The organism is Streptomyces sp. NPDC102278 (assembly GCF_044766345.1).
Taxonomy (GTDB): domain Bacteria; phylum Actinomycetota; class Actinomycetes; order Streptomycetales; family Streptomycetaceae; genus Streptomyces.
On record NZ_JBIWLV010000005.1, the window covers coordinates 1 to 56,268 of the forward strand.

Annotated in this window: 49 protein-coding genes, 1 tRNA gene and 2 pseudogenes (1 of these 52 only partly in view); 14 read left to right on the top strand and 38 right to left on the bottom strand. The window is 71.3% G+C overall.

What is annotated here, in order from left to right; translation table 11 throughout:
- Positions 1–94 precede the first annotated feature (94 nt).
- From pyrE to ACIRO3_RS14625, 6 genes are all read right to left on the bottom strand, one after another.
- On the bottom strand, positions 95–634 hold the full coding sequence (gene pyrE, locus ACIRO3_RS14600) for an orotate phosphoribosyltransferase (RefSeq protein ID WP_267797289.1): 540 nt from the start codon (positions 632–634) through the stop codon (positions 95–97).
- Positions 635–655: 21 nt separating this feature from the next.
- Positions 656–1,444 carry an aldose 1-epimerase gene (locus ACIRO3_RS14605; protein ID WP_404136357.1) on the bottom strand — a complete coding sequence of 263 codons (789 nt, stop codon included), beginning with the start codon at positions 1,442–1,444 and terminating at the stop codon, positions 656–658.
- Between the two features lie 92 nt (positions 1,445–1,536).
- Positions 1,537–2,541 carry an SRPBCC domain-containing protein gene (locus tag ACIRO3_RS14610; protein ID WP_404136360.1) on the bottom strand — a complete coding sequence of 335 codons (1,005 nt, stop codon included), beginning with the start codon at positions 2,539–2,541 and terminating at the stop codon, positions 1,537–1,539.
- Positions 2,542–2,770: 229 nt separating this feature from the next.
- Positions 2,771–4,411, bottom strand: coding sequence for a polyamine aminopropyltransferase (locus ACIRO3_RS14615; RefSeq protein ID WP_404136363.1), 1,641 nt, complete (start codon positions 4,409–4,411; stop codon positions 2,771–2,773).
- Between the two features lie 197 nt (positions 4,412–4,608).
- Positions 4,609–5,160, bottom strand: coding sequence for a DUF2617 family protein (locus ACIRO3_RS14620; RefSeq protein WP_361770303.1), 552 nt, complete (start codon positions 5,158–5,160; stop codon positions 4,609–4,611).
- Between the two features lie 298 nt (positions 5,161–5,458).
- The gene (locus ACIRO3_RS14625; RefSeq protein ID WP_404136366.1) at positions 5,459–5,596 is read right to left on the bottom strand and encodes a hypothetical protein; all 138 of its coding nucleotides are present in this window, start codon (positions 5,594–5,596) and stop codon (positions 5,459–5,461) included.
- 269 nt (positions 5,597–5,865) lie between these two features.
- Between ACIRO3_RS14625 and ACIRO3_RS14630 the strand changes: the two genes are divergently transcribed.
- Complete coding sequence (locus ACIRO3_RS14630; RefSeq protein ID WP_404136369.1) at positions 5,866–7,050, top strand: pyridoxal phosphate-dependent aminotransferase; 1,185 nt, start codon at positions 5,866–5,868, stop codon at positions 7,048–7,050.
- Between the two features lie 172 nt (positions 7,051–7,222).
- On the opposite strand, the gene ACIRO3_RS14635 is transcribed toward ACIRO3_RS14630, so the two are convergent.
- Positions 7,223–7,765: a YbjN domain-containing protein gene (locus ACIRO3_RS14635; protein WP_361770309.1), complete on the bottom strand. Its 543-nt coding sequence runs from the start codon at positions 7,763–7,765 to the stop codon at positions 7,223–7,225.
- A gap of 204 nt (positions 7,766–7,969) precedes the next feature.
- Positions 7,970–10,570 (bottom strand): ATP-dependent chaperone ClpB, encoded by a 2,601-nt coding sequence (gene clpB, locus ACIRO3_RS14640; protein WP_404136373.1) that lies wholly within the window; start codon positions 10,568–10,570, stop codon positions 7,970–7,972.
- Between the two features lie 113 nt (positions 10,571–10,683).
- On the opposite strand from clpB, the gene ACIRO3_RS14645 reads away from it, so the two are divergent.
- Positions 10,684–11,103 carry a TIGR03618 family F420-dependent PPOX class oxidoreductase gene (locus ACIRO3_RS14645; RefSeq protein ID WP_361770315.1) on the top strand — a complete coding sequence of 140 codons (420 nt, stop codon included), beginning with the start codon at positions 10,684–10,686 and terminating at the stop codon, positions 11,101–11,103.
- A gap of 162 nt (positions 11,104–11,265) precedes the next feature.
- Here ACIRO3_RS14645 and ACIRO3_RS14650 read toward each other — a convergent pair whose 3' ends face one another.
- Positions 11,266–11,580: a (2Fe-2S)-binding protein gene (locus ACIRO3_RS14650; RefSeq protein WP_267797300.1), complete on the bottom strand. Its 315-nt coding sequence runs from the start codon at positions 11,578–11,580 to the stop codon at positions 11,266–11,268.
- On the bottom strand, positions 11,580–11,864 hold the full coding sequence (locus ACIRO3_RS14655; RefSeq protein ID WP_361770318.1) for a hypothetical protein: 285 nt from the start codon (positions 11,862–11,864) through the stop codon (positions 11,580–11,582). Before ACIRO3_RS14655 ends, ACIRO3_RS14650 begins: the two co-directional genes overlap by 1 nt.
- A 237-nt stretch (positions 11,865–12,101) precedes the next feature.
- On the opposite strand from ACIRO3_RS14655, the gene ACIRO3_RS14660 reads away from it, so the two are divergent.
- Positions 12,102–13,163: a helix-turn-helix transcriptional regulator gene (locus tag ACIRO3_RS14660; RefSeq protein WP_361770321.1), complete on the top strand. Its 1,062-nt coding sequence runs from the start codon at positions 12,102–12,104 to the stop codon at positions 13,161–13,163.
- Between the two features lie 71 nt (positions 13,164–13,234).
- Here ACIRO3_RS14660 and ACIRO3_RS14665 read toward each other — a convergent pair whose 3' ends face one another.
- From ACIRO3_RS14665 to dnaK, 4 genes are read right to left on the bottom strand one after another with little or no spacing between them, the layout of a single operon-like run.
- Complete coding sequence (locus ACIRO3_RS14665) at positions 13,235–13,696, bottom strand: heat shock protein transcriptional repressor HspR (RefSeq protein ID WP_053684360.1); 462 nt, start codon at positions 13,694–13,696, stop codon at positions 13,235–13,237.
- A 1-nt stretch (position 13,697) separates the two neighbouring features.
- The gene (gene dnaJ, locus ACIRO3_RS14670) at positions 13,698–14,882 is read right to left on the bottom strand and encodes a molecular chaperone DnaJ (RefSeq protein ID WP_365997238.1); all 1,185 of its coding nucleotides are present in this window, start codon (positions 14,880–14,882) and stop codon (positions 13,698–13,700) included.
- 39 nt (positions 14,883–14,921) lie between these two features.
- Positions 14,922–15,605 carry a nucleotide exchange factor GrpE gene (gene grpE, locus ACIRO3_RS14675; protein WP_404136378.1) on the bottom strand — a complete coding sequence of 228 codons (684 nt, stop codon included), beginning with the start codon at positions 15,603–15,605 and terminating at the stop codon, positions 14,922–14,924.
- Complete coding sequence (gene dnaK / locus ACIRO3_RS14680; RefSeq protein ID WP_361770330.1) at positions 15,605–17,452, bottom strand: molecular chaperone DnaK; 1,848 nt, start codon at positions 17,450–17,452, stop codon at positions 15,605–15,607. The genes grpE and dnaK overlap by 1 nt, the downstream gene beginning before the upstream one ends.
- A gap of 235 nt (positions 17,453–17,687) precedes the next feature.
- Between dnaK and ACIRO3_RS14685 the strand changes: the two genes are divergently transcribed.
- From ACIRO3_RS14685 to ACIRO3_RS14695, 3 genes and pseudogenes are all read left to right on the top strand, one after another.
- Positions 17,688–18,287 carry a sugar transferase gene (locus tag ACIRO3_RS14685; protein WP_404136382.1) on the top strand — a complete coding sequence of 200 codons (600 nt, stop codon included), beginning with the start codon at positions 17,688–17,690 and terminating at the stop codon, positions 18,285–18,287.
- A 110-nt stretch (positions 18,288–18,397) separates the two neighbouring features.
- A pseudogene (locus tag ACIRO3_RS14690) lies at positions 18,398–20,620 on the top strand (heterodisulfide reductase-related iron-sulfur binding cluster); the annotation flags it as partial.
- Positions 20,621–21,307: 687 nt separating this feature from the next.
- Positions 21,308–22,300 (top strand): Yip1 family protein, encoded by a 993-nt coding sequence (locus ACIRO3_RS14695; RefSeq protein ID WP_404136385.1) that lies wholly within the window; start codon positions 21,308–21,310, stop codon positions 22,298–22,300.
- A gap of 187 nt (positions 22,301–22,487) precedes the next feature.
- Here ACIRO3_RS14695 and ACIRO3_RS14700 read toward each other — a convergent pair whose 3' ends face one another.
- The 3 genes from ACIRO3_RS14700 to dcd form a co-directional block, all read right to left on the bottom strand.
- Positions 22,488–23,093, bottom strand: coding sequence for a hypothetical protein (locus ACIRO3_RS14700; protein ID WP_404136387.1), 606 nt, complete (start codon positions 23,091–23,093; stop codon positions 22,488–22,490).
- A gap of 188 nt (positions 23,094–23,281) precedes the next feature.
- Complete coding sequence (locus ACIRO3_RS14705) at positions 23,282–23,779, bottom strand: phosphoribosyltransferase (protein WP_053675422.1); 498 nt, start codon at positions 23,777–23,779, stop codon at positions 23,282–23,284.
- The gene (gene dcd, locus ACIRO3_RS14710; RefSeq protein WP_361770345.1) at positions 23,776–24,363 is read right to left on the bottom strand and encodes a dCTP deaminase; all 588 of its coding nucleotides are present in this window, start codon (positions 24,361–24,363) and stop codon (positions 23,776–23,778) included. Before dcd ends, ACIRO3_RS14705 begins: the two co-directional genes overlap by 4 nt.
- Positions 24,364–24,827: 464 nt before the next feature.
- Between dcd and ACIRO3_RS14715 the strand changes: the two genes are divergently transcribed.
- Positions 24,828–24,898: transfer RNA gene (locus ACIRO3_RS14715), tRNA-Gly, on the top strand.
- Positions 24,899–25,032: 134 nt separating this feature from the next.
- On the opposite strand, the gene ACIRO3_RS14720 is transcribed toward ACIRO3_RS14715, so the two are convergent.
- Positions 25,033–26,049 carry a hypothetical protein gene (locus ACIRO3_RS14720; RefSeq protein WP_404136391.1) on the bottom strand — a complete coding sequence of 339 codons (1,017 nt, stop codon included), beginning with the start codon at positions 26,047–26,049 and terminating at the stop codon, positions 25,033–25,035.
- A gap of 812 nt (positions 26,050–26,861) precedes the next feature.
- A complete protein-coding gene (locus ACIRO3_RS14725; protein WP_404136395.1) occupies positions 26,862–27,191 on the bottom strand; it encodes a hypothetical protein in 330 nt (109 codons plus the stop codon).
- Between the two features lie 560 nt (positions 27,192–27,751).
- Here ACIRO3_RS14725 and ACIRO3_RS14730 point away from each other — a divergent pair.
- From ACIRO3_RS14730 to ACIRO3_RS14740, 3 genes are all read left to right on the top strand, one after another.
- Positions 27,752–28,006 carry a hypothetical protein gene (locus ACIRO3_RS14730; RefSeq protein WP_404136397.1) on the top strand — a complete coding sequence of 85 codons (255 nt, stop codon included), beginning with the start codon at positions 27,752–27,754 and terminating at the stop codon, positions 28,004–28,006.
- A gap of 420 nt (positions 28,007–28,426) precedes the next feature.
- Positions 28,427–29,041 carry a TetR/AcrR family transcriptional regulator gene (locus ACIRO3_RS14735; RefSeq protein WP_404136400.1) on the top strand — a complete coding sequence of 205 codons (615 nt, stop codon included), beginning with the start codon at positions 28,427–28,429 and terminating at the stop codon, positions 29,039–29,041.
- A 146-nt stretch (positions 29,042–29,187) separates the two neighbouring features.
- A complete protein-coding gene (locus ACIRO3_RS14740; protein ID WP_404136403.1) occupies positions 29,188–29,958 on the top strand; it encodes a DUF4232 domain-containing protein in 771 nt (256 codons plus the stop codon).
- A gap of 56 nt (positions 29,959–30,014) precedes the next feature.
- Here ACIRO3_RS14740 and ACIRO3_RS14745 read toward each other — a convergent pair whose 3' ends face one another.
- The 18 genes and pseudogenes from ACIRO3_RS14745 to ACIRO3_RS14830 all read right to left on the bottom strand — a co-directional run bounded on the left by ACIRO3_RS14745 (position 30,015) and on the right by ACIRO3_RS14830 (position 49,588).
- Positions 30,015–30,830, bottom strand: coding sequence for an immunity 49 family protein (locus ACIRO3_RS14745; protein WP_404136406.1), 816 nt, complete (start codon positions 30,828–30,830; stop codon positions 30,015–30,017).
- A 62-nt stretch (positions 30,831–30,892) separates the two neighbouring features.
- Positions 30,893–31,375 (bottom strand): hypothetical protein, encoded by a 483-nt coding sequence (locus tag ACIRO3_RS14750; RefSeq protein WP_404136408.1) that lies wholly within the window; start codon positions 31,373–31,375, stop codon positions 30,893–30,895.
- A gap of 102 nt (positions 31,376–31,477) precedes the next feature.
- Positions 31,478–32,392 carry a hypothetical protein gene (locus ACIRO3_RS14755; RefSeq protein WP_404136410.1) on the bottom strand — a complete coding sequence of 305 codons (915 nt, stop codon included), beginning with the start codon at positions 32,390–32,392 and terminating at the stop codon, positions 31,478–31,480.
- Positions 32,393–32,685: 293 nt separating this feature from the next.
- Positions 32,686–33,072, bottom strand: coding sequence for a toxin-antitoxin system YwqK family antitoxin (locus tag ACIRO3_RS14760; protein WP_404136413.1), 387 nt, complete (start codon positions 33,070–33,072; stop codon positions 32,686–32,688).
- On the bottom strand, positions 33,069–33,692 hold the full coding sequence (locus ACIRO3_RS14765) for an immunity 49 family protein (RefSeq protein ID WP_404136415.1): 624 nt from the start codon (positions 33,690–33,692) through the stop codon (positions 33,069–33,071). Before ACIRO3_RS14765 ends, ACIRO3_RS14760 begins: the two co-directional genes overlap by 4 nt.
- Positions 33,693–33,907: 215 nt before the next feature.
- The gene (locus ACIRO3_RS14770) at positions 33,908–34,273 is read right to left on the bottom strand and encodes a hypothetical protein (protein ID WP_365997251.1); all 366 of its coding nucleotides are present in this window, start codon (positions 34,271–34,273) and stop codon (positions 33,908–33,910) included.
- On the bottom strand, positions 34,273–36,864 hold the full coding sequence (locus ACIRO3_RS14775) for a hypothetical protein (RefSeq protein ID WP_404136419.1): 2,592 nt from the start codon (positions 36,862–36,864) through the stop codon (positions 34,273–34,275). Before ACIRO3_RS14775 ends, ACIRO3_RS14770 begins: the two co-directional genes overlap by 1 nt.
- The gene (locus tag ACIRO3_RS14780) at positions 36,861–37,301 is read right to left on the bottom strand and encodes a DUF6507 family protein (protein ID WP_361770386.1); all 441 of its coding nucleotides are present in this window, start codon (positions 37,299–37,301) and stop codon (positions 36,861–36,863) included. Before ACIRO3_RS14780 ends, ACIRO3_RS14775 begins: the two co-directional genes overlap by 4 nt.
- 28 nt (positions 37,302–37,329) lie before the next feature.
- On the bottom strand, positions 37,330–37,641 hold the full coding sequence (locus ACIRO3_RS14785) for a pore-forming ESAT-6 family protein (protein ID WP_267797349.1): 312 nt from the start codon (positions 37,639–37,641) through the stop codon (positions 37,330–37,332).
- Positions 37,642–37,683: 42 nt separating this feature from the next.
- Positions 37,684–38,016: a hypothetical protein gene (locus ACIRO3_RS14790; RefSeq protein WP_361770389.1), complete on the bottom strand. Its 333-nt coding sequence runs from the start codon at positions 38,014–38,016 to the stop codon at positions 37,684–37,686.
- Positions 38,017–38,132: 116 nt separating this feature from the next.
- Positions 38,133–39,566 (bottom strand): DUF6177 family protein, encoded by a 1,434-nt coding sequence (locus ACIRO3_RS14795; protein WP_404136423.1) that lies wholly within the window; start codon positions 39,564–39,566, stop codon positions 38,133–38,135.
- A 35-nt stretch (positions 39,567–39,601) separates the two neighbouring features.
- Positions 39,602–43,576 (bottom strand): type VII secretion protein EccCa, encoded by a 3,975-nt coding sequence (gene eccCa, locus ACIRO3_RS14800; RefSeq protein ID WP_404136425.1) that lies wholly within the window; start codon positions 43,574–43,576, stop codon positions 39,602–39,604.
- Between the two features lie 22 nt (positions 43,577–43,598).
- Entirely contained in the window at positions 43,599–44,951 is a 1,353-nt protein-coding gene (locus tag ACIRO3_RS14805; RefSeq protein ID WP_404136428.1) for a MinD/ParA family protein, read from the bottom strand.
- A 60-nt stretch (positions 44,952–45,011) separates the two neighbouring features.
- Positions 45,012–46,367, bottom strand: coding sequence for a type VII secretion integral membrane protein EccD (eccD, locus tag ACIRO3_RS14810; protein WP_361770401.1), 1,356 nt, complete (start codon positions 46,365–46,367; stop codon positions 45,012–45,014).
- A gap of 229 nt (positions 46,368–46,596) precedes the next feature.
- Positions 46,597–46,911 (bottom strand): annotated as a pseudogene (locus ACIRO3_RS14815) (hypothetical protein); the annotation flags it as partial.
- A 98-nt stretch (positions 46,912–47,009) separates the two neighbouring features.
- Positions 47,010–47,909 carry an MASE1 domain-containing protein gene (locus tag ACIRO3_RS14820; RefSeq protein WP_404137150.1) on the bottom strand — a complete coding sequence of 300 codons (900 nt, stop codon included), beginning with the start codon at positions 47,907–47,909 and terminating at the stop codon, positions 47,010–47,012.
- 94 nt (positions 47,910–48,003) lie between these two features.
- Positions 48,004–48,834 (bottom strand): PP2C family protein-serine/threonine phosphatase, encoded by an 831-nt coding sequence (locus tag ACIRO3_RS14825; protein ID WP_361770404.1) that lies wholly within the window; start codon positions 48,832–48,834, stop codon positions 48,004–48,006.
- A 154-nt stretch (positions 48,835–48,988) separates the two neighbouring features.
- Positions 48,989–49,588: a DsbA family protein gene (locus ACIRO3_RS14830; protein ID WP_404136431.1), complete on the bottom strand. Its 600-nt coding sequence runs from the start codon at positions 49,586–49,588 to the stop codon at positions 48,989–48,991.
- 106 nt (positions 49,589–49,694) lie between these two features.
- Here ACIRO3_RS14830 and ACIRO3_RS14835 point away from each other — a divergent pair, with 106 nt between their 5' ends.
- The 3 genes from ACIRO3_RS14835 (at position 49,695) to ACIRO3_RS14845 (ending at position 54,552) form a co-directional block, all read left to right on the top strand.
- Positions 49,695–52,373 (top strand): AAA family ATPase, encoded by a 2,679-nt coding sequence (locus tag ACIRO3_RS14835; RefSeq protein WP_404136434.1) that lies wholly within the window; start codon positions 49,695–49,697, stop codon positions 52,371–52,373.
- A gap of 139 nt (positions 52,374–52,512) precedes the next feature.
- The gene (locus ACIRO3_RS14840; protein WP_361770413.1) at positions 52,513–53,091 is read left to right on the top strand and encodes an NAD(P)H-dependent oxidoreductase; all 579 of its coding nucleotides are present in this window, start codon (positions 52,513–52,515) and stop codon (positions 53,089–53,091) included.
- A gap of 21 nt (positions 53,092–53,112) precedes the next feature.
- A complete protein-coding gene (locus ACIRO3_RS14845) occupies positions 53,113–54,552 on the top strand; it encodes a DHA2 family efflux MFS transporter permease subunit (RefSeq protein WP_404136438.1) in 1,440 nt (479 codons plus the stop codon).
- A gap of 78 nt (positions 54,553–54,630) precedes the next feature.
- Here ACIRO3_RS14845 and ACIRO3_RS14850 read toward each other — a convergent pair whose 3' ends face one another.
- The gene (locus ACIRO3_RS14850) at positions 54,631–55,653 is read right to left on the bottom strand and encodes an alpha/beta hydrolase family protein (protein WP_404136441.1); all 1,023 of its coding nucleotides are present in this window, start codon (positions 55,651–55,653) and stop codon (positions 54,631–54,633) included.
- A gap of 109 nt (positions 55,654–55,762) precedes the next feature.
- Between ACIRO3_RS14850 and ACIRO3_RS14855 the strand changes: the two genes are divergently transcribed.
- Positions 55,763–56,268 carry the 5' portion of a GNAT family N-acetyltransferase gene (locus tag ACIRO3_RS14855; RefSeq protein WP_404136444.1) on the top strand. It continues 88 nt past the right edge of the window, so the window shows 506 of its 594 coding nt (coding positions 1–506); its start codon is at positions 55,763–55,765; its stop codon lies beyond the right edge, outside the window.

Here is a 56,268-nt window from a genome sequence, read left to right on the forward strand (position 1 = left end):
GGCACCCGTGTACTGGACGTACTCGGGTGCCCCGACAACGCCGCCAGGGGCGGCACCGGGCGCCGCGACCCCGGCAAGATCCGAAAGAGACGGCCTAGGAGAGGCCGAGGTCCTCGAGGCGGTAGCCGGTGAGGTAGGGCAGGCCCGCCTCGGCGATGGCGTCGGCGGCGCCCCGGTCCACGATGGTGGCGACGGCGACGACCTCGCCACCGGCCTCGCGGACCGCTTCCACGGCGGTCAGCGGGGAACCGCCGGTGGTCGAGGTGTCCTCGACCACCAGGCAGCGCTTGCCCTTGACGTCGGTGCCCTCGATGCGGCGCTGCATGCCGTGCGCCTTCTGCGCCTTGCGCACGACGAAGGCGTCCAGGCACCCGCCGCGCGCGGCGGAGGCGTGCAGCATCGAGGTGGCGACCGGGTCGGCGCCCAGGGTGAGCCCGCCGACGCAGTCGAAGACGAGGTCGGCGGTCAGGTCGAGCATGACCTGACCGACCAGCGGGGCGGCCTCGCCGTCGAGGGTGATCCGGCGGAGGTCGATGTAGTAGTCGGCTTCCCGCCCGGAGGAGAGGGTCACCTTGCCGTGCACGACGGCCTTGTCCTTGATCTGCTGCAGAAGCGCATCCCGTACGTCACTCATGCCGTCGAGCTTAATTGCGCGCTACCCGAGCCGCCGCCACGTCCACGTCGTGGAGACCTCCAGCGGGTCCACGGGCGTGACCAGCCGGGGGAGGGTGTTCAGGCCGTTCGGCGGGCCGGACTGCGGCTCGACGCAGACGGCCTCGGGCTGCTCGTCGTAGACGACCACCCACTCGGCGCGACTGGCGATGCTCAACTCCAGCGTGCCGGGCCAGGTGAGGGTGACGTCCACGCCGTCCGGCATCCCGAAGCAGTCGTCCCAGGGGCCGGGCTTGGGGTCGACGCGCCGTCCCGTGGGGAGGTGGTCGGCGCCGCGCTCCTCCTGCCAGGCCGGCTCGAAGCCGATCCGGACCTCCGGCCCGTCGTCGGCCAGGGTGCGCCGGAACCACGGGTGCCAGCCCGCCTGGGCCGGGAAGGAGTCCTCGTACGTCTCCACGCCCAGGGTGAGCGTCAGCGCGTCCTCGGTCAGTTCGAAGATCTGCGTGACCTTGCCGCTGTGCGGCCACGGGTCGCGGAGGTCGTACGTGAAGGCGGCGCGGGTGGCGTCGACGCCGCCCGGGCGCCAGGCCGCGTCCCTGCCGAAGCCGTGGATGGCGTGCGGCGGTTGGTTCTGCGGCATCTGGTGGACGGTTCCGCCGTCACGGAATCGCCCGTCCTCGATGCGCCCGCACCACGGGACCATCGGGAAGGACCCGTACCGGGGTCCCTGCCGCAGGAGTTCGGTCCCGTCGACGCGCAGACTGCTGATCCGGCAGCCGTTCTCCTGGTCGATCGTCAGCTCGGCGCCGCCGGCGCTCAGTCGCGTACTCATACGGCCGACCCTACGGGGGCCGGACGCCCCACGTGCCCCGGGGCATGCCCCGCGTCACACGGCAGGTGCGGGGTCGGCGTCCCTGGCGGAAGTCAGCGGCGGCGGCGCAGTACCCGGCCGACCACCACGGCGGAGGCGACGGCGAGGGCGGCGGCGGGGGCCAACCAGCGCAGGTTCGCTCCGGCCGCGCCCGAGGCGGGGGCCGGGACCGGGGCGTAGCGGCCGCGCGGAGGGGCGTGGTCCACCTCCTCGGCGCTGCGGCCGATCATCGTGCGGCGGGCGTGGGCGGCCTCGGCGGGCGGCCGCGCGGGACCGCCGACCTCGCCGAACTCGCCTTCCAGGAAGGGGTCGAGGGAGGGCGGCGGCACATCCGCGTCGAAGACGGACGCGGTGACCCCGGTGCCCTCGGCGCCATCGGTGTCGTCGACGTCATCCGCGCCATCCACGTCATCCACGTCATTCGCGTCGCCGGCGCCCTCCGTGTCCGCCTCGAACCCGGCGTCCTCCGCGTCGGCCACGGGGTCCGCCGGGTCGACCACGGCGTCCTCCGCGTCGACCACGGGGTCCGCCGGGTCCGCGTCGGCCTGCGGGTCCGCAGCGCCGCCGGGGGACCCGGGCGCGGCTCCGACCACCGGCTCCACCGCGGCGCCGGCCACCGGCTCCGGGGCTCCGGCCGTGGCGGCTAGCTGCGCGGCGGTACGGTCCAACAGCCGTCGTGCGGCCGTCGCGGTGGCCTCGGGGGCGAAGCCGGCGGCCCGGCCGTCGGCGGTCGCCCCGCCGGTGAACTCCAACCGGGTCCCGTCCCCCTGGGGGGTGAGCCCCAGCAGGAGGGTGAGCTTGACGGTGCCGCTGCCGCGGGCCTCGGTGGCCTCGCCCTCGACGGCGAACCGGTCCGGGTCCCGTTCGGTGACGGTCAGGGACCCCCGGTAGGTCACGGTGTGCCCACCGATCCGCGCCTTCAGCCGGCCCGACAGCGGCCCGGACTCCGCGTCGGCGTCCTGTTGGAAGCCGGGTACGCAACGGGCCGTGCGGGCGGGATCACGCAGCACGGCCCGGAGGGCGTCTGCGGGTACCGGAACGAACACCTGATGCTCCATGCGGTCGAGCCTACCGACGAGACCCGCTCGCGCGCCCGGTCCGACGCCGAGCGACCCGCGCCGCCGGCCCGTTACCGCTCGTGCCGGTGGCCTGCGGCCGCGCACCCGGCGCCCCTGACGGCCCCCCTCGGACGACAGGACGGCAGTACGGCAGGACGGCAGAACGGCAGAACGGCAGAACGGCAGGACCGCAGCACGGCAGGACCGCAGGGCTACGGATCCACAGCGCCTACGAGTACCTCGGGTGCGGGAGGGTGGAGGGCGGCAGCCCGTCCAGGCGGGTGCGCTCGGCGTCGCGGGTGGCGTCCTGGAGGGTGCGGGTGGACAGCGAGCGCAGCCCCGGCGTGTCGCGGTCGACCCTCAGCTCGGGGACGGTGGCGCGGGCGGCGAGGACGAAGCCCCAGTCCTGCGGTGGACCGGCGCCGCCGCCGAGGGTCCGGTCGGGCCCTGCGGCGAAGCCGGTGAGGCGGCCGCCCGCGCTGTAGGGCGCGGTCCGCAGGCCGGCCGCGCGCAGGGTGGTCTCGACGGTCCAGTAGGTGCGCGGCCGGCCGGCCAGCGGCCCCGCGTGCACGGCGATCCGGCCGCCGGGGCGCAGGGCCCGCACCGCCAGCCCGTAGAACTCCTGCGAGTACAGCTTCGTGCTGGGGGTGATGCCTGGGTCGGGGAGGTCGGAGACGATGACGTCGAAGCGCTCCCGGGTGTCCGGGCCGCGCAGCCAGCGGAACGCGTCCTGCGTGACCACGCCGAGTCGGGGGTCCGCGTACGCCCCCGCGTTGAGCCGCGAGAGCATCGGGTCGGTGCGCGCGAGCCGGACCACTCCCGGGTCGAGTTCGACGACGGTGACGGAGGCGACGTCCGGGTAGCGCAGCACCTCGCGGGCGGCGAGCCCGTCGCCGCCGCCGAGGACGAGGACCCGGGTGTGCGGCCCGGTCATCGCCGGGTGGACGAGCGCCTCGTGGTAGCGGTACTCGTCGTAGCCGCTGACCCGCAGCCGCCCGTCGAGGTACAGGTCGAGGGAGCGCGGGGATCCGGTGCCCGGCCCGGTGAGCACGAGTTCCTGCACCCCCGTCTGGACGGCGACCCGCACCTCCGCGCCGTAGACGGCCCGTCGGGCGACCCTCTCGAAGTCGTCGGCGAGGACGGTCGCGGAGGCCAGGACGGCCAGGACGGCCACGTTCGCGCCGATCAGCAGCCAGCGGGAGCGTCGGCTGAGGTCGTGGCGGAACAGCCACAGCACGAGTCCGCCGCCGGCGAGCGTGTTGACGGTGCCCGTCAGCAGTGCGCCGGTGAGCTGCCCGAGCAGCGGCAGCAGCAGGAACGGGAAGGCGAGCCCGCCGACCAGGGCGCCCACGTAGTCGGCGGCGAACAGGTCGGCGACCGCGCCGCCCGCGTCCTGCCTGCGGATGCGCTGGATCAGGACCATGAGCAGCGGGATCTCCGCGCCGATGAGCACCCCGATGGCGAAGGAGAACGCGACGAGCGCGGGTCTGGACTCGCCCAGCCAGGCGAAGCTCGCGTACAGGGCCATGGCGGAGAGCCCGCCGATCAGCGCGAGGGCGGCCTCGATGGCGCCGAAGCCGAGGGCGGGCCGCCGCCTGAGTCGTTTGGCGAGCAGCGAGCCGACGCCCATGGCGAAGACCATGACGGACAGCACGATCGACGCCTGGGTGACGGAGTCGCCGATCAGGTAGGAGCCGAGGGCGAGCAGCTCCAGTTCGTACACGAGCCCGCAGGCGGCGCATACGAACACGGTGGCCAGGACGAGGAGCCGGCCGGTCCGGGGCCGTACGGGCAGGGCGGCCGGACGGGTCGCCACGCCCCGCGACTCCGGAGCCGGCAACACCCGGCGCGGGACGGAACGGTCGATCATGAAGCGAACCGTACGTCACCACCCACTGGCACCCTGTCACCCACATGGGTGCAAGTGGCGTACCGATCCGCCCAGTTGGCGTAACCCCGGCGCAACCACCGGCGCCCCGCGGGGTGGTGGGCCGCAGGACCGCCGACTCCCTTCCGACGAGGCCCGACAGGGCCCGGCAGCACCTCGCCGGGCTGGGCCGGGGCGACCTACCGCGACACGGCCGTCGCCTCCGGGGCCGCCGCGGCCGGCGACCCCGTCCGTACGCCCACCCGGGTACGCGTCGCCACCAACTGCCCCTCCTGCGGGTACGCGTGCCAGGTCCGCCAGCGGACCTGCCCTTCGTAGCGCTGTGCGAGCAGGGCGGTGAACGCGTGCGGGCTTCCCGGGAAGGTTCCGGCGAGCCCGTTCGGGTGATCCGCGACCAGCGCGAGCAATTCCTGCGCCCGCCCGGCGAACGAGCCGCGCGACAGGGTCTCCACGCGGGCGGCGAACTCGTACTCCCAGTCGCCGACCCGCTTGGCGACGCCGAGCGGCAGCGGTGTGCTGCTGCCCGGCATGCAGGCGACGGTCTCCGAACAGAGCACCTCGCCTTCCTCCAGGAGGACCTGGTGGGAGGCCCCGAGCAGGCGCAACTCCACCTTCGCCCCGTCGAGCCGGAGGTTCAGTACGGCCAAGGCGGGCAGCCGCTCCCGACCCAGGGCCCAGGCGAGATCGGCGGCACGCGTGTCGGTATAGGTGGTCTGGAGGGTCGTGAGCATGAGTCGGCTCCGCAAACGCGCGAGGGAGAGGTGGCCGGGGCCCGCCAGCGGTGGTCAACGGGTGGGGGGACACCGGCACGGGTCCACAGGAAGTCCAGGAAGGTCCGAGGACTGGTCTACTCAACCGAGGGAATCATGAAAGGCACGGCACTCACAGCGTTTTTACCCAACTTGACAGGGTTTACATCCCCCCGGGGGCTCCGCAGTTCACGTGTTCAACAACATGCCCCCCGTACGCCGTAACAAGCAGCCGAACAAGGAGACGCCCGAAGGAAGTTGTCCCCCCTGGGCGTCTCGTTCACGCGAGTCCGGCTCCGGCCGTGTTCGTCAACTGGAGCCGCAGCCCCCGCCCCCGCAGGAAGAGGACGAGGACGAACCACAGGAGGACGACGAACCGCAGGAGGACGACGAACCACAGGAAGATCCGCTCGAACACCCACCAGAGGATCCTCCCCCGGCCCAGTGGCTTCCGCCACTTCGGCGGCGCGGCGCACCGCCCGCCTTGACGGCCGCCCTGACGATCCCCACGACCACGAGCGTGAACACGCCCACTGCGACGAGCACCACGATCAGCACCATGTCCGGCCCCTCTCTGTCACCCCGGTCCCCCGGGGTCCGGGATCCCCGCGTCCCGTGTGCGGGGGAGATTCCCTCCGGCCATCGGCGCCAAAGCACACTTGAGCAACTCCAGAGGTTGCCCGCAGGATGGCCGTCATGAGCGCACCCGCGGCCGGCAGCCGCCCCTTCCTCAACCGCAACCTGGCGGTCTTCGGCACGACGATCTTCGCGGAGATGTCGGCGCTGGCCGCCCGCACCGGATCGATCAACCTCGGTCAGGGTTTCCCCGACACCGACGGCCCCGCCGAGATCGCCGAGGCGGCCGTGCGCGCGATCCGGGACGGCAAGGGGAACCAGTACCCGCCCGGCCCCGGCGTCCCGGAGCTGCGCACCGCCATCGCCCACCATCAGGAGCGCTTCCACGGACTCTCGTTCGACCCCGACACGGAGGTCCTCGTCACGGCGGGCGCGACGGAGGCCATCGCGGCCTCCCTGCTGGCCCTGCTGGAGCCCGGCGACGAGGTCATCGCCCTGGAGCCGTACTACGACTCCTACGCCGCCTGCATCGCCATGGCGGGCGCCGTCCGCGTACCGCTGACCCTGCGCGCGCCGGACTTCCGTCTCGACGTGGACGCGCTGCGCGCCGCCGTCACCCCGCGCACGCGGTTGCTGCTGTTGAACACCCCGCACAACCCGACGGGCACGGTGCTGACCCCGGCGGAGCTGGCGGCCGTCGCCGAACTCGCGATCGAGCGGGACCTGCTCGTCGTCACCGACGAGGTCTACGAGCACCTGGTGTTCGAGGGCACCCACGTGCCGCTCGCCTCGCTGCCCGGCATGCGCGAGCGCACGGTGACCATCTCGTCGGCCGGCAAGACGTTCTCGTTCACCGGCTGGAAGGTCGGCTGGGTCACCGCCCCGCCCGCCCTGACGGCGGCGGTCCGCTCCGCGAAGCAGTTCCTGACGTACGTCGCCTCGGGCCCGTTCCAGTACGCGATCGCGGAGGCCCTGGCGCTGCCGGACGCCTACTTCGACGCCTTCCGCGCGGACCTCGCCGCCAAGCGCGACCTCCTCGCGGACGGCCTGGCGGCGGCCGGCTTCGAGGTCTACCGCCCGCAGGGCACCTACTTCATCACCACCGACATCACCCCCCTCGGGGAGAAGGACGGCCTCGCCTTCTGCCGCGCCCTGCCCGAACGCTGCGGGGTGGTGGCCATCCCCAACCAGGTCTTCTACGACGACCGGGCCGCCGGCGCCACCCAGGTCCGCTGGGCCTTCTGCAAGCGCGAGGACGTCCTGCGGGAGGCCGTGTCCCGCCTCGGGCGGCTGTAGGCGCCCCGATCCCCGAAAGCCTCGGCCACCGGGGAGCCCCCGGCCCCCCGGGAGGGAGCACGCGAAAGCCCGGGCGCCTGCCGGGGGCGTGGTGGCCCCCGGGGCGTCCGGGCTCTCGCGCGGCCGCGGGGCGTACCTGCTCCCCGGGGCGCGCGTAGCGCTGTGTCGGCGACTAGTTGCCGTCGTCGCCCTTGTCGTCTTCGCCCTCGGCGGAGTCGACGTCCTTCTCGAGGCCGAGCTGCTCGACGAGCCACTTGTCGAACTCGATCGAGGCGCGGACCCAGCTGACCGTGGAGGACACGAAGTGCTCCAGGCTGACGCCGGTGCCGATCAGCATCTGCGCCTCACCGATCAGGCGGACCGAGCCGTCGTCGTGCGTGTGGCTGTAGACCTTGGGCCACAGGGTGCGACGGTTCCAGTCGTCGATCGTCTCCAGGAGCTGCGGCTTGTCCTCGATGTCGTGCGGGCGGTCGTAGAAGGTCCGCACCGAGAAGACCTGCTGTTCGTCCTCGCCGCGGAACATGAAGTACGTGCGGAACTCCTCCCACGGCGCCGCGAGGTCACCCTCGTCGTCGACGACGTACTTGAGCTCCATCTGTTCCAGCAGCTGCTTGACCAGATCCTGGTCGGGGACGACGGGGCCCGCCGGTCCTGTGGCCTGCGGATCGGGCTGCTGCCCTCCGAAGTTCGGAATCGAGGCCGGGTCGATGCTCACCGTGTACTTCCCTTCGTGCGGATGAACCACATCCTCCACCATCGGTCCCACCCCGTGTCCAGCCCCGCACGCGCGATCCGCTCCGGGCGGACACGAGTAGGACTCAGGTAAGGGGATACGGGGGGCGGTGGCGGGGCACGGGCCCTTCGGCCCCCACCGCCCAGGGTACGACCGGTGGGGGCCGGCGGCAGGGGCCGGCAGGGGCTAGAGGACCTTGCCGACCAGCAGGTCGTCCCCGGCCACGGCCACCCGTACGGTGTCGCCGTCCCTGACCTCGCCGGACAGGATCTCCTTCGCGAGGCGGTCCCCGATGGCCGTCTGGATCAGCCGGCGCAGGGGCCGGGCCCCGTACGCCGGGTCGTTGCCCTTGTCCGCCAGCCAGGCCAGCGCCTCGGGGGTGACGTCCAGGGTGAGGCGGCGGGCGGCGAGCCGCTTGGCGAGGCGGTCGATCTGGAGCTCGGCGATGTGGGCCAGCTCGTCCCGGGTCAGGGCGGAGAAGACCACCAGGTCGTCCAGGCGGTTCAGGAACTCCGGCTTGAAGGAGGCCCGGACCACGTCCAGGACGCGCGCCTTCTTGTCGTCCTCGGAGGTCGCCGGGTCGACCAGGAACTGGCTGCCCAGGTTCGAGGTCAGGATCAGGATGGCGTTGCGGAAGTCCACGGTGCGGCCCTGGCCGTCCGTGAGGCGGCCGTCGTCGAGGACCTGGAGCAGGACGTCGAAGACCTCGGGGTGCGCCTTCTCCACCTCGTCCAGCAGGACGACGCTGTACGGGCGGCGCCGGACGGCCTCGGTGAGCTGGCCGCCCTCCTCGTACCCGACGTAGCCGGGCGGGGCGCCGACCAGGCGGGCCACGCTGTGCTTCTCGCCGTACTCCGACATGTCGATGCGGACCATGGCCCGCTCGTCGTCGAAGAGGAAGTCCGCGAGGGCCTTGGCCAGCTCCGTCTTGCCGACGCCCGTGGGGCCCAGGAAGAGGAACGAGCCGGTCGGGCGGTCCGGGTCGGCGATGCCGGCGCGGGTGCGGCGCACCGCGTCGGAGACGGCCCGTACGGCCTCGGACTGGCCGATCAGGCGGCGGCCCAGCTCGTCCTCCATGCGCAGGAGCTTGTGGGTCTCGCCCTCCAGGAGCCGGCCGGCGGGGATGCCGGTCCAGGCGCCGACCACGTCCGCGATGTCGTCGGGGCCGACCTCGTCCTTGACCATGCTGTCCTTGGAGGTCCCGGCCTTGGTGGCCTCTTCCTCCTCCTCGGTGGCCTCCGCCAGCTCGCGCTCCAGCGACGGGATCTCCCCGTAGAGCAGCTGGGACGCGGTGTCGAAGTCCCCGTCGCGCTGGGCGCGCTCGGCCTGCCCGCGCAGGTCGTCGAGGCGTTCCTTGAGTTCGCCGACGCGGTTGAGGGACTGCTTCTCCTTCTCCCAGCGGGCGGTGAGGCCCCGCAGGTCCTCCTCCTTGTCGGCGAGGTCCTTGCGGATCTTCTCCAGCCGTTCGAGGGAGGCCGGGTCGGACTCGTTCTTCAGCGCCAGTTCCTCCATGCGCAGCCGGTCCACGGAGCGCTGGAGCTCGTCGATCTCCAGGGGGGAGGAGTCGATCTCCATGCGGAGTCGGGACGCGGCCTCGTCGACGAGGTCGATGGCCTTGTCGGGCAGGAAGCGGGAGGTGATGTACCGGTCGGAGAGGGTGGCCGCGGCGACCAGGGCACTGTCGTTGATGACCACCTTGTGGTGGGCCTCGTAGCGGCCCTTGAGCCCGCGCAGGATCGCGATGGTGTCCTCGACGGTCGGCTCCGCCACCAGCACCTGCTGGAAGCGGCGCTCCAGTGCGGGGTCCTTCTCGATCCGCTCGCGGTACTCGTCGAGGGTGGTCGCGCCGACCATGCGCAGCTCGCCGCGGGCCAGCATGGGCTTGAGCATGTTGCCCGCGTCCATGGCGGAGTCCCCGCCGGCGCCCGCGCCGACGACCGTGTGCAGCTCGTCGATGAAGGTGATGATCTGGCCGTCGCTGGACTTGATCTCCGCGAGGACCGTCTTCAGTCGCTCCTCGAACTCGCCGCGGTACTTGGCGCCCGCGACCATCGCGCCGAGGTCGAGGGAGACCAGCCGCTTGTTCTTCAGCGATTCGGGGACGTCGCCCTTGACGATGCGCTGGGCGAGGCCCTCGACGACGGCGGTCTTGCCGACGCCGGGCTCGCCGATGAGGACCGGGTTGTTCTTGGTGCGGCGCGACAGGACCTGGACGACCCGCCGGATCTCCTGGTCGCGGCCGATCACCGGGTCGAGCTTGCCCTCGCGGGCGGCCGCCGTGAAATCGGTGCCGAACTTCTCCAGGGCCTTGTACTGACCCTCGGGGTCGGGGCTGGTCACCCGGCGTCCTCCTCGTGCGTCCTCGAATGCGGCCAGCAGCTTCTTCGCCGTCGCGCCCTGGGTGGAAAGGAGCTCGCCGGCCGCGCCGCCCTTGGCGGCGAGGGCGATGAGCAGGTGTTCGGTGGAAAGGTAGTCGTCCCCGAGCCTCCCGGCCGTCTCGTCCGCGTCGGCGAGTACGGCGAGCAGCTCGCGGGTGGGTTGCGGGGGCGCGACGGTGGAACCCGTGACGCTGGGCAGGGCGGCGAGCAGGCGTTCCGCGCCGGCGCGGACCTCGGCCTGGTCGGCGTCGGTCGCGGCGAGCAGGTCGGTGACGTTCTCGTTGTCCTCGCCGGCGAGCAGGGCCAGCAGCAGGTGCGCGGGGGTCAGGTCCGGGTGGCCGTCCTTGACGGCCCTGCGGGTGGCGGCGTTCAGCGCGTCCCGGCTCTTGTTGGTCAGCTCGGCTTCCACTGCGGCTACTCCTCTCCGTCGCGATACAGGGGCATGACACGTATAGCGTGCACAAAGTTGAGTCTATTCCACTCAAGGCAGTGTGCGGCGCCGCATCTCGTACTCTTCGGCCCATGCCTGGTTCGAAGACAGCCCATGACGTACTCAACCCGACGCCGGAGTACCTCGCCTTCTGGCGGGAGCGGCACGTCTGCACCCTGACCACCCCGCGGCCCGACGGCAGCCCGCACGTGGTCCCGGTCGGCGTGACGTACGACCCCGCGGCGGGGCTGGCCCGGGTGATCAGCAACAGGCACAGCAAGAAGATCCGCAACGTCCTGGCGGCCCCGGGCGCGACGGCGCGGGTCGCGGTCTGCCAGATGGAGGGCCGGCGCTGGGCCACCCTGGAGGGCCGCGCGGTGATCCGTACGGACGAGGCCTCGGTGGCCGAGGCGGTGGCCCGCTACGCGGAGCGCTACGGACGGACGCCCTCGCCGAACCCGGACCGGGTGGTCATGGAGATCACCCTGGAACGCGCGATGGGGCGCGGCTGACGTCGGGATGGACCCGGGGCGGACCCGACCGCCTGACCGATTTGTTTGTCCGGTTCAACCACTGGACGCGGACATCACAACGGCGCCATCGTGGTCAGGTCCACGATGGCGCCGTTGTGTGGGGGTAGTGCCTGAGCGATCTGCAACGACGGGGGAATCGCTTCAGGCACTTCGGGGGGTGGCGGCGGTGATGTCGGGTTCGAAGAGTTGGTGGTCCCGCTGGTCGAGATTGACGAAAACCATGCCGTACCGCACTTCGCAGCGGACGGGCTGCGGTGCGCCCCGGGGGCGGCGCAGACAGCGGTAGGCGCGGACGTCTTCGTCCTCCTCGCGCACGACGACGATCGGCTGGCCGAACAGGGTGACCATCAACGAATCGCCGGCGTGGGGGATCGCGGTGGCGAGGTCGATGAACTGCCACCCGGACCGGTACGCCGAAGCCATCTCGCGTCGGAAGTCTCGGTCGTCGGGGGTCATCAGACGGCCATCGCAGGCAGAGCGGTCCAACCCGAGTCCGACGCGCCGGAGGGCGCGCTGGTCCAGCCGCTGTCCGACGAGCGCGAGGGGGCGCTGGTCCAGCCGGAGTCACCGGACTGGGTCCGGGTCCACCCGCTGTCTCCCTTGCCGGACGGACCGCTGGTCCAACCGGAGTCGACGGCCGGCAGCACGGTCCAGCCGCTGTCCGCCTTGGCGGTCGGACCGTTGGTCCAGCCGGAGTCACTGGCCGGCAGTACGGTCCATCCGCTGTCCGACTTGCCCACCGGCGCGCCGGTCCAGCCACTGTCGCCGGTCAGAGCGGTGCCCCCCGCGTCACTTTCGACGGCACCGACTACCCCAAAGACCGCAACAGCGGAGAAACCAACGGCAAGCGCCGAGCGAAGCATTCTCTTATACATGGTCGGCTTCGTCCTCACTTGATGGAATCCTCTCCCCCGCCACACAGACGATGGCTCATTCAGGCACGTCAATGCCACAGGGACGATGCATCATGTTCTTGCATGTTCAGGACCCTGGGGGGTGGAGATTTGCCCAAAAGTGCGACAAACCCGACTCATCCCCACTCCGTCACGTCCCTGTGCCCCGAGGGAACGCGGTTGTACACGGCTGCGCTCAGCGCCGGCCGGATCGCTCGGAGCGAGGTGCAGCAGGCCCCCTGCCTGCTTGAATTCGCCCTGGTACAGCCTGACCCGGATGACGCGAACCAGCTCCGCCCGGTTCCCCCGTCCGTCGCATTGGCGCAACGGCTGCATCCGATTGAACGCGAGATCCAGGACAGGCGACGTACGGCTGTAGATCTCACCGATGCTTTCGAGCCGTTTCTGACCATCAGTGCGCAGAACCCGGCGAACACCCACGCCATCACGGTCCTGGAGGGTTTCGAGCGGATCAACGCGGCGTTGGACCTGGCGACGGCCGAGTGCCACACGGAGATGCTGACGATCCAACCGGGCGGTGCACGGCCCTCCCTGGCCCTCACACAGGCCCTGGAGCGGGACGCCCCGCTGATCGACCGGGGCATCAGCATCCGGACGCTGTACCAGCACACCGCGCGGCACAGCCAGGGCACGCTGGCGTACGTGGACCGGATCTCCGCCGGGAAGGTGGAGATCCGCACCCTGGAGGAGCTCATCGAGCGACTCATCGTCTTCGACCGCACGGTGGCGTTCATCCCGGTCAGCGACGACCGGCGGGTGGCACTGGAGCTGCGGCACCCGGGGCTGGTCGACTACCTCATCAAGGTGTTCGAGCAGCTCTGGCGGCGTGCCGTGCCCCTGAGCGAGGAGGTCACGTACACGCACATGCACGACGGCATCACGGGCGTGCAGCGGTCCATCGCGCAGCTCCTGGTCGAGGGGCACGTGGACGAGGCCATCGCCCGCCGGCTGGGAATGAACGTACGGACCTGCCGCGCGCACATCGCCCGACTGGCCACCGCCCTGGGCAGCGGCAGCCGGGCCCAACTCGGCTTCCTGATCGCCCAGTCCGGCATCCTGCACAGTTCGGCCCCGCACCTCCCGGAGGACGAGGCCGAACACGGCGGCCACGCGAACCACCTGTAGCGACGACGAAGGCCCCGCCCGGGATGATCCGGGCGGGGCCTTCGCGCGTACGGCGGTGTCGGGCTGCGGTGTCAGTCCATCGGACGCTTGGGGCGCCAGACGACCAGCGCGCTGCCCGGCTGCGGCGGCTGGTAGGGGACCAGGTCGCGGCGGTACGAGGCGTGCACCTGGGCCTCGCGGGCCTGGAGCGCGGCGGCCGCGCCGTCCACGGCGGTGGACAGTTCGGCCACGCGCTGCTGGAGGGCGGCGACCTGGTTCTCCAGTTCGATGATCCGCTTGATGCCGGCCAGGTTGATGCCCTCGTCCTGGGACAGCGCCTGCACCGTGCGGAGCAGTTCGATGTCCCTGGCCGAATATCGACGTCCGCGGCCGGCCGTCCGGTCCGGTGAGACCAGGCCGAGGCGGTCGTACTGGCGGAGGGTCTGCGGATGCAGTCCCGAGAGCTGGGCGGCCACCGAAATCACATAGACAGGGGTCTCATCAGTGAGCTGATAAGCCCCGCCCAACCGGGACTGTCTGCGGCGGCCGTCCATGTCATGCTCCCTTCGCGGACTCGAACAGCGCTGCGCGCGGGTCCTGCGACTCCGTCGCGTCGCGATACATCTCCAGGGCTTCACGGGCCTTGTCGGACAGCTCCGAGGGCACCTCGACCTCCACCGTCACGAGCAGGTCGCCGCGGGTGCCGTCCTTGCGGACCGCACCCTTGCCGCGGGCCCGCATCGTACGCCCGTTCGGGGTACCCGGGGGAAGCTTCAGGGTCACCGGGGGGCCGTTGAGGGTCGGGACCTTGATGTCGGCGCCCAGGGCGGCCTCCGCGAAGGTCACCGGGACGGTCACCGTGAGGTTGTCGTCCCGCCGGCCGAACACCGGGTGCCCGTCGACGTGGACGACGACGTACAGGTCGCCGCCCGGGCCGCCGCGCTCGCCCGGGGCCCCCTTGCCGCGCAGTCGGATCCGTTGGCCGTCGGAGACGCCCGCCGGGATCCGGACCTGCATGGTCCGGGAGCTGCGGGCCCGCCCGCTGCCCTTGCAGATGTCGCAGGGGGTCTCGGCGATCAGGCCGCGCCCCTTGCAGTCGGCGCAGGGGTCGGTCAGGGAGAAACCGCCACCGCTGCCCCGCGAGACCTGGCCGGTGCCGACGCACGTCGGGCACACCCGGGGGGTGCCGTTCTTGTCGCCGGTACCGGAACAGGCCTTGCAGGGCGACTGCGAGGACATCCGGAGGGGGACGGTCGCGCCGTCCACGGCCTCCGTGAACGACAGCGTGACCTCGGACTCGATGTCCTGGCCGCGGCGCGGCTGGGTACGGGGTCCCGCACCCGGGCCGGCGCCGCCGCGGTTGAACAGGCCGCCGAAGACGTCGCCCAGGCCACCGCCGAAGCCGCCTGCCGCGCCGCCCTGCTGCTGACCCCCGAAGAGGTCGCCGAGGTCGAAGTTGAACGAGCCGCCGCCCCCGCCCGGACCGGGGCGGAAGCCCCCGTTGCCGAACAGGGCACGGGCCTCGTCGTACTCCTTGCGCTTCTTGGCGTCACCGAGGATGTCGTTCGCCTCGGAGATCTCCTTGAAGCGCTCCTCGGCCGCGGCGTCGCCCTTGTTGGCGTCCGGGTGGAACTCGCGGGCGAGCTTCCGGTACGCCTTCTTGATCTCGGCCTCGGTGGCGTCCTTCGGGACACCGAGGACCTTGTAGTAGTCCTTCTCGACGAAGTCCTTCGTGCTCATCCCCGGTGGCCCTCCTCTCGTGCGGCTACATGGTGGACGTCAGCCCTTGTCGGGGGCATCCGCGTCCTTGTCAGACGGCGTGTCGCCGTCCGCGGACTCGGTCTTGGCGGCCGGGGCCGCGCCGGGCTGGGGCTCGGCCACCGCGACCCGCGCGGGACGGATCGTGCGCTCGCCGATCCGGTAGCCCGGCTGCAGGATCGCCACGCAGGTGTCCTCGGTGACATCCGGCGCGTACGAGTGCATCAGGGCCTCGTGGATCGTCGGGTCGAAGGGCTCGCCCTCCTTGCCGAACTGCTGCAACCCCATCTTGGCGGCGGCGGTCTCCAGCGATTCGGCCACCGACTTGAAGCCGCCGACCAGTTCGCCATGCTCCCGTGCCCGGCCGATGTCGTCCAGGGTCGGGAGGAGTTCCGTCAGGAGGGACGCGACCGCGATCTCCTTGACGGCGATCCGGTCCCGCTCCACGCGGCGGCGGTAGTTCTGGTACTCGGCCTGGAGCCGCTGGAGGTCCGCGGTGCGCTCACCGAGCGCGGTACGGGCCTGGTCCAGCTGCGCCAGGAGGGCCGTTTCCTGGCCGACGGCCTGAGTGTCCGAGTCCCCGGCCGGGGCCACCTTCTCCTCCGGGGAGGAGTCGGCGGCCTTCGGCTCGGCGGCGGCGTCGTCCGCGTCGGCGCCGGTGGGGACTTCAGGCTCCTCGTCGAAACCCGGGGTCTCCTCCGACATCAGGCAGCGCCACCCTTCGGCTTCTCGTCGTCGACGATCTCGGCGTCGACGACGTCGTCGTCGGCCTTGGCCTGGTCGGCGTCACCGGTCGGCGCGCCGGCGGCCTGGGCGCCCTGCGCGTCGGCGTAGATGGCCTGGCCGAGCTTCTGGCTGACCGCGGCGAGCTTCTCGGTCGCGGTGCGGATCTCCGCGGCGTCCTCGCCCTTCAGCTTTTCCTTCAGCTCGGTGACGGAGGCCTCGACCTCGGCCTTGACGTCGGCCGGAACCTTGTCCTCGTTGTCCTTGACGAACTTCTCCGTCTGGTAGACGAGCTGCTCGCCCTGGTTGCGGGACTCGGCCGCCTCCTTGCGACGCAGGTCCTCGTCCGCGTACTGCTCCGCCTCCTGGCGCATGCGGTCGACCTCGTCCTTGCCGAGCGAGGAGCCGCCGGTGACGGTCATCTTCTGCTCCTTGCCCGTGCCGAGGTCCTTGGCCGTGACGTGCATGATGCCGTTCGCGTCGATGTCGAAGGAGACCTCGATCTGCGGGACGCCACGCGGGGCCGGCGGCAGGCCGGTCAGCTCGAACATGCCGAGCTTCTTGTTGTACGCCGCGATCTCGCGCTCACCCTGGTAGACCTGGATCTGCACGGACGGCTGGTTGTCCTCGGCCGTCGTGAAGATCTCGGACCGCTTGGTCGGGATCGTGGTGTTGCGCTCGATGAGCTTGGTCATGATGCCGCCCTTGGTTTCGATACCGAGGGACAGCGGGGTCACGTCGAGGAGCAGGACGTCCTTGACCTCACCCTTGAGCACGCCCGCCTGGAGGGTCGCGCCGATGGCGACGACCTCGTCCGGGTTGACGCCCTTGTTGGCGTCCTGACCGCCGGTGAGCTCCTTGACGAGCTCGGCGACGGCCGGCATGCGGGTGGAGCCGCCGACCAGGACCACGTGGTCGATCTCGGACAGGTTGATGCCCGCGTCCTTGATGACGTTGTGGAACGGGGTCTTGCAGCGGTCCAGCAGGTCCGCGGTCAGCTGCTGGAACTGCGAGCGCGTGAGCTTCTCGTCCAGGTGCAGCGGGCCCTCGGCGGACGCCGTGATGTAGGGCAGGTTGATCGAGGTCTCCGTGGAGGAGGACAGCTCGATCTTCGCCTTCTCGGCGGCCTCGCGCAGACGCTGGAGCGCCATCTTGTCCTTGGACAGGTCGACGCCGTGGCCGTTCTGGAACTGCTTCACCAGGTAGTCGACGACGCGCTGGTCCCAGTCGTCGCCACCGAGGTGGTTGTCACCGTTGGTCGCCTTGACCTCGACGACTCCGTCGCCGATCTCCAGGAGCGACACGTCGAAGGTGCCGCCACCGAGGTCGAAGACGAGAATGGTCTGGTCGTCCTTGTCGAGACCGTAGGCCAGGGCGGCGGCCGTCGGCTCGTTGACGATGCGCAGGACGTTCAGGCCCGCGATCTCGCCGGCTTCCTTCGTCGCCTGACGCTCGGAGTCGTTGAAGTAGGCCGGGACGGTGATGACCGCGTCCGTGACCTTCTCGCCCAGGTACGCCTCGGCGTCGCGCTTCAGCTTCTGCAGGATGAAGGCGCTCATCTGCTGCGGGTTGAAGTCCTTGCCATCCAGGTTGATCTTCCAGTCAGTGCCCATGTGGCGCTTGACGGAACGGATGGTCCGGTCCACGTTCGTGACCGCCTGGCGCTTGGCCACCTCTCCGACGAGGACCTCACCGTTCTTGGCGAAGGCGACGACGGACGGCGTGGTCCTGGCGCCCTCGGCGTTGGTGATGACGGTGGGCTCGCCGCCTTCCAGAACGCTGACGACGGAGTTAGTGGTGCCCAGGTCGATGCCGACCGCACGTGCCATTTCGATTCCTCCAGCTGACTTGAGTGGAACAGACTCAACCATGCACCATCGCCCGCGCCGACGTCAACAGAGCTGAGTCGGGGGCGCTCAACTTTTATCCCGCCCTTACGCTCACCAGGGCCGCGACACGCCGCCGGCGCCCGCCCCGTCCGCCACACAGCCGAGCGGGCGACCCTCCGACCACCACCCCGCGCGGCATCCGGGGACCGCCGAAGGCGTGGGGCACCGTGCCTCCATGCGCCCGCAACCACCCCCGCTGCGCCCACCCCGGACGTTCCGCCTGCCCACCCTGGCGAAGCCGAACCCGCCCGCCCCGCCGGCGCCCCACCCGCCCGCACGCCCCCGGCCCGACCTGTCCGCCAAGCGGGTGCTCGACCTCGTCGGCGCGGCGTTCCTGCTCGGGGTGTTCGCCCTGCCGCTGCTCACCGCCGCGGGGCTGCTGTACGCGGGCCGGCGCGGCGTCCTCGTACGGGAACCCGCGCTCGGGCGGGGCGGGCGGGAGTTCCGGACCTGGCGGCTGCGCACGCGGGACACCGGCCGGCCGGGCGCGGCGGTCGAGCGCTGCGGCCTGGACGCGCTGCCGCAGCTGCTGAACGTGCTGCGGGGAGAGATGTCGCTGGTCGGACCGCGCCCCGGGGCGGGCACCGATCGGCCCGAACGACTCTTCGTACGCCCCGGAATGACCGGTTTGTGGCAAGTAAGCGCGCGCTCAGACCTCCCCTGGGAGGAGATGGCCCTGCTGGACCGGCACTATGTGGAGAGCCATTGGCTGGGGATGGATCTCGCGATCCTCGCGCAGACACCTCGGGCCGCCTGCCTACAGAGGCATGCCTGAGCGACACAGATCACCGCTCGCTCACCTACATTGCGGCGCGGGAACTGGGTAACCTCAAGCCTTGACTCAATAAGTTACCGCTTAGTAAGTCCCGCCCGAGGAGCCCTCCCATGCAACTCGCCGCGATCATCGTGTCGCTGGTCCTGACCGTGGTCGGCGTCGCGCTGCTCGCCCGAGCCGTGGCGCAGATCTACCGGTTCGTGAAACTCGGCCAACCCGTGCCGGCGGGAAGCCGCACGGACAACCCGAAAGCACGAACGATCACCCTGGTCAGGGAGTTCCTCGGCCACAGCCGCATGAACCGCTGGGGCATCGTCGGCTTCGCCCACTGGTTCGTCGCCATCGGCTTCCTGACGCTGCCTCCGACCCTGGCGCAGGCCTACGGCCAGCTCTTCCAGGCCGACTGGACGCTGCCGATCATCGGCGGCTTCCTGCCGTTCGAGCTGTACATCGAGTTCATCGGCGTGATGACGATCCTCGGCATCCTGGTGCTGATGGTCATCCGACTGGTCAACCTTCCCTCGCGGGCGGGTCGCAAGTCGCGCTTCACCGGCTCGAAGGCCTGGCAGGCGTACTTCGTCGAGTACATCATCCTGACCATCGGCCTCGCGATCCTGACGCTGCGCGGCCTCGAGGGCGCGATCCACCACGTCGACCACTACGAGCCGGCGTACTTCCTCTCGTACCCGCTGGTGCTGGCCTTCAAGGGCCTCTCGGTCGGCACGCTGCAGACGCTCATCTACTTCACCGCGATGATCAAGATCGGCACCTCGCTGATCTGGATGATCGTCGTCTCGCTCAACACCAACATGGGTGTGGCCTGGCACCGCTTCCTCGGCTTCCCGAACATCTGGTTCAAGCGCAACGCCGACGGCGCGGTCGCGCTCGGCGAGCTCAAGCCGATGACGAGCGGCGGCAAGGAGATCGACTTCGAGGACCCGGGCGAGGACGACGTCTTCGGCGTCTCCCAGGTCGAGCAGTTCTCCTGGAAGGGCATCCTCGACTTCTCCACCTGCACCGAGTGCGGCCGCTGCCAGTCGCAGTGCCCCGCCTGGAACACCGGCAAGCCGCTGTCCCCCAAGCTCCTGATCATGTCGCTGCGCGATCACGCGCACGCCAAGGCCCCGTACCTGCTCGCCGGTGGCGGCAAGGACATGGAGGGCAACGAGAAGGCGACGGCGGAGCAGCTCAAGGACGTCCCGGCGGCCGCCATCGCGGAGGCCGAGCGCCCCCTGATCGGCACCGCCGAGGAGAACGGCGTCATCGACCCGGACGTGCTGTGGTCCTGCACCACCTGCGGCGCGTGCGTCGAACAGTGCCCCGTCGACATCGAGCACATCGACCACATCGTCGACATGCGCCGCTACCAGGTGATGATCGAGAGCGCGTTCCCGTCGGAGGCGGGCACGATGCTCAAGAACCTGGAGAAGAAGGGCAACCCCTGGGGCCTGGCGAAGAAGCAGCGCGTCGAGTGGACCAAGGAGGTGGACTTCGAGGTCCCGATCATCGGCAAGGACGCGGAGGACCTCTCCGAGTACGACTACCTCTACTGGGTCGGCTGCGCCGGCGCCCTGGAGGACCGGGCGAAGAAGACCACGAAGGCCTTCGCGGAGCTGCTGAACATGGCGGGCGTCAAGTTCGCGATCATGGGCGGCGACGAGAAGTGCACCGGTGACTCCCCGCGCCGCCTGGGCAACGAGCCGCTGTTCCAGCAGCTCGCCCAGGAGAACGTGGCCATGCTCAACATGGCCTTCGGCGAGGACGACGAGGACGAGTCCACGAAGAAGCCGAAGTCGGCGAAGCGGATCGTCTCCACCTGCCCGCACTGCTTCAACACCATCGCGAACGAGTACCCGCAGCTCGGCGGCGAGTACGAGGTCATCCACCACACGCAGCTGCTCCAGCACCTGCTCGACGAGGGCCGGCTGACACCGGTCACGCCGGTGGACGGCCTGATCACCTACCACGACCCCTGCTACCTGGGTCGGCACAACAAGGTCTACACGCCGCCGCGCGAGATCATGTCGGCCGTTCCGGGGCTGCGGCAGCAGGAGATGCACCGCCACAAGGAGCGGGGCTTCTGCTGTGGCGCCGGTGGCGCGCGGATGTGGATGGAGGAGCGGATCGGCAAGCGCATCAACAACGAGCGTGTCGACGAGGCCCTGTCCCTGAACCCGGACATCGTGTCGACGGCGTGCCCGTTCTGCCTGGTGATGCTGACCGACTCGGTCAACGGCAAGAAGAACGACGGCCAGGCGAAGGAATCCGTCCAGGTCGTCGACGTGGCACAGCTGCTCCTGGAGTCCGTGAAGGCCCCGGGCCCGACGGCGGAGGAACTCGCCGCGGAGGCGCTGGCCGCGGAGACGCTGGCTGCGGAGGAGGCGGAAGCGGCCGCGAAGGCGGAAGCCGAGGCGGACGGGAAGGCGAAGGCCGAGGCGGCGAAGGCCGAGGCGGACGCGAAGGCGAAGGCCGAGGCGGCGGAGGCCGAAGCGAAGGCGAAGGCGGAGGCGGAAGCTGCCGTCCAGGCCGAGGCGGAGCCTGCGGCTACCGCGGCCGAGGCGGAGCCTGCCGAGGCGGAGGCCGACACCAAGGCCGTGGCGGAGCTCGCGGCGGAGGCGAAGCCCGAACCGGAGCCCGAGGCCGCGGCCGAGGCCGAGGCGAAGGCCGAACCGGAGCCCGAACCCGAGGCGAAGCCCGAGCCCGAGGCCGAGGTGAAGGGCGACGTGGAGCCCGCCGAGAAGGACGTCGCCGACGGCGAGCCCACGGCGGACGAGGCGAAGCCCGAAGCGGCCAAGTAGGCGCAGGCACACCCACAGGAACGGCCGGCCCCCAACCGGGGGCCGGCCGTTCCGGCGTTCGCGAGGCATGGCGATGGCGATGGCGGCGACCCTCACGAAACCGCCGGTCCGATATCCGCGCATTCAGTAGAGAACGCAACGAACCTCCGCAAGCCGCCCCCCAGTCACGTAAACCCCACCATCCCCAGGGGTGGGGACAGCCCCCCGGGGTTCCCCTAGGGGATGTCACAGCTCAGCCGCAAAGGCCCCTTGTTCCGGCGGCCCGACCACCATCACCCGCCGGGAGCAGGTACTTTCGATCACGTGGCTGGATTCAGGATCGGACGCGGCAGGGACAACAACCGCACCCCGCAACAACCCCCGCAAGCCCCGCGGCAGCAGCCGTACGGTCAGCAGCAACCGCCGCAGGCACCGTACGGCCGACAGCCCTACCCGCCCGCCGGCGGGCCGCCACCGCAGCAGCGGTGGCCGCAGCAGGGCGCGAACGGGGACCACGGCGAGCCCGAGTACTTCGACCCGTACGGACAACAGCAGCAGCCTCACCACGGGCAGCAGCAACCCCCGTACGAGCCCTCGTACGCGAACAACCCGGGCTTCACCCAGGCCTTCTCCATCGGCGAGGACCCGTACGGTCAGGGCGCGACGTACCAGGCGGGCGCGGCGGTCCCGGCCGGTCCGCGCTTGCCCTGGAAGGAGCTCCTGCGCGGCATCGTGATGCGGCCGGGACCGACGTTCCTGCAGATGCGCGACTACGCCGTCTGGGGTCCGGCGCTGATCGTGACCTTCATCTACGGCCTCCTCGCGGTCTTCGGCCTCGACGACACCCGCGATGACGTCATCAAGGCCACCTTGGCCAACGCCGTCCCGATCGTGCTCAGCGCCGCCGTGGCGTTCGTGCTCTGCGGCCTGATCCTGGGCGCGGTGACCCACACGCTGGCCCGCCAACTGGGCGGCGACGGCGCGTGGCAGCCGACCGTCGGCCTGTCGATGCTGGTCATGTCCATCACCGACGCCCCCCGCCTGCTGTTCGCGATCTTCCTCGGCGGCGACAACATCGTCGTCCAGGTCCTGGGCTGGGTCACCTGGCTGGCCGCCGGCGCGCTGTTCACCTCACTGGTGAGCAAGTCGCACGACCTGCCGTGGCCGAAGGCGCTGGGCGCCTCCGCGATCCAGTTGGTCGCCCTGCTGTCCATCATCAAGCTGGGCACGATCTAGCAGCCGACACCGGTACGAGCGAAGTGAGGGGCCCGGCGCGCACCCCGCGCGCCGGGCCCCTCCGCACGCGGCCGACACCCACGGTCAGTACGCGTACGCGGTCACGTACGCGGTGACAGCGGCGCGGGTGGACGAGGTCGACGCCGGTGGACGCGGCGCCGCCCGTGAATGGCGCTCGCGGTCGCGGTCAGTGCGCGCTCTCCCCGTAGAAGCCGAAGGCCCGCGCCAGCCCGGCCCGTACGGCGCCGCGCCGGGTGAGGACGGCGCGGTCGACCGCGCCGAAGAGCGCCGCGAGCGTGATGTCGGTACCGAGGGCCCGGCCCGTGACGCTGATCGTCAGCCGCCTGCCCTTGCCCAGGCCGGACTGCCGGACGCGGACGGTGGCGCCCGGGTCCTCGGAGTCCCGTTCCCTGGTCAGCGTGTACTCCCTGCGGCTGACCGCGGTCAGCCGGTACGAGTCCCCCATGCACCGCAGGCGCAGCGAGCGGCCGCGGCGCGTCCACGCCCACCGGTTCCTCGTCATGGAGACCGTGGCGTCGGCGACGGTCAGCCGCGCGCCGTTCAGGCTCGGTCGGGTCATGACCTGAGCGTGGAGCCCGCTCGCGGAGAATCGCGCGGAGGGTATCCGGCCGCCGCGCACCTCGCTCGTGAGGGTGTCGGCGAAGGCCGTCTTCGGGTGGAGCACCGTGATCTCGCCGAACTCGGTCGAGGTGCCGTGCCAGCCCGTGCGGCGCTCGTACCCCTCGCCCTCCTTCCACGCCCGCAGCGTGAAGGGGGCGGTGGTGGTGTGCATGACTCTCCCAGGGACTGTCGGACGGGGAGGACGGGGAGGACGGACCTCGGAACGACACGGCGACGGGGCGACATGACGACAGGACGACAGGGCGACACGTCAGCGGGACGACACGTCGGCGGGGCCGGGCGCTGTCCGCCCGGCCCCGCGACCACACTGCCGTGTCACCTCACGACGCCATCTGTCTGTCAGGCGTCGAGGACCTGGCCCTCGCGCTTCACCACGGGCGGCTCGACCGACCAGGGGAAATTGATCCACTCGTCGGTCTTCTTCCACACGTACTCGCACTTCACGAGCGAGTGCGACTTCTCGTAGATGACCGCGGAGCGCACCTCGGCGACGTGGCCGAGGCAGAAGTCGTGGACGAGCTTGAGCGTCTTCCCGGTGTCGGCCACGTCATCGGCGATGAGGACCTTCTTGTTCGTGAAGTCGATCGCCTCGGGCACCGGCGCGAGCATCACCGGCATCTCCAGGGTGGTGCCCACGCCCGTGTAGAACTCCACGTTCACGAGGTGGATGTTCTTGCAGTCGAGCGCGTAGGCCAGACCGCCGGCCACGAACACGCCGCCGCGGGCGATGCTCAGGATGATGTCGGGCTCGTAGCCGTCGTCGGCGATGGTCTGCGCCAGCTCGCGCACGGCGCGACCGAAACCCTCGTAGTTCAGGTTCTCGCGTACGTCGCTCATGCCTCGTGCCTCACCTGGGTGCGGTGGAAGTTCTGGAAGGAACGCGAGGCCGTCGGGCCGCGCTGCCCCTGGTAACGGGATCCGTACCGCTCGCTCCCGTACGGGAACTCCGCGGGCGAGCTGAGCCGGAACAGGCACAGCTGCCCGATCTTCATGCCCGGCCACAGCTTGATCGGCAGCGTCGCGAGGTTCGACAGCTCCAGGGTCACGTGACCGGAGAACCCGGGGTCGATGAACCCGGCCGTCGAATGCGTCACCAGACCGAGGCGCCCCAGACTGGACTTCCCCTCCAGCCGGGAGGCGATGTCGTCGGGCAGCGAGATGACCTCGTACGTGGAGGCGAGCACGAACTCGCCCGGGTGGAGGATGAACGCCTCGTCCCCGTCCGGCTCCACCAGCCGGGTCAGGTCCGACTGCTCGGTGGCGGGGTCGATGTGCGCGTACCGGTGGTTCTCGAAGACCCGGAAGAACCGGTCGAGACGTACATCGATGCTGGAGGGCTGCACCATCGACTCGTCGAACGGGTCGATGCGAACCCGTCCGCTGTCGATCTCGGCCCGGATGTCTTTGTCAGAGAGAAGCACGCCCCGAGGATACGCAGAGCGCACGGGCCACCCCCAATCGAGAGCGGCCCCCGCGCGCCTGCCGACGCCCCGCGACTAACGCTTCGCGCCACCGACGGGCACGGCATGCCTCAGCCGAGCGCACCGCGGGCACCGCAGCAACCGCCCCGGCCCGATCCGACCGGCACCGAGGTGCTGCAGCGGAAACGAGGCGGTGCTGAATACATGCCCTTCGGCACAACGGACGACGGTGTGCTCCATCGAGTCCCTTTCCCCAACCAGCCGTACTGCGACGAATCGCCACATTAAGGGATGACCGGGACCCACTCCAGCCGCCGCTCCGAACCCCTACGGTACGCCCCAACTCCCCCTCGTACGCGTCTCGCTGCACCCCTCACACAACGACGACCCCGCGGCAAATTCACCGAGGGTCGATCATGGGGTAGAGTGTGCAACGATACGGCTCCACGCAATTGGACCGCCGTGCGGATGTAGTTTAATGGTAGAACATGAGCTTCCCAAGCTTATAGCGCGGGTTCGATTCCCGTCATCCGCTCTTGCCAGAAGGCCCAGGTCAGCGACCTGGGCCTTCTTCGTTGTCTCGCCACCGGCGTCCTTCGCTCACACTGAACCGCAGTTGTTCCGGCGGGCCGAAGGCCGGCTCAGGGAGCGGCCGGTGCACGACCGCACCTAGCTCGCGAGCGCCTTGAACAGGCCGCGGATCTCGTTCTCGTCCGCGATCACCGGCAGGGTGTCGAAGTAGAGCTCCCACTCGCCCTTCGGGCCAATGCGCTCGACGATCCCGAAGGGGATGTCGGTGCCCTTGGGGTCGGTGCCCTCGGGGTCGGTGCCGTTGGGGTCAGTCATCGTGCCATGCCACTCGATGTACGTGGTGGTGCGGCCGAAGGCGACCTGGCCCGCCTTGAACTCGACGTCGGCGTTCTCGAACAGCCGCTGCAGGTAGGCGGTCTTGCCCTCCTGGGTGGTCAGCGACCGGTCCAGGCCGGGCCCGGCCAGCTTGGCGTTGCCGGTACGGGCGGCCAGCGCGGCAGCGTCCCCGCTGTTCCAGGCGGCGAGGCGGGCGGGGATTTCCTGGGCGTGGAACCGGTCGGGGGCCGCTCCGCGCGGGCCGGGGCCGGCCGGGTCGGCGATGCCAGCGAAGAGGGGGCGGGGTCGCTGAGACTCGGGCAAGACCTGGAACAGCTCGTAGCGGTCGTAGTAGCGGCGCGCCTGGATGGTCTTGCCGTCATCGCCGAGGACGTTGCGGGCGATTTGCGGGTAGCTGACCTTGTGGCCCTTGAGGGTGACCGTGTTCTGCTGGCCGAACATCATCACGGCGCCGTCGGCAACCACGTTCGTGCCGCGGTAGCGGAGGTCCGGCACGAGGCGGAGTGAGTTGCTGATCGAGGCTCCGATCACTTCGTGGCCGCGCTGGGGCTTGCCGCCGGCTTCCCAGAGGCTGGCCTCCTCGTCGAAGATGTCCAGGTAGGTCTGGAGGCTGGGGGCCTCGCCGAAGACGATCTGCCGCTTCATGAAGGCGCAGGCGTTCGGGGTGATCCGCCCTTCGAGCCGGTCTACCTTCTCGCGGACCTCGGCGCACTCGCCGCCCTCGGCGGTGGCGGTGGCCGGCGCGGCACCGACGGTGAGGCCTGCGAGGAGAGTGGCCGCCGCGAACACTCCGATGCGCGTGCACCGCCGCATATCCATGTGGTTCCCCGTTCGTGATCGCTTGATCGCTTCGATGGATCAAGGTTCTTCGAGAGCGTCAGAGGAAACGATTACCTCAGGGGTAATGACGGGCAGTTGACAGTGCGGATGACGACCGACCACGGATGACAGGCACTGGCACGGACATCCACGGACTCGACCGCCGCCGCACCCTCGCCAGCGCACCTTTTGGTGGGCCTCACTTGACGACAGGGGACCCGCACAGCTTCTGGTGGAGGCCGAGGCCGGCCAAGGATGGGAGCGTGCCCCAACTGTGCACTCAGGAGCGGTCAACAGCGGTCAGACCCGGAGCGGGCAGAGGCTCCGGAAGACGCTCGGCAGGGATGATTTACACAGGTCAGACCCCGTACGAACAATTTCCGCGCCATAGATTCCCAAGCTTGTAGCGCGGGTTCGATTCCCGTCATCCGCTCTTGAACGAAGCTCCAGGTCAGCGACCTGCGGCTTGTGTGTTGCCTGTACCTCTCAGTCTTTACTGTGCCCTGAATCGGCGGATCTGCAGGCGGCGCAACGGACCTATACGTCCCCAACAGCGCCGGCCGCCAGGTACACAACGGCGACGTCCTGGTCACGCTGGCAACGGCCGCTTCTCGAAGCCCGCCGCCGACTTCCGCAAGTCCCAGCATCTCCACCTCGTCGACCGCCACCTCCTCGCCCTGAAGGCCGGCGGCTCCCGCCCCTTGTGGGAACTACTGCGCTCCGTCCACCACCGCGGAAACGCGACACCAACCTCTGGTCCCACCGTGACGGCTGCCCCTTCACCAAGGAGGAGGAGGAGGCTGGTCGTTCGACTAGCCGTCGAAGTCTGTCGCCGCCAGGGTCAGGAGGCTCTCGCCGGGAGCGAGGGTGACCGCGTCGGCCTCCGCCACACTGCGCCCCACCAGGAACCAGTCCGACTTCTCGTAGCTGAGGGGATGCGAGCCGTCGGGGTCCGGGTGCCAGCCCAGACGCTCCAGCTCTGCCGCGATCTTCGGCAGGGCCCGGTCCGCGTCGGGGGTGGCGAGAACCGCGGCCCAACCGGCGAAGCTCGGGTTCGGGGTGCCGTTAGACGGGCCGGTGGTCTTGCCCTTCGCCGGGTCGAGGCCGGCCTTGCGGATCGCCGCCTGCAGCTCGCGGTCCACGGTGCTCCGATCGACGTCCTGCGCCTGAGACCCGGAGCCGTCGGCCGTGCAGCCGGCCAACGGAGCGACTGCAAGCAGGATCGCGCAGGCCAGGGACCTCGTGGCAGTCCCGGACGTCCTGGACGTCCTGGACGTCATCGACGGTCTCATGTGTGCCCGCAAGGAAAAGCCCCCACCCCGGTTTGTCAGAAGGGGAGTCTCACACACCTCGTCGGGTCCCTGGACCCGCCCTACACCAAAGTCCCGAGCATGCCGGCACTTGGAACGCCCCACAGGACGTGGGCAATCTTCTCCGACTTGAGGTCGATGCTGTCGAGCCCCGCCACGGTCAGCAAGGTCCGCGATGATGAGGACGCCTCGAACTCGTTCGATCATTTTGCCCTGTCCTCTTGCTGGTTGACGGTTTCATCCCAGCAGCGCGAACCGCGCTGGATGACATCAGACAGCGGTCGCGTGCCCGTCACAGTGGGCAGGGGGGAGGAAGCACCCGTCCTTGGAGGCAAGTCCTTGTGGCCGTGCGGCTGGATCCGCGCACTCCTGGCTTCGCGTCCCCGGGCCACATGGTGCAGCAGGGCCGAGATCGCCGTGGCGTTGATCATTGCGCCGATCAAGAGCGGGGCGTGGATGCCGAGTCCGACCCACAGGTCGGGCTCGACGACCACGGACCTGTCCGCGCGCTGACCGCCGCGCAGGCCGTGCGGGTCAAGGACGGCGCGCTGGACGTCGCGAACGACGTGGAGAGCGTGCGGCGCACTACAACCATCCGACGACGAAAGTCCGTTGGCGAGCGTTTGTTGACGAACGTCCTGCGGTGAGGAGTCGCGCGGCCGGGCGGCGATCGGCGGAGCTGCGCGGCGGTCGGTGGGGCTGCGCGGCGGTCGGTGGAGCTGCGCGGCGGTTGGCCGGGCTGCGCGACAGCCGGTGGGGCTGTGCGGGTGTGTGTGTCGGCGCAGCCCCGCCGGCCCGGTCGTCCCCGACCGCGCGGCTGTGACAGTGGCCGTCGGGCGTCGGGTGTCGGGCGTCGGGCGGGCCGCGGTCTGTGGGGTGGGGGCGGCGCCCGCAGGCACAGCTGGGCAGGGTCCCCGGTGCTTCCCCGGCGCTTCCCCGGTGCTTGCCCACGGTCAGGTGGCTCGGCGGGCGTACCGTTATGTTGGTACGGCAGTACCATCAACCGCACCGGCCGCGGGCCCACCGCCGACCGGGCCCCATCCCCGACCGGGCGGAGACACCCCAACATGCCGAAGCGCGTGGACCACGAGGAACGGCGGTCGCAGATCGCCGAGGCGCTCGTCCGGGTCGCCGGACGGCGCGGACTGCACGCGGTCGGGATGCGCGACGTCGCAGCCGAGGCCGGCGTGTCCCTGCGCCTGGTGCAGTACTACTTCGAGACCAAGGAGAAACTTCTCCTCTACGGACTCCAGCACCTGACCGACCGCTTCACGGCGCGCGTCGGCGCCCGGCTCGCCGCCGCGGGCCCGGCCCCGGGACCACGCGCGACCGTCGAGGCGCTCCTCCTGGCATCGCTCCCCACCGACGAGGAGAGCCGCACCTTCCACCTGCTCTACAGCTCGTACGCGATCCTGTCCGTGACCGACGAGGCTTTGGCCGCCCAGCCGTTCATCGACAACCCCGACGCCGCGGAGGACGCCGTGACCGGGCTGATCGACGGGGCCCGGGAAGCCGGTCTGGCCGACCCGGACGTGGACGCGCGCACGGAGGCGATCAGTCTGCTCGCCATGGCGGGCACCCTGGGGACCAGCATCCTCGTGGGGCAGCGGACTCCCGAGTCGTCCATCGAGGTACTGCGCCACCACCTGGACCGGATCTTCACGCCGCCTGCGGGCGGGTAGCCTCCGCCGTTCCTTCGGCACGCACCCGTTCCGGTACGTCGGTGGAGCGCCGGCGGGGCATGGCCACGACGCCGGTCGCTCCCGGGCACAGTGGTGATCACGCGGGAGACCTCCCGCGCCGACCGCACCACACGGGGGCACTTCACATGCGTATCAACCGGACCCGCGCCATCCACCCGCCCCGGACCACCCACCGGACCCGCACCACCGCCCTGGCCGCCGCCACCGCCGGTCTCGCCCTGGCCCTGACCGCCTGCGGCGGCGGCTCGGCCACCGCGGGCGGATCGACCGCGGGCGGATCGACCGCGACGCCCGGCCCGGATGCCAAGCCCGTCTCCTCCGCGTCCGCGGTCGCGTCCGCGGTCGCCTCGCCCGCCGCGACGAACGGCAAGACGGCCGCCGGAGCCGGTACGGGTGGCACGGGAACCCCGGGTACGCCCGTCACCCCGGCGAATGCCGGTTCGGACGACGCCGCCGACGACTCCTACGCCTACCGCCACCCGTGCTCCGCGAGGAACCTGACCGTCAAGGTCACCTCCCCGCAGGGCGCGCCCGCCGGCGTCCGCGTGATCACGGTGACCAACAACGGTTCCACCGCGTGCGGCCTGGACTACCACCCCGCCGTCGGCTTCAGCGCCAAGGGCGCGGCGCTCGGCATCCAGGCCACCGCCCCCGAGGGCCTGGGCGGCGCGCCCGCGTACCCGGTGCGAGCCGGCGCCACCGCGTACGCCGCCGTGAACCTCAACCCCTCGGGCGGCAACGGCCCCGTGGCCGACGAGATCAACATCCTGGCCGACGGCTCGCACATGCCGAACGCGGACGGCGTCAGCCTCCCGCTCGCCAAGCCGGGTAGCGTCGTCAAGCCGAAGGTGGGCCTGTACCGCACCAACGCGGGCGACTCACTCAAGACGCTCTGACGCACCCACTACGGCCGATGACCGGCCGACGCCAACCGATGCCGGCGGCCGGCGGCCTACGTGTCGAACTCGCCGACCCAGCTCCGGTTCAGGAGCTGGATCGGCAGGTAGTCAGAGACCACGTCGATGGGAAAGTCACCGTCGAAGGCGAAGCACGCCATGGCCAGAGGGCCGATCGCCCACAGGCCGCGAACGTCGAAGTCCCGGTCCTCCTGGCTCCAGTACGTCTTGTGTGCTTCGAGCGCCTCGACCAGAGCCTTGTTGAAACCGTCGTGGTCGCGCTTGACGAACCGGTAGAAGAGATTGATCGGCGGATACGAGACCTGCTGGAGCCACTCCCGGGGCGCGATCCGGACCGCGTCGGGATGGGACAGCCGAAAGGCCGCGGTCAGCTCCTCCACCATCTCCGCCTGCCGGTGCGTCCAGTACGCCTGGAGGGCCCCGACCCAGTGGTACAGGTACTCGTCGTGCATGGCCCCGGACGCGCGGAGCCTGTCCACAGGGACCGCGCACAGCTCGGTCATGCGTTCCTGGTCACGGCAGATGACCGCGAAGAAGAAGGCGTCCAGCCAGTTCGGCGCACTGGCGAACTTCTTGGGGCCCATGGCCGGAAGTCGCCGGATCCCATGGTGAATTCGACACTCGACGGTTCCCTCGGTTCCCTCGGTTCCCTCGGTTGCTCCGGTGATCCGGAACAGCGCGGAACCCACCTGCGCGGCATTGACCACCGCTTCCCAGGTGTCGATGGCCCCACCGACCGGATCCACCGCCGCGCGTGCACCCACGGCGAGCCGAACGGAATCCCACACCGCGTCGATCATCCGCGGTGATTTCTCTAGGGATTCGATCCGCTTGATCACCGAGCTTGTCATTCGCTCCGCATACTCCTCGGCATCAGGTCCTGCTGGGGCACCGTGGCGCTCAACAGTGAAGGTCACTCGTTCTCCCTGATGTCGAACCTCTGCTTTGTGTATCCAGCGTACGCGCCTGCATTGTCCTGACCCTTGACCACAACGTAGTCAAGGCGCCCCTCATCCAGTGCCGTACGAAGCTTCTCGGCAAGAACACCGTCGCTCGCGAACTCGTCCTTGCGACCCCGCTTCTCCATCTGCTGGATGATGTCGAGGAAATAGGTACGAGAACCCTGGGAGTGACGCGCACCATTGACGATTCGCTCACCCAGAGCGGTTTCGACATGACTCTTCGCCTCGACGACGATGAACTTGTCACCCTGCTGCCAGACCTGGTCGAATTGATCTTTTCCGCTCTTCGGTCCGTGCAGCTTGAATTCCGTGGCGTTGGGATACGTTTCGGGAATCATGTGGTGGCGCGCGATGCCTTCCCCGTACAGCTCGCTCGCCTTGGTCGCCACGGCATGGGGCCCCCTGTGCGCCGCCACTTCGTCCAGATCGGCCACCAGATCCAGATTGGTCGGATCCTTCTTGAGGGCGGTCCGGGCGTCGCCGTGGGCGTCGTGATAGGGCTTGTCCGCGGCAATGGCGTTGTCGCGGTAGTACGGTCAGACTTCTTCCCCCTGCGCGCGCAGCGCTACCAGGTCCAAGGGCCCCTCGGTGTCTTCCAGCGAGCGCCCCGTCAGCTCGGTGAGGGCCTGGCAGGGTGACCGCCCCTGTTCATAGGCGGAGCGCAGACGGTCCAGCCATGTGAGAGCGGCCCGATACCTCTCGCCATCGTCGAGGTCGAGAGGCTCGAAGCTCGCGGCAGGCTCAGTCTCGGAGGCCCAGAGATATCCGAGCACGCCGCGGTCGTCCGTCACCGGCACGTATCGGACGTCGCCCGTCACCGAGCGTCGGTAGCCGATGTTTCCGAAGCCGGGCGCGTGGGTGAAGACGTCGTAGCGTCGGGGGAGCTCATACCGGGACCAGGAGTCGGATGGGGTTCCGTCCTGGTCGGTATGGGGAACGACGCCCGTCTCGGTCGGCGTACCGAAGTAAGTGGGATCCTCGGGATCCATCTCGGATCCGAGAACGTTGGTGAGCTCCGCGAGCACAAGCTCCAGGCGCGGCGCGTTCGCCTCGTACACGGCAGCCTGGGCACGACCCCTGAGGTCGAACGGCATCCAGGCATCAGAATAGGTGACCAGCTCTACCGCAGCGAAGTTCACGTCGGCGGATGCGTTGAGGTCGAACAGGCCTTCCGTCCTGAGCTCCTCCTCGCCGTTGAACAGTGAGCCGATCAAAGTGCTCCTGGCATCCACGGATCCGATGCGGCCGAGGCGCATGGCAGACCTGACCTCGCCCGCCAACTCTTCAGTAGGTCTGGTTGCAGTCAATTCGCCCTGGAACAGCACGCCTGCCGGCGTGCCGGCCTCCGAAACGGTGAGGTGGAACGTCGGCTCGCCGATCGCAAGCCGCTGCGTGACCAGGACAGCCCGAGCCGCCATCAGGTCCTTGAGGCACCGGACGAGTGGATCCACACCCTCAATGAAGTCGCCCCACGTCCATCGGGCCACTGGCGTACTGGCGAGCACTGCAATACCTCCGGCATGAACTTACCGTCCCGGGGGACAAAAATGACTCCGTCCGGCGTGCGAATCACGAACTGCACCGCTCTGGTGTCGTACTTCTCCTGGAGACGCACCAGCTGCGTCTCCATTTCACTCCTCGGAATCTTCGAGTCGATCACGAAGGTCTGCACATCAGCGTGAGAGTCGGTGAGCTGATGAATGCTTTTAATTCGCGGTCCTCGTGGTGGCGCTCGACGTGACCGTCAGTCGCCTTCCTCGGCGTCGGGTCGCACCCATGCGCTCACGGGGGCGCCCTTCTCGTCCCATGCGAAGGCCGCAAGAGCGATGTGGCCGTCCTCGCTGTACAGCAGCCTCTGCGCGAGAACTCCGTTCTCATGCCATCTCAGAGCCTCTCCCGCCAGGAACCCGCTCCGCATGACCCCCGTTGCCTGGAGGACCCCGCTCGCGAACCAGTGCCGGTACGGCCCGTCCTTGATGCCTTGCGTGTAGGTCGTGACACTCACGCGGCGACCGGCGAGGTGTTCCTCGGCCTCGCCCGTGAACAACTCGCCCTTGTAGAGGAGCCGTTGTCCGTAGTCGCCGTCCACGTCCGGATCGTCCACGTCGATGCGACGCACCTGCCTCGTCACGCCGCCCGTGCCCACGTGGGGAATTCGCCAAGCCAGGAGCGCTGCAGCAGGTGGTGCGGCAGATAGCCCGACTCGACCTGGACCGGCATCTTGCCGTCGAAGGCGAAGCACGCCACGGCCAGGGGGGCCGGCGCGAGGTGCCCGGCCGGCTTCTCGGATCGTTTGTCGGCGGTCCAGTACGCCTTGTGCAGCTTCAACGTGTGCACCAAAGCCTTGTTGAAGCCCTCCACGTCCTGGGTGATGAACAGGCGGAAGAGGTTGATCGGCGGGGTCAGTACCCGCTCCAACATCGCCCGCGGCACCTGCACCGCGACGTCGGGTGATGACATCTCCGCCGCGCGGGTCAACTTCTCCACCAGGCCAGGGCCTTGGAGCCAGTACGTCTGCAGCGTGTCGACCCAGTGCAGGACGTACTCCTCGAACCCACTCACATGGAGCCGGTCGAGCGGGAATCGGCACAGCTCGGTCAGCCGCGCCTGATCCCGACACACCACGGCGAGCCAGAACAGTGAGTCCCAGGTCTCCAACTTCGCCGCACGCGGATCGACGGTGCAGCGAGCCCCGAGATGCAGCAGCGCGTCACCGAATACCTGCCCTAGCGAGTGGGGATACTGCTCCACTTCGTCGATGTCCTCCGTGAGGTATTCGCCGAGGGACTCGACTCACCCCTCTTCCGTGACACCCGCCGCGAAATGTCGACTGACAACCACAGTCACCGCCTGGTCCCCTTGCCGGTGTCAAAGCCTTACGCGGGGACGAAAGTCGAACCCGTCACCCACCCGCTGACCAGACATCAATCGCGACCAACCCACACTGTCCGCCTGGTATCCGCGAGTTACTCGCGATGCCAGTCGCGAGTAACGTTGCCGTCCTCGTCCCAAAATGTCTCGTCTCGCAGGCTGTAGATGTCATCGTCGAAGAATCGCCGCGCCTTCACGGCTCCGTTGGGATGCCATTCCATGAACTCACCTGTCGCCATGCCGTTCCGCACGGTGCCCAGCGACTTCCGCGACCCGTCCGGATACCACCCTTGAGACAGGCCGTCTCGAACGCCTTCCACGTAGACATCGAGGTAGACCATCTGCTCGTCTACGTACTCGGCGACCTCCCCGGTGAACAACTCGCCTTGGTACAGCATTCGCTGCCCCATATCCATTTCAACATCAGGATCATCGATGTCGACACGATGCACTGGGTCCATCAGGGAATCCAATTGTCGTCACTTGGCGGATATCCGGTGAAGCGCCCATTCTTGGCCGGCATACCGGGCAGCATATTGTAGCAGTTGGCACAGAACGGAGCGCCGAATCCAGGGATACCGGTTTCCCTGTTTTTCAAGAACGGGAATTCAACGGCCGCATGTATCTCCTTGAGCGCATCCGGCCCGGCGGACATCCCGAGTCGTGTACGAGCCCACAGCAACTCGTTGGTCGCCTTCACTTCCGCGTGCCCCAGCGGCTCATCGGGGTGCGGCTTGTTCGGAGCCACCTTTTCGTAGAGTTCACGAAGCGTGGGGTGCAGCTTGTCCTTGGGAATTACATTGCCGGGACGCCCGTTGATTCCCTCGATCACGATGCCGGTCCGCGTGTCCATGACCGCGCCCACGCACGCGCCCGTATCGCCCTTGACGAACGTCTTCGCGTCCTTGGCATCCCGGTAGACCTGCGCCCTCTCCTTCGCGAGGTCGTCGAGGTACTGGTCGACAGGCTTGCCGTCGATGTGCGTGACCATGTCGTCCACCACCGTCACACCGGGGCGCTTCAGGTCGACCAGGTCCAGCAGCTTCTCCCCGTGTCCGGCCGGGTGCTTTCCGTCCGGGTCGGGCAGCCGGGTGTCCTGGGAAATCGCGTCGGCCGGGTTCGATACGGTGCCGTGCTCGGGGTGGCCTGCGGACGCGTCATGGGACGGGGACGGTGACGGGTCGGAGTGGCCGTGAGGCGGAAGCGTCGGGTCGTCCGTGTGACCGGCGCCCGAGGAGGGCCCGTCGCCGTGACCCGTGCCGCCCGGCCCGTCGCCGTGGCTCCCGCCGCCCGGGCCGTCCGTGTGGGTCGTACCGCCGCCCGGGCCGTCCGTGTGCCCGCCGCTGACCGGGGTGGTGTCACCGTGGCCACCCGTGCCCGGAGGGTGGTTGTCCGCGCTGTTGCGCGGCATGCCGTCCGGGGCGTGGCCGCCCGGGGTGCCGTGGTCGCCGGCGCGGCCCGTGGGGGTGTTGTCGATGCCGTGGGCGCCGTTGTCCACCGCGCGGACCGGTTCGGAGATGTCGGAGCCGACGCGGATGACGTCGTCGCCGCCTCGGGCGCCGACTCCCGCCAGGACCGGGGTCTCCTGGCGGACCGGGACCTCCGTCTTGGGGGTGTTCGCGCCCGCGTCGATCTTCGGGGACGGTTCCGGTCGGGCCTCGCCGGCCTTCTGGTAGAGGCTGCCGTCCTCCTTGTAGAGGTTGCCCGCCTCGTCGGCGTACTTCGCGGGGCCGTCGAAAGGCCACTTGACCGTGCCCGGGGGCAGGGCGGTGGTGCCTTCGGGGAGCTTGATCGTGTCGTCGGAGACCTTGATGGCCCCCTCGGGTATCGGGGTGTCCTTGGGGAGCTGAATCGTTCCGTCGGGCAGTTCCATGGCGCCCTCGGGGAGGCTGAACGCGCCCTCGTCGATCCTGGGCACCTCGATCTTGCCCATGCCCTTCAGACCGGCCATGACATCGCCGATCTTCGAGACGCCGGCGCCGGCGCCCTTGAAGACGTACGTCATGGGGTCGATCGCCCGGCCGGCCTTGCCCGCCAGGGAGATCGCCTTCGCCGCGAGCCCCGCCTTGCCCGCACCCGCCGCCGCACCGCCCGCGCCGCCGGTGAACACCGTGGTCAGCACGTTGAACGTGACGGCGCCGGCCGCGCGCGAAGGGTTCGAACCCCATTGGTCCCAGGCGACGAGCGCCTTGCCGGTCTCCTTCATCGCCGTGCGCGAATCCCGGATCCACGGCGGCAGATCCTTGTCGTCCGCCAGCCAGAACACCGCCGCCGCGGGGGAGGCGGTGATCGCCACACCCGTCAGGAGCTTGCCCAGCCCCGTCCACGCCTGTCCCGCCGCGTCCCAGCCGTCGAAGCCGACCAGCGTTCCCAGGCCCTTGATCGTGCCCCACACGCCGTCGACGATCAGGCCCTTGCCGAAGTCGTAGGCGTGCTCCCACACCTGCCACGCCGGGACCGACTCCTCCACCGCGTCACCCCACGGCAGCGTCTTGGCCTGCTTGAGGGCCTCGGCGTCATAGCCGTACATGCCCTCGCCGTTGGAGCCGTCGTTGACCTTCAGCGGCGTGCCGCACACCAGCGCCACGATCTTGTCGTGCGCGTGCCGCTCCGCCGCCTGGAACTGCGTCCACACCTCGGCGATCTTGTTCCGGCGTTCGAGGTTCTCGTCGATGAGATCCCCGTCCTCGATCCAGTCCTCGTCCTGGGAGACCTTGGACTTGAACGACGCGGCCTCGACCTTCAGCTCCTCCATCCTCTTCACCAGAGGACGGATCTCCTGCGCGTACGTGCCCAGCGCTCCCGCGATGGTGCACATGTCGCCGCTGAACGACATCGTGATGTCGACGACCGGCTTGGTCACCGCGAACAACTGCTCGGCCTCGGGGGCCTGGTAGTACGCCGACATCCCGCCGAAGGTGGTGTGGACGGACGAACCGGCGTTCGCGAGCGCGCCGCCGTCCGCCGACAGGGCCTTGACCTTCTCGTCCAACACCGACAACTGACCCGTGAAGACGGGAACGTTCGCCGGATCGACCGGTGCGTTGCTCACTTGTGCCCTCCTGCGGCTTCCTTGAGCTGGTCGAGGCGCACGTTCTTCGCCGCGTCCTGGGCCTCCTTGGCCGCTTCCAGGTCGCCTTGGACGTACTCGTTCGTCGCCTTCGCCGCGCCCAGGACCGCGGCCTGGATGCGGTCCACCATCGACTTGAGGTCCGTCTGCCGCTTCTCCAGGTACTGGCTGAGCGCCGCGCCCACCGGGCCGGTGCTGCCCCGGTGCGACAAGGGCACCTGCCCGACCGGCACCGGCCCCTGCATGGTGGGTGAGGGCACCTTGGCCGCCGATCCCGGAACCGCCGTACCGGCCGCGTACGCGGCCTCCGACATGTCCGTCATCAGCTTGTTCAGCGCTTTCTCCAGATCACCCGCGCGCTCACCGGTGAGCTTGAGCTGGCTCTGCACACCCTGCGGCTTGATGTCCCACGACGTCATGGCTCCCCCGAAGCTCCGACAACCCCACTCAGCCGATGTTGTCGACCGCGGCCTTGGCCCGCGCCAGCGTCTGCTGCGCCGTCGCGTCGTTCTTCTCCAGCGTCGTCTTGAGCAGCCGGATGATGTTCTTCACCTCTTGGGAGGCGTTCTTCCACCGCAGTTCCTTGGCGTGGTAGTCGTCCGCCACGCCGTCCGCCGCGAAGTCCGACATCGCCGCGCTCACCTGCGCCTCGCGCGCCGCGATCACCTGCTCCAACTGGCCGATGACCACCTGGATGTTGCCCTGCGCCTCGGTCGAGGCACCCGTGTCGTAGGACCGACGGTCCGTGTCACCGGCCATCACACATCACACTCCCCGTGTGGTTGAAGGGTTCTGAGAGGATCAGCGGCCGGAGAAGCGGGCCGCGTCGAAGTTGCCAGCGCCCATCTGCGTGCGCGCGTTGTCGCCGTGTTCCTGGTCGCCGGTGCCGAAGGCCTGCTCCATGCCGGACTGACCGCCGAGGATGGCCGACAGCGAGGCGTTCAGTTCCTTCGTGATCCCGTCCGACCGCAGCTTGAACGAGTCGAACGCGACCTTGCCCTGGCCATTGAACTTGCCTTCCAGGGGCTGCGCCGCGTTGATCAGCTGCTGGATCAGCGTTCCCAGGTCGGTACTCGAGTTCCGCGACCCCGACATCAGGCTCGTCAGAACCTGCGTCCCCATGTCGAACTTCATTCCACTCCCCCGCACACTCGGTTGATCGTAAGTATGTTCATTTCTATCAACTCACGTCGCTTGTGCAACCAGCAACCGGTTACCTGTGACAAAGGCCTGACAAACTCACAGGTCCCTCACTCGCCCTTCAGATGTCGCACCAACCGCTCGAAGTCGCTCCACCCCGAAAGGTCCGAAGGATCCCCCGGGAACGGGTAGTACAGCGCCGGGCGCGCCTTCGGTCCCAGTGTGACCGGCTGCACTGACAGTGGCGTGCGCCGGGCGCGGTCGCCCGGCATCGCCCGCACCTCTTCGGAGCCCAGCACGAAGGCCAGCGGCACGCCGGGCCCCTCGAAGCGGGCCGGCACCGCCAGGTCACGGCGTGCTTTGCGGAGCTGTACGAGCATCGACCGCAGGGGGTGACGGGTGGCGAGCACCTCCGCCAGCCTCGGCAGCACGTCCAATGGGGGCTCCTCGTGGGCCCCGTAGCCGAACGCGAGCGTGACGTCCTCCTCCACGCCCGCCTTCGTGCGGGTCACCCGGACCCCGGCGACACCGGGCCGCTCGGGGCTGCCGACGACCACGAACCAGCTCGGCTCGGGTGAGCGCGCGTGGGCGACGTCGGTCAACCGGGCCGGGGACCACGGCAGGTTGGCGGGCTCGGCCGTCGACCAGCCGGCCGGCGCCTCGCCGGTGAGCTCGCGCCACACCGTCTCCAGCGCGCCGCCGAGCACCAGCCGGTCGTCGGCGGGGTGGACGGTCCTGAAGGAGACGGCCAGTTGGCGTTCGCCGGCGCCCTGGAAGTGGCCGGGTGCGATCTCCCGGAACGAGGCCGCCACCGGGGTGCGCGGATCGTCCTCGGTCGCGTCCGGGTGCACGACCGTCGAGAACATGCCCTCCTGCCAGCGCAGCACGGCGCCCGAGCGGCCGTCGTAGTAGCCGTCCCGTTCGTCCTGCACGACCCAGCGCGAGGGCCAGCCGGGCAGGGCGTCGCGTACGGCCGGGGTGAGGGTGCTGCCGGCCGGGGTGACGATCTGGAGTCCGCGCCCCGAGGCGGCCGCGGCCCGGAAGGCGTCCGAGAGCCAGGCCGTCATCGCGACCACGGGCCGGTCCATGATGACGACGGCGACCTTGTCGGTCAGCACGTCGACGGCGGGTTGGGCGGCGGCCGGCGCGGGGGCGAGGCCCACGCCCTCGGAGGGGACCACGGCCACGGAGAGCGCGGCCTCCGGCGGCCAGGCCGTGCCGCCGGTCAGCGCGGCGACCCGGGCGGCGAAGGTGCCGGCCAGCCGCTCGGCCTCCGCGACGCCGGTGGTGGCGCGGGCCTCGGTCCACCAGAACGGAACCGGCGGCTCCACGGCTCCGAACAGCCGCGCGGCCTCACCGGGGACCTGTACGAGCATGGGCGCCTCGACGGCGACCAGCGGCCGGCCCCCCGGATCGCAGAGCTGCACGACGGCGCCCTCGCCGGTGGTGTCCACCAGCTTGTCCGGGCCGCCGGAGAGCAGTCCGGCGAGCACGCTCCAGGCGTCGGGCATCCGCGGGGTGAGGGCTATGACGTCCTTGGTCATGGGGTCGTACGGTCCTTAGTGGTCTGTCGGATTCGTCACTCGGGCGTGTACACGGTCTGGATCAGGCGGTGGTTCTGTCCCCGTCGGACGAGCACACCGCGCCCGGCGGGCTGCTGCGAGGCGTACACCCCGGGGAAGAGCTGGCCCTCGCTGCGGTCGCCCGCCATCACCACGGCCGAGGCACCCGATTCGCGCAGCCCCTGCACCAGCGGCTCGTACATGCCGCGCGAGGCGCCGGCGACGCGGCGGGTCAGCACGAAGTGCAGACCGATGTCGACCGCCGAGGGGATGTACGGCAGGAAGGGCGCGAGCGGCGACTGTCCGGCGGTGGTGAGCACGTCGTAGTCGTCGACGAGGACCACGATCCGGGGGCCGCCGCCCCAGTTGCCGGGTTCCAGGTCGTCCAGGGGGGCGCTGTCGTCGGGCATCCGCCGCTCCAGCTCGGTGGCGATGCCGGCGGCCAGTCCCGCGCACATCTTGGCGTTGTACGCGTAGCCCCCGTTGAACTCCTCGGGGATCGCCCCGCGCAGGGCGCGGCGCGGGTCCATGACGGCGAAGACCAGTTCCTCCTCGCCGTACCGCTCGATGAGTCCGGCCGCGATGGTCTTCAGCAGGTTCGTCTTGCCGCATTCGCTGTCGCCCATGACCAGGAGGTGCTGGTCGTGCGCGAAGAGGTCCAGCAGGACGGGCGCCAGTGCCGTCTGGTCGAGGCCGATCGGCACCCGACGGGGTTCGGCGGCGGGTCCCGGCAGCAGGTGCGGCTCCAGGACGTGCGGCAGCACCCGTACCGGCTGCGCGGCCTCCCCGCTCCAGGTGGCGCGCACCTGGCGGGCCGTGCGTTCCAGTACGGCGCCCAGCTCGGCCTGGTCGGCCAGGCCGTCCGTGCGGGGCAGCGCGACCTGTGCGAACAGCTTGCCGTCGGTGAGGACCCGGCCGGGCTCGTCGGGCGAGAGGGTCTCGGCGAGCTTGCGCTCGATGCTGGACTCGCCCGGGTCGTTGAGGCGCAGCTCGACCCGGGTGCCGAAGTTCGACTGGGTGGCGATGCGGACGTCGTTCCAGCGGAGCATGCCCGCGACGACGTGGATGCCGTAGCCGCCGCCGCGCTTGAGGATGTCCACGACGGCGTCGTCGAGTTCCTCGAAGTCGTCGCGCAGCGCGCCGAATCCGTCGATGACGAGGACGATCTCGGCGGAGGCCAGCTGCGGCAGCCGGCCCGCCGCGTGCAGGGTGCGCAACTGCTCGACGGAGTCGATGCCGTGGTCGCGGAAGAGGTCCTCGCGGGTGGTGAGCATGTTCCGTACCTCTTCGACGGTACGGGCCGCGCGCTCGCGGTCGGCGCGGCCGGCGATGCCGCCGACGTGGGGCAGACCGGACAGGGCCTGGAGCCCGCCGCCGACCAGGTCGAGCCCGTACACGCCGACCTCGCGCGGGGTGTGGGTCAGCGCGAGGGAGAGGACGAGGGTGCGCAGCAGGGTGGTCTTGCCGGACTGCGGTCCGCCGATGACGGCGGCGTGGCCGCCCGCGACGGTCAGGTCGAGGTACCACTCGCCCTGCCACTGCTTCGTCGGGTCGTCGAGGAGGCCGAGCGGCACGGTGAGCCGCCCGCGCCGCTTGGCGAGCTGCATTCCGCGCGGGCCGGCGTCCAGCGGGCCCGCGACCGTGTCCAGCGCGATCGCGGTGGGCAGCGGCGGCAGCCAGATCCGGCGCACGGGGGCGGCGGCGTGCTCCAGTTGTCCGACGATGACGCCCATCTCGGTGGGGCCGGTCTCGCGGCGCCGGGCGGAGGGCTCCTGCGGGCCCTGGTTCTCCAGGTCGGCGAGGGTGTTGAACGCCTCGTACTCCAGGGCGAGGGGGCCGGTGTCCTCCTCCTCGTTCCGCCGGACGGGACCGCGGTAGCCGCCGGACACGTAGCTCGCCTTGAAGCGCTCGTAGTGGCTGGTGTCGACCTTGAGGTAGCCGAAGCCGGGCAGCGGGGGGAGGTGGAAGGCGTCGGTGGTGTCCAGGACCGTGCGGGACTCGTCTGCGGAGAAGGTGCGCAGGCCGAGCCGGTAGGAGAGGTAGGTGTCCAGGCCCCGGAGCTTGCCGCCCTCGATGCGTTGGCTGGACAGCAGCAGGTGTACGCCGATGGAGCGGCCGATCCGACCGATGGACAGGAAGAGGTCGATGAAGTCGGGTTTGGCGGTGAGCAGTTCACCGAACTCGTCGATGACGACGAACAGGTGCGGCAGCGGTTCCAGGTCGGGTCGCCGGTCGGCGCGCAGCGCGGCGTAGTCACCGATGTCGGCGACGTTGCCCGCGTCCTTGAGGACCTGCTGGCGGCGCTTGACCTCGCCGGCGAGGGAGGCGTGGACGCGCTCGACGAGACCGGCCTGGTTCTCCAGGTTGGTGATGACGCCGGCGACGTGCGGCAGCTCCGCGAACGGGGCGAAGGTCGCGCCGCCCTTGTAGTCGACGAGGACCAGCGCGAGGTCCTCCGGCGGGTGCGTGGCGACCAGGGCGAGCACGAGGGTGCGCAGCAGTTCGGACTTGCCGGATCCGGTGGCGCCGACGCACAGCCCGTGCGGGCCCATGCCCAGCTCGGAGGACTCCTTCAGGTCGAGCAGGACCGGTTCGCGGGAGTCGCTGACGCCGATGGGCACGCGCAGGAAGGCGCGCTCGCCGCGCGGCGCCCACAGCCGGTCGAGGTCGAGGCGGGCCACGTCGTCGATGCCGAGCAGGTCGGCGAAGTCGACGGGTCCGGACAGCGGGGCGTCGATCAGGGACTCGGCGGACAGCCGCAGCGGGGCGAGCATCCGGGCCAGGCCCTCGGCGAAGGGGATGCCGACCTCGTCCACGGTGCCGTGGGCGCTGATCGGCTCCTCCTGGCGCAGGTCCTCTATGAGGACCCGGTCTCCCTCGACGGTGATCCGTACGCCGACGTGGCCGGGCTCCTGGATCCGCTGGTCGAGCAGGTGCAGGACGGTGACGCCCATCTCCCGCAGGCCGACGGCCTCGTCGGGGCGCGGCAGTTCGACGGCGTCCTCGCCGTGTCCGTCGGCGACGACGAGCAGCCGGGAGGTCATCGACAGGGCGTCCTTGCCGGACAGACCGCGACGGACCTCCGCGGCGTAGGAGGCGCGGCGGCGCAGTTCGGGGCCGAGACGGCGGGCGAGCTGCGACGCCGAGGGCGCGATCCGGCGGGCGGCCACGGGGCCGTCGAGCTGCTCGGAGTCGAGCAGGTGCGGCATCCACTTGGCCCATTCCCAGTCGTCGAGCCGGTCGCCGGGCACGGCCAGGGCGATGGCGACGTCGTCGGGCGCGTGGGCGGCGGCGGTCTGCACCATCAGGGCGCGGGCGACGCGCAGGCAGTCCTCTCGGGGACCTATGACGGTGACGTTGCCGACGCGGTCGAGGGGGACGGTGAGGGGGAGTTCGGTGCCGTTGCGGAACCGGGTGGTCAGGGCCGAGGCCTCGTTGAGCATGAAGAGGTCGGGCGGGGTGAGGACGGTGGAGCCCTGGTCCGCGATCCGCAGGTCGCGCACGGGCATCTCGCCGGTCCCGACGCGCACGCGCAGGAAGTCGGCGTCGACGCGGCGGCGCTCCCACAGCCGGGCCGGGTCGCGCACGATGTCGTAGAGCGCGTGGGGCGGCGGGTTGAGCACGTCGGCGCGCTCGCCCCGTTCGCGTTCCTCGGTGGCGAGTTCCTCGCGGAGGTCCTCCAGGTAGGCGAGGTACGCCTCGCGCTGGGTCCGGCGGGTGCGTTGGGCCTTGCCGCGCTGGGAGAAGACGAGCCCGACGGAACCGATGACGGTGACGACGAGGATGAGCGCGCCGAGGGCGGCGAACTGGCTGTTGCGCACGACCGTCATCATCACGACGGACGACATGACGCCTGCCACCGGCAGCAAGGACATCGCGATGTTGCCCGCCTTGCCCTCGGGCAGGTTGGGCGGTGCCTCTATGACGCGTGCCTCGGAGGCGGCGGGCGGCCTGACCGTCCGGGCCGGGCGGTGGATCAGTCGGGTGCTCATCTTCGTCGTCCGTCGTCGTCCGTCAGTGGCGCTTCTGGGAAAGCTGGAACGCGTCCGCCGCGATGCGGGTGGCGGCCGTCCTGGTCGCCTGGGCGAGCAGGTCGGTGCGGATCGCGCCGCCGTCCGCGAGGTGGCGGTCGTAGGGCAGGACGTGGACGCTCGTCCCGGTGGACCGGAGCGTGCGCACCGCCTCGTCGGTGTCGATGCCCGAGTGCGGGGCCTGCTCGGTGAGGACGACGACGGTGCCGCCGATCACGTGCGGGGGCAGGCCCTGCATCCACTGGAGCACCGCGTGCGTGCTGGCGACGCCGTCGAGGGTCGCGGGGGTGGTGAGGACGCAGGCCTGGGAGGCGGTCAGCGCGACGCGGGCCACCTCCGCGGGGAGCGTCTCGCAGTCGACGACCGTGACGCCGAAGTAGCGGCGCAGGGCGACCATGGCGCGTTCGTAGGAGCGGATGTCCAGCATGGCGCCGATCTGGCCCTGGCTGCCGGGCAGCAGCCAGGCGTTGTCGCGGAGCTGGACGAGGTAGCCGGTGATGTCGAGCAGCGACATCTGTGGTTGGACGATGTCGGCGACGTCCCCGGTGGTCCAGCGCAGCGATTCGGCGCCGAGCCGGATGGGCAGCGAACCGAGGGCGGGGTCGGCTTCGACGAAGAGGACGGGGTCCTGGCGGTAGTGGGCGTACGTGGTGCCCAGCAGGGCGGCCACGGTGGACTTGCCGGCGCCGCCGCGGATGGAGGTGACGGCGATCTGGCGGCCGGTGGTCACGGGCTGCTGGAGCGATTCCGCGGTGCGGGAGAGCTCGGCGACCTCGCGGGCCACGGATGAGGAAACGGTTCGCCAGATCGCCCGGGCGGCCCGGGCCGTGAACGGCTCGCCGCTGCGCGGCTTGCGGCTCGCCGCGGCGAGACCCGGATCGACCGCGGGGCGCGAGTCGGGGGTACGGGTGGCACGGGCGCCGGCGGGCGCGGAGTGGGCGGGGCCGTGCGCGGGGTGGGCGGTGCCTTGCGCGGGGCCGGGGGCCGGGTGGGCGGGGCCCTGTGCGGGGCCGTGCGCGGGGGCGGGGCCGTGCGGCCGCCGGGCGGGCGGCGGGACCTGCGGGCCGGGGTACGACGGGCCCGCGTGCGGCGCCGGGGCCACGGGCGGCGCGGCGGGCGCCGGCGCCGGGGCGTGCGGGGCGGCGGGCGCCGGGGCCGCGTGCGGCTCATGCGCCGGCGGACCGGCGGGACGCGCGGGATCCTGGCCCGGGCCGGGAGGCGCGGGCGGGGTGGCGCCCTGCCCGGCGGGCCCGGGGCCGCCCTGCGGGGCGGGCTGCCGGCCACCGCCCCTCAGGTCCCGCAGGACGTCGCCCTGCCAGTTGTCTCCGTTTGACATGTCTGCCCCTGCCCTCTTCTTCCGACCCGCTGCCCCACGCGGAGCACCCGCGCGTGGACCTCAGAACTTGTCGAGCAACTGCCCGTAGATGCCGAACACCCCGACGGCCAGCGGGAACAGCCCCACCACCCCGACGGACTCGACGAAGTCGGCCGTGCGTCGCAGCCGTACCTGCACGTGGTCCGGCGGCTGCATCGCGAGCCCGAGCAGCGGCAGCAGCGCGGCCACGCACAGTACGGCGAGGGCTCCCGCCCCGCCGCCGTGATCGATCCACAGCACCACGAGGCGTACGAGGAGCAGCCCCGCCGCCGCGATCAGCGCCACGACCTCGGCGACCAGCGGGAAGGCCCGTGCCCTCGACAGGAGCACCACGGCGACGAGCGACGGCAGCACGACGGTCCACACGTTCGGGTCACCGGCCCGCGTGAGCAACCAGCCGGCCGCCGCGGCGGAGACGGCCGTCGCGATCGTCGCGAGGGCGAGGCCCCGGTGGGTGGCGGCGAGCGCGTTGCCCACCTGGTGCCGGCTCACGGAGGTTCCGCCGGAGCGCCGGTCGTCGAGCGCGGTCAGTCCCGCGGCCATCAGCGCGAGGCGGGGCAGCAGACCGAGCAGGACGACGGAGAACAGGGCCATGACCGCGCCGAGCCGAGCCGGGTCGTCCTGGACGGAGGCGACCACCTCCCACACGCCGGTGATCGTGGCGATGGCGGCGGCGCCCATGAATCCGCCGCGACCGAGCGGGGAGAACCAGCCGAGCATGACGAGGGTCAGGACGAGCGCGGCCGCGACGGCGGCCAGTCGTGCGGTTCCCGCCCACTGGTGGGCGTCGGCGGCCGTCCACGCCGTGAGGATGCCGAGTCCTCCGGAGGCGAGCAGCAGGGCCGTGGCCAGGCCCCGGTTCCCGTTCCCGACGCGGGCGCCGAGGGCGCCGGCGGCGAGCAGGAGGAGGGTCACGACGAGCAGGGCGCCGGCCAGGGCGTCGAGCGCGAACTCGCGGCGGGCGAGCAGGGCGGCGGTCACCGCGAAGGCGATGGTCGCCACTCCCGCGCTGCCCCTGCGGGCGGCGGGGCGCCAGCGCCAGGCCCGCAGGTCGAGGTCGTCGGCCACCAGGTCGACCACGTCGTGCACGACGGGGGCGGGCGGCGCGGAGTGGGTCCTGACCAGCCGCAGGACCGCGCCGTCGGCTATGCCGGCGCCGGCCAGCGTGCTGTCCTGCGGCAGGGCCGAACCGTCCGACGTCACCAACTGGCGTGTCATGGGCCGCGAGGCGGCACGGTCGTCGAGCAACTGCAGGATGTCCGGAAGCAGCTGCCCGATGGGGGTGTCCGAAGGGAGGACCATGTCGGCCCGGCGTCGCTCGCCGACCAGGGTCACCCGGGACAGTTGCGCTCGGGAAGTCGTTGCTGTGCTCACCACTTGCGGGAACCTATCATCGCGGCGTTGCGGCCCTTCGGGGTCAAGGTTTCTACGAATGGGTGGGCTTGGGCGACTTCGCCGGCGACGGCGGCGGCGACGTGCGGGCCTTGGACGGGCGGGGCGACTTCGACGGGCCCGCCGTCCCGGCCGGGGTCCCGGACTTCGAGGGCTTCGTGGTCGACGGTCTGGCCGCGGGCCCGGAGGCGTGCGCGGACGCCGCCTTGCCGGCCGTCTTCGACGGGGCCGACGCCTGCGCGGGGGTCGGGGTCGCCGACGGCTGCGCGTACGGCTGCACGAGTCCCTGCTGTTGCTGCTTCTGTTGCTGCTGTTCGGCCTTCTGTTTCGCCAGCGTCGCCTGGATGAAGGACCATCCGACGCATCCCGCGCACAGGACGGCCGCGATGGCGATGCCCGCGAACACCTTCCCGAGCCGTTCGTCCGCCGTGCGTCGCGCCCGCCCCGCACCGAACAGCAGCGCGTCGCGCATCCGGCGCCGGCGTACCGCCACCGACTCCAGCAGTTGACTGTCGTAGTCCCGTGCCATGTGCCGTCCGTCGCCTCCCCCGCTGTTTTGCCTGTGCAACATAGAACATCCGGCGGGTTCGGGCACACCCCGGGGGCGTCGCGCGGTCGCGGTCAAGGTCACGGCCCGGAGAGCCGGGCGACCAGTTCGGCCAGATCCACGCAGGCCTGCTCGATCTTGCGGCGGACGTTCTGCTGCTCGGTGACCATCGCCGACAGGAGCAGGGCCGTCAGGGCGGCCGAGCCGTTGAGCGCCATCAGGTTGACCATGATCTCGAAGAGGCTGTGGTCCTCGAAGGGGCCCGCCCGATCGGTGGCCGCCGCGATGGCCAGGACGGAGATCAGCAGCGAGCAGGGCGCCGCTCCCGGCAGCTGGAAGCGCACGGCGGCCCAGATCAGCAGCGGGAAGACCAGGAAGAGCAGCGAGAGCGAGCTGCGGGTGGCCGCCAGGGTGGCCGCCACCGCCGTGACCGCCAGCGCCGCCCCCTCGGCCGCCCGGTAGAGGTCGGAGGTGAGCCGGAACCGTGGCAGGACCAGCAGCACCGGGGTCACGACCAGCACGCCCATCGCGTCGCCGGCCCACCAGGACGACCAGACCGGCCAGAAGCCGCTCGCCGGCAGGCTGCCGCTCAGCGCCAGTACTCCGGCGCCGACGGTGGCGCTGATCAGCATCGGCAGCAGCCCGCCGAGGAAGACCAGCGCCAGGCCGTCCCGGAGGCGGTCCATCTCGGTCCGGAAGCCGACCCGGCGGAGCAACGCGTACGCGCACAGCGGCGCGAGGGTGTTCCCGGCGACGATGGCGAGGCCGACCGGCTCGAACGGGCCGAGGGTCTGCATGACGCAGAAGGTCCCCAGCGCGATCCCCGGCCAGATCCGGGGCCCCAGCCACAGCAGCGCGGCGACCGCGATGCCGGTGGGCAGCCACAGGGGCGTGACCTGGGCGCCCGCGAGGACCACGCGCTGGAGCAGGCCGACGCGTCCGCCCAGGTAATAGGCGAGGGCGACGGCGAGGATGGACATCAGCAGGTACGGGAGGCCTCGGCGTTGCCATCGCTCGGTGTGCACCCCATGTATGAGACAACGGCCGGTGGCTCCCGGCGGCGCCTGACACGCGCTACTCGGCCCCCGGTGGTGCGTCGTGGCGCAGGACGAGGACCGCCGCGTCGTCCGCGTGGCCGGTGGAGTCGGCCACTTTCATCACCTCGGCGGCCAACTCCTCGGGGTCCGCGCCCGCCCCGTCCCGGACCACCCGGAGCACTTGCGCCAGCCCCGTCTCGATGGGGAACGAGGGGCCCTCGACCACCCCGTCGGTGAGCAGGACGTACGCGCCCGCCCGTCGGAGCCGGCGGCGGGTGACGGGGTACTCGGAGCCGGCGAGGACGCCCAGCGGGAGTCCGCCCTCGTCCTCGTCCGTCCCGCAGTCGCCGTCGACCGTGGCCCAGACCGCCGGGACGTGCCCGGCACGGGCGCCGTCGATCTCCCAGGTGCTCGGGTCGAAGCGCAGGAAGGTGCAGGTGGCGAAGAGCTCCTGGTTGACCGAGATCAGCAGGTCATTGGCCCGGCTGAGCACGTCGCCCGGGTCCTCGGCGGCCGCGGCGACCGCGCGGAGCGCGATGCGGATCTGCCCCATGAAGGCCGCCGCCTCCACGTCGTGGCCCTGGACGTCCCCGATGGAGAAGCCGAGCGAGCCGTCGGTGAGCGGGAAGCCGTCGTACCAGTCGCCACCGATGTCCAGGCCCTGCCGGGCGGGCGCGTAGCGGGCCGCGGTCCGCAGTCCGGGGGCGTCGGGCAGCGAGGGCGGCAACATCTCGCGTTGCAGCGCCTCGGCCAGCTGCACCCGGGCCCGCTGGAGCTCGGCGCCTTCCCGGGCCTGGGCCGTGAGCCGTCCGAGGGTGGCCAGGAGGTCGTCGGCGCTCGCCTGCCGAGGGGCGCGACGCGGGGCCATGGGCGTCTGGACCTCTCTCCGTGGGCGACCGAGCGGTACGCCCATCGTATTTGCGTGTCCCGATCCCCGCCCGGGGACGCCCTGCGGTTGCCGCCGGTCCCGGGAGCGGGTAGAGGGCGGGGCGGCCGGAGGACGGAGGGGGCGGAGGACGGCGCTACGCCGCGGCGGCCGGCGCGAGGGCGGCGGCCAGTGCCTCCCTCGACGGGTTGCCCGTGAAGGTGGCCCCGTCCGGGAAGCGCAGGTACGGGATGCCGGGCAGGGCCTCGGCGCGGACCTCGACCAGCGCGGCCCGGACGGCGTCGGCTCCCCCCTCGCTCCAGGCGACCCCCGCGTCGGCGGCGAGCCGGCGCAGGACGGCCGGGTCGGCGATGTTCAGGCCGTCGCTGTGGTGGGCCCGCAAGAGCCGCTCGACGACGGCCTCGGCCCGGCCCTGCTCGGCGGCGACGGCGATCAGGCGGTGTGCCTCGAAGGTGTGGGAGAAGACGGCGCCCTCGTGGTGGAACTCCAGTCCCTCGGCGGCGGCCAGCGCCGTGATCCGGGCGATCGCCGGGCCGACGTCGGCGCCGAACGCCCGCCGCAGCACCTCCGTCTTCGGCTCGCCCTCGACGGTGGCCCCGGGTGCCAACTGGTAGGGGCGGAAGACCAGGTCGACCGTGCCGCCGGCGGCGCGGACCCGGGCGGCCTCGCCGGTGAGGCGGGCGAAGGCGAAGTACGACCAGACGCAGGGGATGTCGAGGGTGAATTCGATCTTCATCGGGGGCCTCCGCGTACGGTGGGTGGACGAGCTGACGGCTCGACCGTAGGAGCACCGGGACGGCCCGGGCATCTGTCGGGTGACGGGGATCCGAGGGGGACGTCCGATGCTGCTGGGCCGGGGTGGGGAACGGGCCGTCGTCGAACGGCTGCTGGCCGGTGCGCGCGACGGCCGCAGCGGGGTGCTCGTGGTGCGGGGCGAGGCCGGCATCGGCAAGACGGCCCTGTTGGACGGGGTGCTCGCCGAGGCGGGCGACGACATACGGGTGTTGCGCGGGACGGGCATCGAGTTCGAGAGCGCCCTGCCGTACGCGGGGCTGCACCTGCTGCTGCGTTCCGTGCTCGACCGGGCGGACGCGCTGCCCGCCGCGCAGGCCGACGCGCTGCGGACGGCCCTGGGGACCGGCGCGGGCGCCCCGGCCGGCGGCGACCGGTTCCTGGTCGGCCTCGCGGTGCTGACGCTGCTCGCCGAACTGGCCGAGGAGCGCCCGCTGTTCTGCCTCGTGGACGATGCCCAGTGGCTGGACCCGGCCTCCGCCGAGGCCCTGGTGTTCGCCGCCCGCAGACTGCACGCCGAGCGGATCGCCCTGGTGTTCTGCGCGCGGGACCCGCACACGCCCGAGTTCCGGCCGGCCGGGCTCGACGAGCTGCGGCTGCGGCGCCTCGACGGGGCGACCGCCGCCGACCTGTTGGCCCTGTACGCCGCCGACCTCGGGCAGCACGAGCGGCAGGACGTGCTGCGGGAGGCCGAGGGGAACCCGCTCGCGCTGCTGGAGCTGACCACGGCGCGGCGCGAGGGGCACGGGTCCCCGTACGGGGGTCCGCGCGGCCGGATCGAGCAGAGCTTCGCCACCCGCATCGCCGCGCTGCCGGAGCCGACCGGGACGCTGCTGCTGGTGGCGGCCGCGGCCGACGAGGGCGACGCCGGGACGGTCTTCGAGGCCGCCGGCCGGCTGGGCGCGGGCCTCGCCGACCTGGCGCCCGCCGAACAGCACGGCCTGGTACGGCTCGACGGGGCCCGGCTGGTCTTCCGGCATCCGCTGATCCGGTCGGCGGCGTACCGGTCCGTCCCGGCGGCCCGTCGGCTCGCCGCGCACCGCGCCCTGGCGGAGTCCAGCGAGGGCCACCGGGCGGCCTGGCACCTCGCGGCAGCCGCGACGGCCCCCGACGAGGAGGTCGCCGCGGCGCTGGAGCGCGGCGGGGAGCAGGTCCGCGCCCGGGGCGGGCACGCCGCGCTGGCCGGGGTGTACGAGCGGGCCGCGGAACTGAGCCCGGATCCCGCCGAGCGCGGACGCCGGCTCGGTGCGGCGGCGCAGGCCGCCCTGCACGCGGGCCAGTTGGACCGGGCGTGCGCGCTGGCCGCGACCGCCCGCGTCGCACCGGGCGGAGCGCGGGCGGACTCCCGGCTCGCGTCGATCGTCGCGGAGATCGCCGACGAGCGGGGCGACCTGGCCCGGGCGCACACCCTGCTGTTGGAGGCGGCGCCCCCGGTCGCCGCCGAGGACCCGGAGGGCGCGGGACGCATGCTGTTCCTCGCCGTGGGCAGCGCCTGGGTCGGCGGGGACCCGCGGGGCGTGGCACGGGCGACCGAGGCGGCGGCGGTGGCCGGGGTGCCGAACCTGGCGGAGATCCGGGCGCTGGCCCGGCTGTCGTCACCCGAGGCGGGGGTGCGGACGGACGCGCTGCGGTTCCTGCGCGACGCCTCGGCGCGTCCGGCGGGGGAACTCGGGGACCTGCGCGAGGCGTTGCGTTCCGCGTGCTGGCCCGGGTTCCTGGGAGACCACCGGGCCGCCTGCGAGCGGGCCGCCGCCGTCGAGCGGGAGTGCCGGGCGCAGGGCGCGATCGGGGTGCTGCCGCGCGCCCTGCTGGAGGTGTGCCAGGCCCAACTGCGGCTCGGGCGGCACCGGGACGCGCTGGCCGGCGGTACGGAGGGGCTGCGGATCGCCGCCGACACCGGGCAGGCCCGGACGGCCGCGCAGCTCGCGGGAACGCTCGCCGGCCTGGCGGCGGTCCGGGGCGACGAGGCGTGGTTCCGGGAGCTGGCGGACACCGCCGCAACGGTCGACCTGCCCGACGTACGCCACCGGATGGCGTCGGCGGGCATCCTGCTCGACCTGGGGCTCGGCCGGCACGAGGCGGCCGCGGACCGGGCCGCCGCGGCGCCCGCCGGGGCGGCGTGCACGTGTTGCGGCCGGGACGCCGACGAGGTGGAGGCGGCCCTTCGGGCGGGCCGGCCGGACGCCGCCCGGGCGGCGTGGGAGCGTCTGCGGGAGCTGTCCCGGCAGTTGGAGCGGCCCGGGATCCGCGCGGTGGAGGTACGGTGCGAGGCCCTGCTGACCGAGGACGCCGAGGAGTTGTTCCGGCGCGCCCTGGTCCTGCACGGCGAAGGGGACACGGACCGCTTCGAGGAGGCCCGCACGGCCCTGTTGTACGGGGAGTGGCTGCGCCGGGTGCGGCGCCCGGTGGACTCCCGGGGCCCGCTGCGGGCCGCCGGGGAGTCCTTCACGCGGCTGGGCGCGACCCCTTGGGCGCGGCGCGCCGCCGGGGAGCTGCGCGCCGCGGGCGAGGGGCGGTCGGAGCAGCCCGCCGCCGGGTCCGACCTGGACCGGCTGACGCCGCAGGAGTTGCAGGTGGTGCGGCTCGCGGCGACCGGTCTGACCAACCGGGACATCGGGGCCCAGTTGTTCCTCAGTCCACGGACGGTCGGGTACCACTTGTACAACGCGTACCCGAAGCTGGGCGTGACCTCGCGGATGGAGCTGACCCGGCTGGACCTGGCGGTCTGAAAACGCCCGGCGGGGGCGGGGTCCGGCGCGCGGGATCCGCCCGCGCCGGCGTGGGGGCCGCTCCCGTCACGACCCCGGTCACCGGAACCCGGTCACTCGACAGAGGACCCGCCGGGCCGCCCGCTCGTAGGTTCGGGGCATGGAAAACAACCTGCGTCTCGCCCTCGTCATCGGCTCCACCCGCGAAGGCCGCTTCGGCCCCACCGTCGCGGACTGGTTCGCCCCGATCGCCCGCCGGCACGCCGACTTCGACGTGGACGTCATCGACGTCGCCGCGCTGGAGCTGCCCGACGTCCACCCCGACTGGGGCAGTGAGCCCTCCCCGGCGCTGGCCGCGCTGCGGGCCCGGGTCGAAGCGGCCGACGCCTACGTCGTCCTCACCCCGGAGTACAACCACAGCTACCCCGCCCACCTCAAGCACTTCATCGACCTGCACCACTCCGAGTGGAGGGCCAAGCCCGTCGGCTTCGTGTCGTACGGCGGCCAGGCCGGCGGTCTGCGCGCCGTCGAGCACCTGCGTCAGATCTTCGCCGAACTGCACTGCGTGAGCGTCCGGGACGTCGTCAGCTTCCACTCCGCCTGGGACCACTTCGGCGAGGACGGTCGGGCCGACGACCCCGCGGGCGCCGCCGGCGCGGCCAAGGTCCTGCTCGACCAGCTCGCCTGGTGGGGGCGGACCCTGCGCGAGGGCCGCGCGGCCCGCCCGTACGGCAACTGACGGAACCGGAAGGAGCCACCGATGACCACCACCGAACCGGCCGCCCTCCGGCGGACCGTGACCCCCGTCCCCTCCCCGCTCGCGATCGCCATGGTGGTGGTCCTCGGCTCGTTCATGACGGTGCTGGACACCACCATCCTCGGCGTCGCCCTGGGCGGTCTCTCGCGCCACTTCGCATCGCCCCTGGCCACCGTCCAGTGGACGGCGACCGCCTACACCCTCGCGCTCGCCGCCGTCATCCCGCTCACCGCCTGGGCGGCCGGCCGCTTCGGCACGAAGCGGCTCTACGTCCTGTCCATCGCCCTGTTCACGGCCGGTTCGGCGCTCGCCGGCCTCGCCTGGAACATCGAGACCCTGATCGCGTTCCGGGTCCTGCAGGGCCTCGGCGGCGGCATGGTGATGCCGCTCGGGATGGCCATCGTGCTGAACGCCGCCTCCGCCGAACGCAAGGGCCGGATGATGGGCCTGCTCGGCCTTCCGGTGCTGGTGGGTCCGCTGGTCGGGCCGGTGCTCGGCGGGTGGCTCGTGGACGAGGCCTCCTGGCGGTGGATCTTCTACGTCAACGTGCCGGTCGGGGTCCTCGCGGTGGCCTTGGCCTCGCGGATCCTGCCCCGCGACACCACCCGCGCGTCCCGCCCGCTCGACGTCATCGGCCTGCTGACGCTCTCCCCGGGCCTGGCGGCGCTGATCTACGGCCTGGCCACGGGCGGTGAGCGCGGCGACTTCGCCGCGCCGAACGCGCTCGTGCCCACCGTCGTCGGCGCGGTGCTGGTGGCGGCCTTCGTCGTACGGGCGCTGATGGCCCGTTCGCCCCTGCTGGACCTGCGACTCCTGCGGGTACGGGCCTTCGCGGCCGGGGTGGGCACGATGGCGCTGTTCGCGGGCGCCTACTTCGGGGCGCTGATGCTGGTGCCGATGTACTACCAGCTCGTGCGCGGCGAAAGCGCCACGGTGTCCGGGCTGTTGGGCATCCCGCAGGTACTGGCGACCGGCATCGCCCTGCAGATCGCGAGCCGGCTCACCGACCGGGTCCCGGCGGGGCGGATCGTGCCGTTCGGGGTGTCGCTGGCCGTGCTCGGCTACGCGGCCTTCACGGCCCAGATCGCCGATGCCGAGGTCCCGTACTGGCGGCTGATGGCCGCGCTGACGGTGGCCGGCGCGGGCGTCGGGATGACGATGATGCCGACCATCACCGGCGCGACCCGCGGGTTCGGCCCCGACCGGGTCCCGGCCGCGAGCACCCTGCTCAACATCAACTCCCAGATCTCCGGGTCGATCGGCATGGCGCTGTTCTCGGTGCTGCTGACCACGGCCGCGGCCGGCGGCGGGGGCCTGGCCGTCGCCCGCGGCGCCTCGGCCCCCGCGCTCGCCGGCGCCTTCCAGCACACCTACCTGTGGGTGGTCGTCGCGCTGGCCGCCGCCCTGGTACCGGCGCTCCTCCAGCCCCGGCGGAACGGGTGACCGCACCTCGGTGACGGGAAGCGGGACCCCGTGTCCGGGACGCGCCGGTTCGACCGGCGGGCCCCGGGCACTCCCGCGTCAGGGCGCCTGCGCGGTGAGGAAGTCCCGCTGGTCGTCGAGGAGGCGCGGCGGAAAGAGCTTCCTCGGCGCGAACAGCGCCGTCAGCGGCAGCCGCCAGGAGGATCGCTCGACCGGGGTGCGGACCAGGGAGTGGGTGGCCCCCGGGTAGCGGCGGACCGTGAGGGTGCCCGGGGCGAGCGTCTGCCGGTACACGGTCTCGGTCTCGGCGCCGTCGACGTTCAGGTCGTCGGCGCCGGCGATCAGCAGCACCGGGACGTGCGGCATCGCCCTCAGGTCGGCGGTCGCGTCGGCCGTGTGGTTGCGGGTGATGAACGTCCAGCGCCCGGGGGACAGTCGCGGATCGGCGTCGGGGCTCGCGAGGTACTCCTCGTGGCTCGCACCGCGTCGCAGCAGCGCGCCGACCGTCTCCCTGCGGCGCAGGGCGGCCGCGACGCGCTCGGGGCCGGCTCCCGAGTCGCGCAGTTCCGCGCGCAGGTTGTACTCCCCCTGGCGCTCCCAGTTCACGGCGGTGCCGACGGCGATCACGAAGCGGATCCCGGGCGCGGGGGCCCGTGCGGCCACCTTGGGCAGCACCCAGCCGGCCTGGCTCGCGCCCCAGAGTCCGATGCGGGTCCGGTCGATCTCGGGCCGCCGGCTCGCCCAGGCGAGGGCGTCGAGGCTCTCGCGGGCCCGGTCGTCCATGGTCTGGTCGAGCCATTCGGCGGGCTTGTCGAGGGAGAGCGAGGCGTAGCCGGCGCGGGCGAAGGCCTCCCAGTAGGGCCGGTAGAAGCCGTCGTGCGTGGCGTCGACCTCGCCGTCTCCGTGCACGAACACGACCAGGGGGAAGGGCCCCCGACCGGTGGTGGGGGTGGCGAGCACCCCGGACAGTTCGTGTCCCGCGGCGGGGACGGTGACCTGTTGTTCGCGCAGGTCGTAGTCGTTCTGCCAGACGACGACCCCGGCCAGGAGGAGCGCGCCGGCGAGGGCGAGGAGGAGGAGATCGCGGATGGTGCGTCGTGTGGTGCGTCGTGTGCGGGACATGCCGGTACCCCCGTTGACGTCCGCGTCGCTCGGGAAGAGGACGCGGAAACCGTGGAACGATCGAAACTGAAACGATCGTAACCATCATGAACGTATTATGCTTGTGCGTATGACGACGACATTGCTGCGCGGACTGCCCGAGGGCGCCGAGGAACGGGTGGCCGAGCTCTACTGGGAGGCCTTCGGCCACAAACTGGGCGCCGCCCTCGGACCCGCCGGACCGGGACGCCGGTTCATCGCCGACCACCTGCACGCGGACCGGGCCCTGACCGTGTCGGACGAGGACGGACGGGTCCTGGGCGTCGCCGGGTACCAACTCGCCGGGCGCGGCCTCGTCGGCGGTGACACGGCCGCGATCAGGACCGCGTACGGGCAGGTCAAAGGCCTGTACCGGGTGTTCCTGCTGGCGCTCTTGGAACGCACCCCGGCCCGGGGCGAGCTGGTCATGGACGGCATCGCCGTGGACCCCGCCCGGCGGGGCGAGGGCATCGGCGCCCTGCTGCTGGACGGCGTCGAGGAGGTCGCCGCGGAACGGGGTTGCCGGCGGATCCGGCTGGACGTGGTCGAGGAGAACCCGCGGGCGCGGGCCCTGTACGAGCGGCGCGGTTTCCGTGC

Coding starts and splice junctions, on each gene's coding strand:
- pyrE (WP_267797289.1), bottom strand. CDS start 634: ATGAGTGACGTACGGGATGCGCTTCTGCAGCAGATCAAGGACAAGGCC.
- ACIRO3_RS14605 (WP_404136357.1), bottom strand. CDS start 1,444: ATGAGTACGCGACTGAGCGCCGGCGGCGCCGAGCTGACGATCGACCAG.
- ACIRO3_RS14610 (WP_404136360.1), bottom strand. CDS start 2,541: ATGGAGCATCAGGTGTTCGTTCCGGTACCCGCAGACGCCCTCCGGGCC.
- ACIRO3_RS14615 (WP_404136363.1), bottom strand. CDS start 4,411: ATGATCGACCGTTCCGTCCCGCGCCGGGTGTTGCCGGCTCCGGAGTCG.
- ACIRO3_RS14620 (WP_361770303.1), bottom strand. CDS start 5,160: ATGCTCACGACCCTCCAGACCACCTATACCGACACGCGTGCCGCCGAT.
- ACIRO3_RS14630 (WP_404136369.1), top strand. CDS start 5,866: ATGGCCGTCATGAGCGCACCCGCGGCCGGCAGCCGCCCCTTCCTCAAC.
- ACIRO3_RS14645 (WP_361770315.1), top strand. CDS start 10,684: ATGCCTGGTTCGAAGACAGCCCATGACGTACTCAACCCGACGCCGGAG.
- ACIRO3_RS14650 (WP_267797300.1), bottom strand. CDS start 11,580: ATGACCCCCGACGACCGAGACTTCCGACGCGAGATGGCTTCGGCGTAC.
- ACIRO3_RS14660 (WP_361770321.1), top strand. CDS start 12,102: ATGTTCAGGACCCTGGGGGGTGGAGATTTGCCCAAAAGTGCGACAAAC.
- ACIRO3_RS14665 (WP_053684360.1), bottom strand. CDS start 13,696: ATGGACGGCCGCCGCAGACAGTCCCGGTTGGGCGGGGCTTATCAGCTC.
- dnaJ (WP_365997238.1), bottom strand. CDS start 14,882: ATGAGCACGAAGGACTTCGTCGAGAAGGACTACTACAAGGTCCTCGGT.
- grpE (WP_404136378.1), bottom strand. CDS start 15,605: ATGTCGGAGGAGACCCCGGGTTTCGACGAGGAGCCTGAAGTCCCCACC.
- dnaK (WP_361770330.1), bottom strand. CDS start 17,452: ATGGCACGTGCGGTCGGCATCGACCTGGGCACCACTAACTCCGTCGTC.
- ACIRO3_RS14685 (WP_404136382.1), top strand. CDS start 17,688: ATGCGCCCGCAACCACCCCCGCTGCGCCCACCCCGGACGTTCCGCCTG.
- ACIRO3_RS14695 (WP_404136385.1), top strand. CDS start 21,308: ATGTCACAGCTCAGCCGCAAAGGCCCCTTGTTCCGGCGGCCCGACCAC.
- ACIRO3_RS14700 (WP_404136387.1), bottom strand. CDS start 23,093: ATGCACACCACCACCGCCCCCTTCACGCTGCGGGCGTGGAAGGAGGGC.
- ACIRO3_RS14705 (WP_053675422.1), bottom strand. CDS start 23,779: ATGAGCGACGTACGCGAGAACCTGAACTACGAGGGTTTCGGTCGCGCC.
- ACIRO3_RS14720 (WP_404136391.1), bottom strand. CDS start 26,049: ATGGATATGCGGCGGTGCACGCGCATCGGAGTGTTCGCGGCGGCCACT.
- ACIRO3_RS14730 (WP_404136397.1), top strand. CDS start 27,752: ATGGTGCAGCAGGGCCGAGATCGCCGTGGCGTTGATCATTGCGCCGAT.
- ACIRO3_RS14735 (WP_404136400.1), top strand. CDS start 28,427: ATGCCGAAGCGCGTGGACCACGAGGAACGGCGGTCGCAGATCGCCGAG.
- ACIRO3_RS14740 (WP_404136403.1), top strand. CDS start 29,188: ATGCGTATCAACCGGACCCGCGCCATCCACCCGCCCCGGACCACCCAC.
- ACIRO3_RS14745 (WP_404136406.1), bottom strand. CDS start 30,830: ATGACAAGCTCGGTGATCAAGCGGATCGAATCCCTAGAGAAATCACCG.
- ACIRO3_RS14770 (WP_365997251.1), bottom strand. CDS start 34,273: ATGGACCCAGTGCATCGTGTCGACATCGATGATCCTGATGTTGAAATG.
- ACIRO3_RS14780 (WP_361770386.1), bottom strand. CDS start 37,301: ATGACGTCGTGGGACATCAAGCCGCAGGGTGTGCAGAGCCAGCTCAAG.
- ACIRO3_RS14785 (WP_267797349.1), bottom strand. CDS start 37,641: ATGGCCGGTGACACGGACCGTCGGTCCTACGACACGGGTGCCTCGACC.
- ACIRO3_RS14790 (WP_361770389.1), bottom strand. CDS start 38,016: ATGAAGTTCGACATGGGGACGCAGGTTCTGACGAGCCTGATGTCGGGG.
- ACIRO3_RS14795 (WP_404136423.1), bottom strand. CDS start 39,566: ATGACCAAGGACGTCATAGCCCTCACCCCGCGGATGCCCGACGCCTGG.
- eccCa (WP_404136425.1), bottom strand. CDS start 43,576: ATGAGCACCCGACTGATCCACCGCCCGGCCCGGACGGTCAGGCCGCCC.
- ACIRO3_RS14805 (WP_404136428.1), bottom strand. CDS start 44,951: ATGTCAAACGGAGACAACTGGCAGGGCGACGTCCTGCGGGACCTGAGG.
- ACIRO3_RS14820 (WP_404137150.1), bottom strand. CDS start 47,909: ATGTCCATCCTCGCCGTCGCCCTCGCCTATTACCTGGGCGGACGCGTC.
- ACIRO3_RS14825 (WP_361770404.1), bottom strand. CDS start 48,834: ATGGCCCCGCGTCGCGCCCCTCGGCAGGCGAGCGCCGACGACCTCCTG.
- ACIRO3_RS14830 (WP_404136431.1), bottom strand. CDS start 49,588: ATGAAGATCGAATTCACCCTCGACATCCCCTGCGTCTGGTCGTACTTC.
- ACIRO3_RS14835 (WP_404136434.1), top strand. CDS start 49,695: ATGCTGCTGGGCCGGGGTGGGGAACGGGCCGTCGTCGAACGGCTGCTG.
- ACIRO3_RS14840 (WP_361770413.1), top strand. CDS start 52,513: ATGGAAAACAACCTGCGTCTCGCCCTCGTCATCGGCTCCACCCGCGAA.
- ACIRO3_RS14845 (WP_404136438.1), top strand. CDS start 53,113: ATGACCACCACCGAACCGGCCGCCCTCCGGCGGACCGTGACCCCCGTC.
- ACIRO3_RS14850 (WP_404136441.1), bottom strand. CDS start 55,653: ATGTCCCGCACACGACGCACCACACGACGCACCATCCGCGATCTCCTC.